At 41.1% G+C, this 57,671-nt stretch carries 40 protein-coding genes, 7 tRNA genes and 3 rRNA genes (2 of these 50 only partly in view); 35 read left to right on the forward strand and 15 right to left on the reverse strand.

Features of this window, described 5'->3' with window-relative positions:
- From ABTV71_RS04720 to ABTV71_RS04740, 5 genes are all read right to left on the reverse strand, one after another.
- Positions 1-1,092, reverse strand: the 5' end (the start) of a protein-coding gene (locus ABTV71_RS04720) for an ABC transporter permease (RefSeq protein ID WP_433902382.1). It extends 1,314 nt beyond the left edge of the window; only the first 1,092 of its 2,406 coding nucleotides appear in the window; its start codon is at positions 1,090-1,092; the stop codon falls past the left edge of the window.
- A gap of 43 nt (positions 1,093-1,135) precedes the next feature.
- Entirely contained in the window at positions 1,136-3,553 is a 2,418-nt protein-coding gene (locus tag ABTV71_RS04725) for an ABC transporter permease (RefSeq protein WP_433902383.1), read from the reverse strand.
- A gap of 103 nt (positions 3,554-3,656) precedes the next feature.
- Positions 3,657-4,340, reverse strand: a complete 684-nt coding sequence (locus ABTV71_RS04730) for an ABC transporter ATP-binding protein (RefSeq protein ID WP_104385115.1) — start codon at positions 4,338-4,340, stop codon at positions 3,657-3,659.
- A gap of 101 nt (positions 4,341-4,441) precedes the next feature.
- The gene (locus tag ABTV71_RS04735; RefSeq protein ID WP_433902384.1) at positions 4,442-6,808 is read right to left on the reverse strand and encodes an ABC transporter permease; all 2,367 of its coding nucleotides are present in this window, start codon (positions 6,806-6,808) and stop codon (positions 4,442-4,444) included.
- Positions 6,809-6,843: 35 nt separating this feature from the next.
- On the reverse strand, positions 6,844-8,097 hold the full coding sequence (locus ABTV71_RS04740) for an efflux RND transporter periplasmic adaptor subunit (RefSeq protein ID WP_121126292.1): 1,254 nt from the start codon (positions 8,095-8,097) through the stop codon (positions 6,844-6,846).
- 325 nt (positions 8,098-8,422) lie between these two features.
- On the opposite strand from ABTV71_RS04740, the gene ABTV71_RS04745 reads away from it, so the two are divergent.
- The 4 genes from ABTV71_RS04745 (at position 8,423) to ABTV71_RS04760 (ending at position 13,314) form a co-directional block, all read left to right on the forward strand.
- Positions 8,423-9,805 (forward strand): TolC family protein, encoded by a 1,383-nt coding sequence (locus ABTV71_RS04745; RefSeq protein ID WP_433902385.1) that lies wholly within the window; start codon positions 8,423-8,425, stop codon positions 9,803-9,805.
- Positions 9,806-9,836: 31 nt separating this feature from the next.
- The gene (locus tag ABTV71_RS04750; protein ID WP_121126294.1) at positions 9,837-11,198 is read left to right on the forward strand and encodes a sigma-54-dependent transcriptional regulator; all 1,362 of its coding nucleotides are present in this window, start codon (positions 9,837-9,839) and stop codon (positions 11,196-11,198) included.
- A 3-nt stretch (positions 11,199-11,201) separates the two neighbouring features.
- Positions 11,202-12,521, forward strand: coding sequence for a sensor histidine kinase (locus tag ABTV71_RS04755; RefSeq protein WP_121126295.1), 1,320 nt, complete (start codon positions 11,202-11,204; stop codon positions 12,519-12,521).
- 265 nt (positions 12,522-12,786) lie between these two features.
- Positions 12,787-13,314 carry a hypothetical protein gene (locus ABTV71_RS04760; RefSeq protein ID WP_183078800.1) on the forward strand — a complete coding sequence of 176 codons (528 nt, stop codon included), beginning with the start codon at positions 12,787-12,789 and terminating at the stop codon, positions 13,312-13,314.
- 254 nt (positions 13,315-13,568) lie between these two features.
- Here ABTV71_RS04760 and ABTV71_RS04765 read toward each other — a convergent pair whose 3' ends face one another.
- Positions 13,569-14,624 carry a BamA/TamA family outer membrane protein gene (locus ABTV71_RS04765; RefSeq protein ID WP_147430515.1) on the reverse strand — a complete coding sequence of 352 codons (1,056 nt, stop codon included), beginning with the start codon at positions 14,622-14,624 and terminating at the stop codon, positions 13,569-13,571.
- A 433-nt stretch (positions 14,625-15,057) separates the two neighbouring features.
- On the opposite strand from ABTV71_RS04765, the gene ABTV71_RS04770 reads away from it, so the two are divergent.
- The 23 genes from ABTV71_RS04770 (at position 15,058) to ABTV71_RS04880 (ending at position 38,085) form a co-directional block, all read left to right on the forward strand.
- A tRNA-Thr gene (locus ABTV71_RS04770) sits at positions 15,058-15,130 on the forward strand.
- A 26-nt stretch (positions 15,131-15,156) separates the two neighbouring features.
- A tRNA-Tyr gene (locus tag ABTV71_RS04775) sits at positions 15,157-15,237 on the forward strand.
- A gap of 48 nt (positions 15,238-15,285) precedes the next feature.
- Positions 15,286-15,358 (forward strand) — tRNA-Gly (locus tag ABTV71_RS04780).
- Between the two features lie 95 nt (positions 15,359-15,453).
- Positions 15,454-15,525 (forward strand) — tRNA-Thr (locus tag ABTV71_RS04785).
- A 72-nt stretch (positions 15,526-15,597) separates the two neighbouring features.
- Positions 15,598-16,782 (forward strand): elongation factor Tu, encoded by a 1,185-nt coding sequence (tuf, locus tag ABTV71_RS04790; RefSeq protein ID WP_077437774.1) that lies wholly within the window; start codon positions 15,598-15,600, stop codon positions 16,780-16,782.
- Positions 16,783-16,945: 163 nt separating this feature from the next.
- Positions 16,946-17,016 (forward strand) — tRNA-Trp (locus ABTV71_RS04795).
- Between the two features lie 23 nt (positions 17,017-17,039).
- On the forward strand, positions 17,040-17,234 hold the full coding sequence (gene secE, locus ABTV71_RS04800) for a preprotein translocase subunit SecE (protein WP_028072657.1): 195 nt from the start codon (positions 17,040-17,042) through the stop codon (positions 17,232-17,234).
- A gap of 20 nt (positions 17,235-17,254) precedes the next feature.
- On the forward strand, positions 17,255-17,800 hold the full coding sequence (gene nusG, locus ABTV71_RS04805; RefSeq protein ID WP_104384853.1) for a transcription termination/antitermination protein NusG: 546 nt from the start codon (positions 17,255-17,257) through the stop codon (positions 17,798-17,800).
- A gap of 205 nt (positions 17,801-18,005) precedes the next feature.
- The gene (locus ABTV71_RS04810; RefSeq protein WP_433902386.1) at positions 18,006-18,749 is read left to right on the forward strand and encodes a hypothetical protein; all 744 of its coding nucleotides are present in this window, start codon (positions 18,006-18,008) and stop codon (positions 18,747-18,749) included.
- Between the two features lie 145 nt (positions 18,750-18,894).
- On the forward strand, positions 18,895-19,029 hold the full coding sequence (locus tag ABTV71_RS04815) for a hypothetical protein (protein WP_433902387.1): 135 nt from the start codon (positions 18,895-18,897) through the stop codon (positions 19,027-19,029).
- A gap of 692 nt (positions 19,030-19,721) precedes the next feature.
- Positions 19,722-20,165, forward strand: a complete 444-nt coding sequence (rplK, locus tag ABTV71_RS04820) for a 50S ribosomal protein L11 (protein ID WP_028072660.1) — start codon at positions 19,722-19,724, stop codon at positions 20,163-20,165.
- 22 nt (positions 20,166-20,187) lie between these two features.
- Entirely contained in the window at positions 20,188-20,886 is a 699-nt protein-coding gene (gene rplA, locus ABTV71_RS04825) for a 50S ribosomal protein L1 (protein ID WP_046672240.1), read from the forward strand.
- 2 nt (positions 20,887-20,888) lie between these two features.
- Positions 20,889-21,407: a 50S ribosomal protein L10 gene (gene rplJ, locus ABTV71_RS04830; RefSeq protein WP_121126308.1), complete on the forward strand. Its 519-nt coding sequence runs from the start codon at positions 20,889-20,891 to the stop codon at positions 21,405-21,407.
- A 79-nt stretch (positions 21,408-21,486) separates the two neighbouring features.
- A complete protein-coding gene (rplL, locus tag ABTV71_RS04835) occupies positions 21,487-21,864 on the forward strand; it encodes a 50S ribosomal protein L7/L12 (protein ID WP_002992785.1) in 378 nt (125 codons plus the stop codon).
- 168 nt (positions 21,865-22,032) lie between these two features.
- The gene (gene rpoB / locus ABTV71_RS04840) at positions 22,033-25,842 is read left to right on the forward strand and encodes a DNA-directed RNA polymerase subunit beta (RefSeq protein WP_121126315.1); all 3,810 of its coding nucleotides are present in this window, start codon (positions 22,033-22,035) and stop codon (positions 25,840-25,842) included.
- Positions 25,843-25,914: 72 nt separating this feature from the next.
- A complete protein-coding gene (gene rpoC / locus ABTV71_RS04845) occupies positions 25,915-30,192 on the forward strand; it encodes a DNA-directed RNA polymerase subunit beta' (protein ID WP_433902388.1) in 4,278 nt (1,425 codons plus the stop codon).
- An 889-nt stretch (positions 30,193-31,081) separates the two neighbouring features.
- A 16S ribosomal RNA gene (locus tag ABTV71_RS04850) occupies positions 31,082-32,611 on the forward strand.
- A gap of 121 nt (positions 32,612-32,732) precedes the next feature.
- Positions 32,733-32,806: transfer RNA gene (locus ABTV71_RS04855), tRNA-Ile, on the forward strand.
- Between the two features lie 12 nt (positions 32,807-32,818).
- Positions 32,819-32,892, forward strand: a tRNA-Ala gene (locus tag ABTV71_RS04860).
- Between the two features lie 278 nt (positions 32,893-33,170).
- A 23S ribosomal RNA gene (locus ABTV71_RS04865) occupies positions 33,171-36,054 on the forward strand.
- A gap of 171 nt (positions 36,055-36,225) precedes the next feature.
- Positions 36,226-36,337, forward strand: a 5S ribosomal RNA gene (gene rrf / locus ABTV71_RS04870).
- Together the 16S, 23S and 5S rRNA genes with 2 tRNA genes alongside form the textbook arrangement of a ribosomal RNA operon.
- A gap of 347 nt (positions 36,338-36,684) precedes the next feature.
- A complete protein-coding gene (locus ABTV71_RS04875; protein WP_245971428.1) occupies positions 36,685-37,572 on the forward strand; it encodes a DUF4886 domain-containing protein in 888 nt (295 codons plus the stop codon).
- Positions 37,573-37,581: 9 nt separating this feature from the next.
- A complete protein-coding gene (locus tag ABTV71_RS04880; RefSeq protein ID WP_433902389.1) occupies positions 37,582-38,085 on the forward strand; it encodes a DinB family protein in 504 nt (167 codons plus the stop codon).
- 88 nt (positions 38,086-38,173) lie between these two features.
- Here the strand turns inward: ABTV71_RS04880 and sucD are convergent, their stop codons facing one another.
- Together sucD and ABTV71_RS04890 are read right to left on the reverse strand one after the other, a co-directional pair.
- Entirely contained in the window at positions 38,174-39,046 is an 873-nt protein-coding gene (gene sucD, locus ABTV71_RS04885; RefSeq protein WP_077438675.1) for a succinate--CoA ligase subunit alpha, read from the reverse strand.
- 90 nt (positions 39,047-39,136) lie between these two features.
- Positions 39,137-39,670 carry an RNA methyltransferase gene (locus ABTV71_RS04890; protein ID WP_121126537.1) on the reverse strand — a complete coding sequence of 178 codons (534 nt, stop codon included), beginning with the start codon at positions 39,668-39,670 and terminating at the stop codon, positions 39,137-39,139.
- A 113-nt stretch (positions 39,671-39,783) separates the two neighbouring features.
- Here ABTV71_RS04890 and rpsT point away from each other — a divergent pair, with 113 nt between their 5' ends.
- A complete protein-coding gene (rpsT, locus tag ABTV71_RS04895) occupies positions 39,784-40,038 on the forward strand; it encodes a 30S ribosomal protein S20 (protein WP_046671646.1) in 255 nt (84 codons plus the stop codon).
- Between the two features lie 138 nt (positions 40,039-40,176).
- Here rpsT and ABTV71_RS04900 read toward each other — a convergent pair whose 3' ends face one another.
- Together ABTV71_RS04900 and ABTV71_RS04905 are read right to left on the reverse strand one after the other, a co-directional pair.
- Positions 40,177-41,028 carry a 3-keto-disaccharide hydrolase gene (locus ABTV71_RS04900; RefSeq protein ID WP_433902390.1) on the reverse strand — a complete coding sequence of 284 codons (852 nt, stop codon included), beginning with the start codon at positions 41,026-41,028 and terminating at the stop codon, positions 40,177-40,179.
- A 39-nt stretch (positions 41,029-41,067) separates the two neighbouring features.
- Positions 41,068-41,901 carry a helix-turn-helix transcriptional regulator gene (locus ABTV71_RS04905; RefSeq protein WP_121126535.1) on the reverse strand — a complete coding sequence of 278 codons (834 nt, stop codon included), beginning with the start codon at positions 41,899-41,901 and terminating at the stop codon, positions 41,068-41,070.
- A 435-nt stretch (positions 41,902-42,336) separates the two neighbouring features.
- Between ABTV71_RS04905 and ABTV71_RS04910 the strand changes: the two genes are divergently transcribed.
- Positions 42,337-43,830 (forward strand): succinate CoA transferase, encoded by a 1,494-nt coding sequence (locus tag ABTV71_RS04910; RefSeq protein WP_433902391.1) that lies wholly within the window; start codon positions 42,337-42,339, stop codon positions 43,828-43,830.
- Between the two features lie 306 nt (positions 43,831-44,136).
- On the opposite strand, the gene ABTV71_RS04915 is transcribed toward ABTV71_RS04910, so the two are convergent.
- Entirely contained in the window at positions 44,137-44,856 is a 720-nt protein-coding gene (locus ABTV71_RS04915; protein WP_121126533.1) for a DNA alkylation repair protein, read from the reverse strand.
- 765 nt (positions 44,857-45,621) lie between these two features.
- Between ABTV71_RS04915 and ABTV71_RS04920 the strand changes: the two genes are divergently transcribed.
- From ABTV71_RS04920 to ABTV71_RS04935, 4 genes are all read left to right on the forward strand, one after another.
- Entirely contained in the window at positions 45,622-48,015 is a 2,394-nt protein-coding gene (locus ABTV71_RS04920) for a PDZ domain-containing protein (RefSeq protein WP_433902392.1), read from the forward strand.
- A 213-nt stretch (positions 48,016-48,228) separates the two neighbouring features.
- Positions 48,229-49,836 (forward strand): TlpA family protein disulfide reductase, encoded by a 1,608-nt coding sequence (locus ABTV71_RS04925; protein WP_121126531.1) that lies wholly within the window; start codon positions 48,229-48,231, stop codon positions 49,834-49,836.
- 216 nt (positions 49,837-50,052) lie between these two features.
- Positions 50,053-50,319 (forward strand): PqqD family protein, encoded by a 267-nt coding sequence (locus ABTV71_RS04930; protein ID WP_121126530.1) that lies wholly within the window; start codon positions 50,053-50,055, stop codon positions 50,317-50,319.
- 315 nt (positions 50,320-50,634) lie between these two features.
- A complete protein-coding gene (locus tag ABTV71_RS04935; protein ID WP_121126544.1) occupies positions 50,635-51,657 on the forward strand; it encodes a bestrophin family protein in 1,023 nt (340 codons plus the stop codon).
- 24 nt (positions 51,658-51,681) lie between these two features.
- Here the strand turns inward: ABTV71_RS04935 and ABTV71_RS04940 are convergent, their stop codons facing one another.
- Complete coding sequence (locus tag ABTV71_RS04940) at positions 51,682-52,140, reverse strand: Lrp/AsnC family transcriptional regulator (RefSeq protein ID WP_121126529.1); 459 nt, start codon at positions 52,138-52,140, stop codon at positions 51,682-51,684.
- A 176-nt stretch (positions 52,141-52,316) separates the two neighbouring features.
- Here ABTV71_RS04940 and ABTV71_RS04945 point away from each other — a divergent pair, with 176 nt between their 5' ends.
- Both ABTV71_RS04945 and ABTV71_RS04950 read left to right on the forward strand, forming a co-directional pair.
- Positions 52,317-53,522 carry an aminotransferase class I/II-fold pyridoxal phosphate-dependent enzyme gene (locus ABTV71_RS04945; protein WP_433902393.1) on the forward strand — a complete coding sequence of 402 codons (1,206 nt, stop codon included), beginning with the start codon at positions 52,317-52,319 and terminating at the stop codon, positions 53,520-53,522.
- A 246-nt stretch (positions 53,523-53,768) separates the two neighbouring features.
- Positions 53,769-54,206 (forward strand): DoxX family membrane protein, encoded by a 438-nt coding sequence (locus tag ABTV71_RS04950; RefSeq protein WP_121126527.1) that lies wholly within the window; start codon positions 53,769-53,771, stop codon positions 54,204-54,206.
- Between the two features lie 17 nt (positions 54,207-54,223).
- On the opposite strand, the gene ABTV71_RS04955 is transcribed toward ABTV71_RS04950, so the two are convergent.
- The 3 genes from ABTV71_RS04955 to ABTV71_RS04965 all read right to left on the reverse strand — a co-directional run.
- On the reverse strand, positions 54,224-55,516 hold the full coding sequence (locus ABTV71_RS04955) for a hypothetical protein (protein ID WP_121126526.1): 1,293 nt from the start codon (positions 55,514-55,516) through the stop codon (positions 54,224-54,226).
- Positions 55,517-55,826: 310 nt separating this feature from the next.
- Complete coding sequence (locus tag ABTV71_RS04960; RefSeq protein ID WP_433902394.1) at positions 55,827-57,332, reverse strand: M56 family metallopeptidase; 1,506 nt, start codon at positions 57,330-57,332, stop codon at positions 55,827-55,829.
- A protein-coding gene (locus ABTV71_RS04965; protein ID WP_104385877.1) for a BlaI/MecI/CopY family transcriptional regulator crosses the window boundary here: on the reverse strand, positions 57,329-57,671 show its 3' portion. It continues 32 nt past the right edge of the window; only the last 343 of its 375 coding nucleotides appear in the window; its start codon lies off the right edge, out of view; its stop codon occupies positions 57,329-57,331. The genes ABTV71_RS04960 and ABTV71_RS04965 overlap by 4 nt, the downstream gene beginning before the upstream one ends.

Here is a 57,671-nt window from a genome sequence, read left to right on the forward strand (position 1 = left end):
AAAATCGCTGAACAGTATTTCCATCATTCTTGTAAAAGGCCAGGAAAGCAAGAGTGCGAATAGTGCGACCAAAAAAGTCTCTGTTAAAAAGCTTCGGGTCAAATAGACTTCCCGCTCCCCCAGTGTTTTCCGTATACCAATGGATCGTGCGCGCATAGGCACCATCGCGGTACTTAGATTGATATAATTGATCGCAGCTAATACAAGTAGAAATGCGGCTATTCCGATAAGTCCATAGAGTACCTTGATGTTGCTGTGATTTTGTATAATTGGGTTAAAATGCAACTCAGTTAATGGTGAAAAACGGGTAGTTTGCTTATAGTTCTCTTTTTTATATTCTTCGCCATTCATCTGCACTAATTTTTGATCGATGGTATTGGCGAGATTTTTAAGATGATCGACAGATTTGACTTTGACAAATAACTGATAATAGTTCATCAGCATCAACCAATTGTTTAAATTCGGGTCCTGATCAGGTATTTTGATAAATTCCTTACCAATAAAAGTACTTGGATAACTTAAGTCTTCTACAATGCCAGATACAGTAAACTGTGTCGTATCATAAGAAATGGTCTTGCCTATAATATCCTGACTTTGCAGTTTTGGGAAATAAGCCTTCGCACGCGATTCGGTAAGAACGACTTCATTTTGGAGCTTGAAAAGCTGATGCGGACTTCCGGCAAGCCATTTATAGGGGACCATTTTAAAATAATCGGCAGTCGTTGCAAAAATTTTTTCCTGTTCGGTAAACTCTGTGGGTGTTTCACTTTTGGAAGCTGGTGTTACGACTTCAAAATAACGATTATAATAAGGTACAACCAATTCGACATCTTCTGAGTTCTCTTTCAGGTAATAAGGAAGGGGAAATGGTACTGCGTCAAAATCTCCGCTTTCTTTTTCGCTTTGTGTATGCGAGAATACTTTGTATATCTGCTCTTTGTCTGGATGTTGTCGGTCAAAACTAAATTCATAATTGACAATACGAAAGATAAGCCAACAGGCGCTTATACCTATGGCTAGTCCCAATACATTTAGCAAAGTAAAAAGACGATGTCGCCAGAGTTGTCTAAATATCAATTTCATATTACTCATTACAATTCAGTTTTATTGGGTTTATTTTTTATAAAGTGCTTCTTTATTCATCTCTTAAACTATCTACTGGATTTGCACGGGCAGCACTGACGGATTGATAGCTCATGGCTAAAAATGCTACGCCAATAGTTACTATCGCCGGAAGGATAAACATCCACCAGCTGAGCTCTATTTTAAAAGCAAAGTCTGTTAGCCATTTGTCAATCGCCAACCAGGCAATCGGTGTAGCAATTAGGATCGAGATAACAATTAGTTTGATATAATCTTTTGATAACAGTAACACAATTCCGCTGACCGTACTTCCCAAAATTTTTCGGATACCGATCTCTTTTGTCCGTTGATGCGTCGTTAATGTCACTAAACCAATCAATCCCAAGCAGCTTAATAAAATGGTAATTGAGGTTGACAAATTGATTATTTTATAAAAGCGATAATCTTTCTCATAGAGATCTTTGATCCGCTGATCATAAAATTGGTAGGTAAATGGTGCATTGGGATATACGTTTTTCCATTCGGTCTTGATGGATGCAATCGCCTGGTGCCATTTTTTAGGATCTCCATTTAATTTGATATTAATATTCTGCAGCGTGCCCTTGTCTGTTGATATTTGCATAGCAAGGGGCTCTAATGGAGCGTGTAGATTAAAGTTGTGGAAATCGGCCAGTATGCCTACAATTGTGGTTGGACGATCGTTTACAGTTACGGTTTTTCCGAGTGCTTCCACCGGAGTTTTAAATCCAAACTTACTAATGGCCTTTTGATTGATCAGTATTCCTGATGTTGTATCCGAAAGTTTGAGGGGTCGTCCGGCCAGTAATTTCATTTTGAATACATCCAGGTAATTTTCCTCGATATATTTAAAAGGCATATTGACCAAGATCTGACCGGTATCGCTCTGCATCATGATATTATTTCCCCATTGATCGTTATTCATTGGGAGGTGTCCTAGCGAAACCTGGTCGATTTCAGGATATTTTTGAAGGAGCTCTTTCAATAGAAACGGACTTTTACCTGAATCTTCGGCCTTTTTATAGGGCAGTTTGAGGGTAATAACAGCATCATCCTGAAAGCCAACATCGCTATTTAAGGCATGTTGTAGCTGCAAACCCATGATCACTGTCAATACGACAAAAGCCTGAGCGATTACAAATTGAAAGACAATGAGGATCTTTCTGAGCGAAATACCACCAAACGAAATTTTGTCTGCTGCATGGATTTTGATGGCTTCTACGACATGTACCTTATTGATGAGGTAAGCTGGATACAGGCTGGAAATCAACGTGAGTAGGATAATAAGCCCCAATAGAAAGATAAAAACGGATAAACCATCAGAATAAGCATTTATATTTTCCGGGAGATATGAACTAAACGTAAGTTCAAATATTTTGACCAATGGCCAGGAAAATAATAGCCCAAATAGACAGGTAAAAAATGTTTCTTTGATAAAAGACAATGTCAGCTGCCGGGGCTGCTCTCCCAATGTTTTTCGAATACCGATTTCCCTGGCTCTGGCAGGAACACGGGCGGTGGTCAAGTTGATGTAATTAATGCCGGCTAGTATGAGCAAAAATGCCGCAATGCCAATAAGTCCAAACATGACCTGCTTGTCACTACTGTTTAAGACAAATTTATTGAAATGTAATCCAGTAAGCGGAGCTAATTCGTAACCAGCCATTATACTATACTGTTTGAATTTGTCTCCGACCATCTCATTGAACTTTTTGGTTGCAGTACGAATTACTTGCGCGGGACTTCCGTTTTCAGTTAATTTAACATAAACATGGAAATTTGAACTTGAATTCTCCCAATTGTCTGCTTCCTGAGGATTGGGCTTTACACGGATAAATTCTTTGTCGACAAAACTACTCGGATAGTCTAAGTCGGCAACAACCCCGGTTACCGTAAGAAGCTGATCATCGTATTGTATTGTTTTGCCAAGAAGGGATTTTAAATCTGCATCGGGAAAATATTGTTTTGCGCGGGAGCCCGTCAGGATAACTTCATTGTTGTTTTTAAGTGCGGTATTTGGATTACCAACGATCCATTTATAGGGAACAAGTTTGAAATAGTCCGTAGTGGCTGCGACAATTTTGTCCTGCTCATTGAACTCCAACGTTTCATTGTCGGAACGCTTAACCTTGATGCTTTCAAATGATCGATTAGCGATCGGTGCAACCAATTCCAAGCCGGTCAGATCTTTCTTTAAATTAGCACCCAGATAAGTACCAAGAGGGTAGGGAGTGCCATCAAAACGATGGATATTTTCACCTTCCTTAAAGGCGGAGTAAAGTTTATAAATCCTTTCCTTGTCGGGATGATTCTGGTTAAAACTAAATTCATAGTTCACAATCCGAAATACAATCCAGCTTGCGCTGATCCCGATCGCTAGACCGATGATATTAAGGAGGGTAAACAGGCGGTTACGTCCCCATTGTCTTAAAATTAATTTTAAACCTTTCATCGTTTTATACTTTAAACTCGTTTAATAGCTCTTGATTCTCTATTGGTAAGCGCTTTAGGTCTTTAAGAATATTTCTTGTCCTTAAAATGGGCCGCTAACTTTGCTAGGATCCTAATGATGTTGTTTCCATAATAACCTGTCCATCCAGCATGCGAATGACACGATCCGAAAATTTGGCGTCGTGCTCACTGTGTGTTACCATCACGATGGTTGTACCAGCTTCGTTCAATTCGGTTAAGAGCTGCATCACTTCATTACCGTTGTTGGAATCCAGGTTACCGGTAGGCTCATCGGCAAGAATTAATTTCGGATTATTGACAACCGCACGGGCGACAGCTACACGTTGTTGTTGACCACCAGACAACTGCTGTGGAAAGTGGTTGCGGCGGTGCATGATCTGTACTTTCTCCAATACTTCCTCGACACGTTTCTTCCGTTCTGCCGCAGGTACGTTGGTATAGACAAGAGGAAGTTCTACGTTTTCAAATACGGTCAGCTCATCAATCAAATTAAAGCTCTGAAATACAAAACCAATATTGTGCTTGCGCAAATCTGAACGGCCACGTTCTTTGAATTTGGCGACTTCAATTTCGTTGAATAGGTAGCTTCCCTCATCCAAATCATCCAATAAACCGATAATATTCAGTAAGGTTGATTTGCCGCAGCCAGATGGCCCCATCACGGCGACAAATTCCCCCTCTTTTACGTGAATGTTCAAATTGTTCAATGCCACAGTCTCCACTTCTTCCGTGCGGTAGTACTTTTGGAGATTGGTTATTTTAATCATATTTTTTGCGCTCATGGTTTTATGTTTTGGGCCCTTGGCAACAGCTTTGGGCAGTTATTATTCTGTTTAAAAAATATTCTTTATCGTGTTTATTTGTCTGTTTATTCGTCTCGGAGTGTTTTGGTCGGATTGGCAACTGCAGCTTTAAAGGCCTGTGAACTTATTGTCAATAAAGCTATTACTATTGCGGTTAGTCCGCTCAACACAAAAACTGTCCAGGAAATTGTGATATGATGCGCATAGTCTGCCAGCCATTTGTGCATAAAAATCCAGGCAATTGGAAATGCAATGATACAGGAGATACCTATCAGGATAATAAATTCGCGATTGAGCATCTGGATAAGCCCAGAGACTGACGCTCCGAGTACTTTGCGGATACTGATTTCCTTAGCGCGTTGTTCTGTGGCAAAGGCGGCTAAACCAAATAGTCCCAAGCACGAAATGATAATGGATATGATGGCAAATACGCTGGATAACTGCTGTATAAACAGTTCAGCCTGAAATTTGCTATTGAAGGTTTCATCCAAGAATTTGTAATCGAAAGGAAATCCTGGATTATTTTTTACAATAATCTTTTCAATTTGCTGAATAGCTTGTGGCAGGTCAATTCCTGCTTTTGTCCGGATATTTAAGATACCATTTTCCCGGCTTATCGGTAAAAATAGCATGGGGTCTGGATCAGCATACACGTTGTTATAAACAAAGTTTTTGACGACTCCAGCAATGGTAAATCTTTCTTCCCCGTAGCTAATTATCCTGCCCGCCACATGGCCATCTTTGCGGATTAATTTAGCAAGTGTTTCATTGATAATGATTGACGTACTATCGCCTAGTAAATTAGGGTGAAAGTTTCTGCCATCCAGTATTTTTAGATCTAAGGCAGGGATAAGGCCTTCATCTGAACGTAGCATTCCAATGAGGATATCCGTTTTGGAATTTTTTCCCTCCCAGGTAAAACCGGAACTATTAGAATTAATGTTTAGGATATTCATATCACTGACCCCGGCATGATCTACTAGTCCTGTGGCTAGTAATTGATTTTTGATCAGAGGGAGATGTTTGGCCATGTCTCCTTGTAATGGGGTGGTCAATACCTGGCTTTTATCAAAGCCTAAGTCTCTATTTTTGTTATGTTGTATCTGCTGATAAATGATAATGGTACAAATGATCAGTACAACTGATGCGGTATATTGTAAAACAACCAGTCCCTTACGGATAAGACTTCCGGTCCCAGCTTTCTGCTTTGCTCCTTTGATCGTAGATAGTGGTTTAAAAGCAGACAGGAAGAATGCAGGGTAGCTTCCGGCGAATAAACCGCAGATTAATGTAATCGCTACAAGAAAAATGAGATGGAGTGGCTTTAATAAATTAACCTGAAGCTCCTGACCAATCATGGTATTAAATGGTCGAATAAAAATATAGATTAATAAAATAGCGACCAAAGAGGAAATAGAGGCTAGTACTAAAGATTCTGCTAAAAATTGACCAATCAACGATTGACGACTTGCGCCAACAACTTTGCGCATACCGACTTCTTTCGCTCTTTTTTCTGATCGAGCAGTCGCCAGATTCATAAAATTAATACAGGCTATCAGTAGGACTATCCAGGCAATAATGCTAAATAGACGGATATTCTTTATGCCTCCTTCGATCTCATTGCCGCTTTTGTCAAAAACATTATAGGTAACTAATCTTTCCATCGGATAGAGAAAGTTTTGTGAAAAAGTAACCTCACCATTGGTTTTATTTTTGACGTAGTTCATGAGCTGTTTGTTAATTTGATCAACATTAGCATTGTCGTCAATTTGTACTAATGTTTGGATACTATTGTTGTCCCATCGGGTTAACCATTCACTTGTACTGACAATTTTTTTAAACGGTATAAGCCATTGAAAAATATAGCTACTGTTTTGAGGAAGATCTTTCACAATTCCGGATACAATATAAAGTTCCTTGTTATTGACTTTTACTGTTTTTCCTAAGGCAGGCTGATTGCCAAATAATTTTTTTGCACCAGTTTCCGATAAAATGAGATTATTGACCTGATCGAATGCCGTTTTACGGTCTCCTTCTAAAAATTCTAAAGAAAGCACGTCCGCAATATTGGGATCGCTATATAATCCAGTTTGAAATAGATTGTTATCACCTACAGAAAATAGTAAAGGTGTGCCCCAGCCCATACGTACGGTATGTTTAATGCCTGGAATCTCCTTTGCTATACTCTCTGCTAGAGGCCCAGGGGTTGATTCGAAAACATAGGTTGCACCATCATAGGTTTGTTTTGATTTGATGGTGTAGATGTTTTTTTTATTTGGGAAGTTATCGTTATAACTCAACTGATTTTCTACCCATAAAAAAATCAGTGCTGCCGCAGCAATGCCAATTGCTAACCCAAAAATATTGAGAAAGCTGTACCCTTTGGTTTTCCAAAGGTTGCGAAAGGCTGTTTTTATAAAGTTCTTTATCATTGTGGTATTGCGTAATTGGTGTTGCTTATTCAAATTTATCGCTTGATACTTAATTCCTGTACTTTATCATAGGTCTCGTAACTCGATACAACTACTTTGTCTCCGGGTTGCAATCCTTTGATCACTTCATAATATTCGGGGTTCTGTCTGCCCAGTTGTATGTCTACACGATACGCGGTGCTGCCATTTTTATCCAATTTGAAGATCCAGTTGCCCCCCGTTTGTTGATAAAATCCACCTTTGGCTAATAATAATGCTTTCGTTTCATCACTTAGGGCGAGACGTATCTGTAAAGTCTGTCCACGACGGATTCCTTTGGGCACTTCACTGATAAATTCCATATCGACCTGGAACCGGCCATTGGTTACCTGTGTGTATACCTTTTTAATACGAAGCTTGTAGGTTTTGTCACCGATGGAAAACTCACCCTGGAGGTCTGGGAAAATGCGGTTGATATAATGTTCGTCGATATCAGCACGTACTTTAAATCCGGTCAGTACGTCGATCTGTCCGAGACGCTCACCAGCATTTTTGTTCTGTCCGATTTCAGCATCAAAGGCTGTTAACTGACCGTCAACCGGTGCCCGGACAATCAGGTCACCAATTTTCCGTTTCATTAACTCCAATGCACTCTGTGTACGCTGGTAGGTCTGTCTGTCCTGATTCGTTTTTTGCGCGTTGGATATTTCGTCTTGTTTTAGAATCTGTTTGGTTAGATTGACCCGTTCCTTTTGGTAATTATATTCATTTTTTGATTTTTCAAATTCCTGTGATCCAATAGCCTTTTCCGAAAGTAATTTCTTGTTTAAGTTATAGATACGTTCGGCTTCTCTAAAAGCTTGCTCGACATCTGCCATCTGGTTACGGTTGTTAATAGATGCTTGTTGCGCATTGGTCTGAGCGATCTGCGACTGTGTCAAAAGGTTTAATACTTGAGTTTCCTGTTGAACCAATGTGAGTTCTTGATCTGTATTGGATAAACGCATAATTGGATCACCCTTTTTTAAGACAGTACCATCTTCAACAAATTTCTCCTCCACACGACCACCTACAGAAGCATCTAGATAAATGCTGCTGATTGGAAGCACTGTACCATTGATTGGAATGAATTCCTGAAAGTTACCATTTTTTATTTCGACAATAGAGATACGGTCCGCTTCTACATTTAGCTTGCTTTTGCCCGAGGTAAAGTAAAAACTAGCACCGATTAATCCAACGATGCCAGCAATCCCTACGATGGTCATGATGCGTTTGCTATTCCACTTCTTCTTTTCTAAAGGTCTGTCCATAATTTAATATCAATTTGCTATGTAACTATGAAAGCTGTGCCAATAATTTAACCTGTTGATTTTTAATTGTTTATTTTGTTTGTGCTGCTGATCGGTGTTCGATAGCGGACACTTCATGTACGATGGCGTACAACCTGGGGATTATCTATGATTTTTACCGTTTATTTTTATTGTTTTTTAATAAGATTGTGTAGGTGTTCAATATCGGACAGTCGATTGTACGAACTTGGACATTGATGGATAGCGGCTTTGTATATGTTGTTGATAATCAGAAATTTTATTGTTTGGCATGGCGATGGTCTGCTTGGAAAACAAAAAAGTGGATATGAAGAGAATCTATATATATAGTACATTGTGTTTTTTACTGACTTATCTGAAAGTTGACGCACAGCAGACTGAACAAGGAACAGGGGAGAGGGATGCTTTAAAAATAGAAGCTGCCACTAACGGAGATAAGCAGGATACAAAACGCAGCTTGGCCGAATGTATCCAATTGGCGATAAAAGCCAATCCAACCTTATTACAAAATGAATTAGCTGTTAAACGTGCAGAGGTTAATCTTTCACAGGCCAAATCGAATCGATTGCCAAGTTTAAATGGTAATCTTGAGCAAAAGCTAAATTCAGGTCGCTCGATTGATAATACTACGAATCAATTTATTACTAGAAACAATTCCACAGGTTATTTTGGTTTGGAAACCAATATACCTGTTTTTAATGGATTTCGTATATTGAACGATATCCGTATGAAAGCAGATGCGAAAAACGCGGGAAAACTTGAGTTTGATTCGCAAGTTAACGCGTTGAAACTGGATGTTATTACAGCTTATATTCAAGTGTTGACAGCACAAGATGTGTTGAAGCAATCGGAGATGCAAACAGAGGTCACGCGTGAGCAGGTACGTCGTGCAGAAGCGATGCAAAAAGAAGGTGCAATTAACCCAGGAGATTATTATGATCTGAAAGGGCAACTTGCTAACGATATTAATATGATCGAAAGCAATAAACAGATCCTTTATACGAATCGTGTAAAGCTAGCTGGTTTTTTAAATGTAGATGAGGCGCAATTGGGCGATTTGCAGGCATTGGAATTAAAAGCTGATGCACAAAAGATGGATCCTACAACACTTTATAAATTGGCAACGGAGAATCTTCCCAATATTCCGGCGCTGGATTGGAAAATTAAAGCGGCCGAAAAGAATATCAAGATAGCACAATCCTCCTATTGGCCTTCTTTATCGTTAAATGGTGGATTGAACTCAAATTATTCCAAAAATGGAATGGAAGGGGATTATTGGTATCAGATGCGAAATAATATTGGTAAGTATGTATCATTAAATCTTTCAATCCCCATTTTTAACAGATTTAAGGTTAGGAATGATGTTAAACTGGCTAAATTAGATTTGGAATCAAGCAAATTTCAACGCGGGATTGCGCTGAATAACTTGAGAGCTGAGACTGCAAATGCGGTTTTTAACCTGAAAAATGCGAGCAATACAATCACACAATTGCAGGAGCAGAACACAAACTTTGCCGAATCATTTCGCATTGCCAAAGTTGTATTCGAACTGGGGAACAGCAATTCAGTTATATTTTTAACGGCGAAGACCAAGTATGATAATAGCCAGATCCAATTGGTTGTCAAGCAGTATGAATGGTTGTTACAAAAATATATCAATGATTATTACGCAGGCTCGTTAAATTTATAGTTATCTTAGTGTCTGAAAGAAGCCAGGGAATATGAAAAAAGCATCTATTTTAGTTGTCGACGATGACCAAGATTTACTTACTGCAGCAAGGATTTTGCTAAAACCTAAAGTTAGCCATGTGCAAGTCGAACCTAATCCAGAAAACCTGATTGGGCATTTGGAAAAAATGCCTTATGACCTTGTGCTTCTGGATATGAATTTCAAAAGTACCATCAATACCGGAAATGAAGGATTATATTGGTTGTCCCGGATCAAGGAAAAGTTTCCCCAGATTCATGTGATTATGATTACAGCCTATGGGGCAGTAGACCTTGCTGTGAAATCGCTGAAACAGGGCGCCGCTGATTTTGTGGTCAAGCCCTGGGAAAACGAGCAGTTGCTGGCAACCATTGAAAGCGTGCTGGCCGAATCAAAAAATAGAGAGAAGAAAAATAAAAATTCGCTTTTACGTTCGAGCAATACGCTGGATCTGATCGGTAACTCCCCGGTTATGGACGAACTGCAATATAAGCTGGAGAAAATAGCTCCCACGGATGCCAATATCTTGATTTTGGGTGAAAATGGTACAGGTAAGGATTTGATTGCACAGGCGATTCAACGGCGCTCGTTACGCTCGGATCAGGTCTATGTGAAAGTTGATGTGGGAGCGCTGACAGAAACGTTATTTGAAAGTGAGCTTTTCGGCTATAAAAAAGGGGCGTTTACAGATGCTCGGGAGGATCGTCAGGGGCGTTTCGAAGCGGCAAATGGTGGGACTTTGTTTCTGGACGAAATCGGTAATATCTCCTTGCAGCAGCAGGCCAAACTATTGACTGTACTGCAAAACCGGCAGGTTACGCCGCTGGGTTCTTACCAACCTATCCCTGTGGATATACGACTCATCTCGGCGACAAATGTATCTCTGAAACACCTAGCTGACGAAAGCCGTTTTCGAAAGGATTTGATTTATCGGATCAATACCGTGGAGATTCAGGTACCACCTTTACGTGAAAGAGGAGAAGATATTAGATTATTGGCCATACATTTTCTGGATATCTATGCCAAAAAATATAATAAGCGGATCGAGGGGTTTGAACCTGATGCCATAAAAAAGCTTTTTGCTTACCATTTTCCGGGAAATGTTCGTGAGTTACAATATAGCATTGAACGGGCGGTCATTATGGCTGATCAGGTAAGCATTGCAGGAAATGATCTATTTTTCTCACCCATTGAACAACAGGCGGAGCAGGTCGTTGTTGAATCCGTATCCAGTAGCCAAAATCTGGAAGAATTGGAGCGGAAAGCCATCAAATCAGCCATCGAACGTTATAACGGCAATATCAGTAAAGCTGCAAAGGAATTGGGGCTAACGCGCGCCGCGCTCTATAGACGTCTGGAGAAATACGATATCTAGTCTATGAGACATGGAAAAGTTTTAAATGTAATTAAGATTATTTTGCTTTTGGCAGCTTCGGTTGTCGGTGCCTACCTGTTGATGACGCATGAGTACATGCAAGCTGCATTGATCCTTTGCATAATGCTGTATCTAGGTTTCAATCTCTATGCCCAATATAATTTTTTGGAAAGGCAGCTTGTGGAATTTGCCGAAGCAGTCAAATATCGTGACTTCACACGACGCTTTTTGGTTAAAAATCCAAAATCGGTCGAAGGGCAGCTTTTCCGCGCTTTTAACCAGATTAACGAAACGTATAAGGAAATTAGTATTAAGCAGGAAATACAGCACCAGTACCTCGATCGTGTCATCAATATGCTTAACTCGGCCATTATCTTTTATGAAATGGACACGGGAAAAGTAATGTGGGTGAACGATGCCTTTAAACAGCTGTTTCATCTGCCACACCTCGGAAATATCGCCGGGTTAAAAAAGAAGAATCCTGACCTCTATGAAAAAACGATGCTGCTGGACAATGGCCAACAGCAGATGGAACCCATTCAATCAAGCAAAGGGAAGATCAAACTGTTGATCCAGAGCTCTAGTTTTGAGACCCAGGATGCTGTATTCCGTATTGTTGTTTATCAAAATATCAATGAAGCCATCGACGAGACTGAGACAAAAGCCTGGCATAAATTATTGCGTGTGCTTACGCACGAGATCATGAATTCTATTGCGCCGATTAGTTCGTTGGCCGAAACGCTCAATGGCCGTTTGGATCATTTTAGAGGACATGAGGATATTGAAGACCTAAAAACAGGTATATCCACCATCAAACGCCGTAGTGAAGGACTGCTGCATTTTGCAAAAAGCTACCGCATGATCAACAAAGTGGATCAGCCACAGGTGGCACCTATTCAGGTTTCCCAGCTATTTGAACATATCTATCAGCTGCTCGAGCCGACATTGATTCAAAAAAATATCGATGTGGATATTATCTTAAAGAATACGCGTTTGATACTTTATGCTGATGTCAATCTGATTGAACAAGTTATTATCAATTTGATGCTGAATGCCATCGATGCGGTAAAGACCAGGGAAGATGCATACATTAGTTTGTCCGCATTGGAAATAGACGGGAAGGTGCAGGTTCGCATCGAAGATAATGGTTCTGGAATTCCCGCTGATCTCCAGGAGCAGATATTCACCCCTTTTTTTACGACAAAGAAAACGGGCACAGGGGTTGGCTTAACGCTGAGCAAGCAAATTATGTTGCTGCATAAGGGCACCATTTTTCTTAACAGTGTGGAGGGAGAAGGTAGTGCTTTTATACTTCAATTTTAACGTATTTCACAAATGCAATATATTTTTACCTGCAGAATTTTCCCGTGCTCCAGGTGGGACTTAAACGGTTTGTTCCTGTCTTTGTGATTTAATGTTCCATGTGAAATAATTCGTAAAAGCGAAATTGCTATGTGCAAACTACGATCAACTATTTCCGGAATTTGAATATGAAAAGTGCTTTTATAAGGCTTTAGATAATGAAAAGTGCAGTACAGCGCACGAATTTAATTGTATATCAATGTAAATTTTTCGATGTTTGCAGCCAATGAACTACCACCTGAAGTACTGGCGCCATTATTTCATATCCCATAGCCGTCATGGGACACATTCTCCGTTTGTTTATAAATTGGTGGATGAAGTAATTTATCAGCAAGATGATCCTGATGAGATCTTAAACTTGCCCCAGGAAGTCAGCATGGGAGGGAAGGCGGAGATAAAAAAATATCTGCTGGTCTGCCGTCTGCTAAAGACTTTTGCCTATGATCAGTTTATGTTTTTGACTGAAGAGCTTCCAGCGAGTTATGAGAAGTTATTTAAGCAGAAGGCCGGAAGTTATTCTTTTAGGAAGATCTATTATATCGACCAAACAACTCTCGATCTGGATTTTCTGGCTGTTGTCGGTGAACGTGATATGCTGATTGTAAACGAGCCCCATTTGTCGGTCGAACGGGAAGACTATTGGAACAAGCTCAGGGATGATGATCGCGTCGTTGTCACGATCGATCTGTATCGAATTGGTTTGGTCTTTTTTAGGGCCGGACAACGAAAGGAAAATTTTCTGATCAGGTTTTAGTTTGTTCTCTTTACTTCCTACAAGCTTTGCGTAAAGTTAATGAGATCGCTGAAGCTTTAGCTTCGTTTTATGACCGGAACGTGGGCATCTTGTCAGCATAATGATCTCACTTAACAAAGGCGGACTTGACGTGGACTCAAATCTATTGTGGTCACAGAATGATAATAGCATCAATCAGATGCTATTATTGATATTTATGAAAGGGGAAGCTGGCTAAAGGGAGAGGCCAGAAGCTGAGGCTCCCCCGTTTTTAATTAAAAAGCTTCGCTTAAAGATAAGTAAAAACCAGATTGTCTTTTCTCTCCGGTCCTCTGTTCACCATAGGAATAATCAAATCGGATACTGCTATTGTGTTCTAAGCTAAAGAAGTAGCGCAAGCCACCACCGTAACTCGGTACATATCTGCTGCTGTTTTCTTTTGAAAAGGTTGATCCAATTCCCGAAAAACCAACAATACCAAAACGAGGATGAAAACGGTAACGTAATTCCGCTTGGGAAGCAAGGTAATTTTTGTCACGATAACGACCGAGGTAATATCCGCGCATCATCATGTCACCTCCCAGTTCACGGTAATTATAGAAAGGAACTGTTTTTCCGAATGTCGAGCGAAAGATCCCCTGAAGTGCCAGTGTGACTTTTTTATGCAATGGAATGAACCCGCGAAGGTCCAGATCCAGGTTTGCTCCATTGAAGTCTGTGCTGGTCCATAACTTAGGTGCGTAAGCCAGGCGTAATTTGGCGTAATAACCACGTGTACTATAGGAAACATTGTCTCGGTTGTCAAATAATTGAGATACGCCAAGCAGCAATTGTTGACCACCTTCTTTTCCGATAAGACCCGATTGATTGAATTTATGGTCGCTGCTATCACTACGGATTGAAAAATTGTCGTACTGTACATTGATACCCGAATAAAGATGGTTACCGACTTTTTTCTCAGCCTCCAATTTTAATCGAAATAGCTTTTGATCAACCCTTTCTTCATCTGTCTTCCAGGTATCCATGCCGATGCCATAGTAATTAAACGGCCAGTTGCGGTATCGGATTTCACTGACAAAATGGTAGTCGTTATTTTTTGTCCAAAGATCCGTTTGAAATTTAAAATTGGATTGATGTTTGGATGTAAACGTTCCCATAAGCGTCATTGTGGAGGTACGGATATGGGGATCAGACTTGTCCAGGTAAAAGTTGTATGAACTTGCTAATCCATATTCTACTCCCGTTTCTTGAGCGTAACCAACGGCTGGTAAAACCATAAAACTGCCTGATCGGGTAGAGTCTTTTTCAGCCGAAAGAAATTTTTTACTCAATTTTTGAATAATATTTTGAGCTTTCAAATCGCTTTTACAAGCTATAAACAGCGCAAGTAGTGCTGTATAGCGGGTAAGTTTTGAAAGTGATTGCGGTAAAATTTGCATGCCCAAAGATAGCACATTAGGCAAATAACCAAAATAGGCAAATAGTCAATTAAAAATTATTGTGCTGCATATCAGTATAATTGACAAAAAGTGTTGTTTTTTTTTGGTAAATATTTTTGTAAAGTGAGTTTTGTGTCTATCTTTGCATCAGCAAACAAGGGAACAACGGTTCTTAACAACGAAGTTTGCTTAGTTCTTTAAATGAAAAAAAAGTAAAAAATAAACTTGCAAAAATCAAAAGTAAATTCGATATTTGCACTCGCTGAAAAGATAAAGTTATCGGATTGGCGTTGATAGAACGTAAGTTATTTTAAAAATATTAGAAGCCTCTTTAGCTCAGCTGGTAGAGCAACTGACTTGTAATCAGTAGGTCATTGGTTCGATCCCGATAAGAGGCTCTAAATGTAACGAAAGTTACAGGTCTGGAGGGGTTCCAGAGCGGTCAAATGGGACGGACTGTAAATCCGTTGCTTCGGCTTCGAAGGTTCGAATCCTTCTCCCTCCACACTTTTTTTAATTGGAGTTTAGATTTACTCTAGTTTCTAGTTATTAAGCGGAAGTAGCTCAGTTGGTAGAGCGATAGCCTTCCAAGCTATAGGTCGCGAGTTCGAACCTCGTCTTCCGCTCAAATTTTTCAAGTATTAAATTTAGTCTCTATCTTCTTTGATAATAATGTATCTAAAGGTGGGGGCATTAATACGTAAATAAGGTTTTTTAGTAAGCCGAAGTAGCTCAGGGGTAGAGCACTTCCTTGGTAAGGAAGAGGTCGTGGGTTCAAATCCCATCTTTGGCTCGTACTTGTGTAAAAGTTAAGCAAGAGTATATAACAAATAGAAATAATTTATAATTACTAATTCGCATAAACATGGCAAAAGAGAAATTTGACCGTAGTAAACCACACTTAAACATTGGTACTATCGGTCACGTTGACCACGGTAAAACTACAACTACAGCTGCTATCACTAAAGTATTGGCTGATAAAGGTTTGTCAGAAGCTCGTTCATTTGATTCAATTGACTCTGCTCCTGAAGAAAAAGAGCGTGGTATCACAATCAATACTGCACACGTAGAATATTCTACAGCTAACCGTCACTATGCACACGTTGACTGTCCGGGTCACGCTGACTACGTTAAGAACATGGTAACTGGTGCTGCTCAAATGGACGGTGCTATCATCGTAGTTGCTGCGACTGATGGTCCTATGCCTCAAACTCGTGAGCACATCTTGTTGGCTCGCCAGGTAGGTGTTCCTGCGTTAGTAGTATTCATGAACAAAACTGACTTAGTTGATGACCCTGAGTTGTTAGACTTAGTAGAAATGGAAGTTCGTGAGTTATTGTCATTCTACGAATTCCCAGGTGATGATATCCCTGTAATCAAAGGATCTGCTTTAGGTGCATTGAACGGTGAGCCTGAGTGGGTTGAGAAAATCATGGAATTAATGGATGCTGTAGATAACTACATTCCAATTCCTCCACGTTTGACTGACTTACCTTTCTTGATGCCTATCGAGGACGTATTCTCAATCACTGGTCGTGGTACAGTTGCTACAGGTCGTATCGAAAGAGGTGTAATCAACTCTGGTGATCCAGTTGAGATCCTAGGTATGGGTGCTGAGAACTTGAAATCTACAGTAACAGGTGTTGAGATGTTCCGTAAAATCTTAGATTACGGTGAGGCTGGTGATAACGTAGGTTTATTGTTACGTGGTATTGAGAAAACTGATATCAAACGTGGTATGGTTATCTGTAAACCAGGTTCAGTAACTCCTCACGATCATTTCAAAGCTGAGGTTTACGTATTGTCAAAAGCAGAAGGTGGACGTCACACTCCATTCTTCAACAAATACCGTCCTCAATTCTATTTCCGTACAACTGACGTAACTGGAGAAATCTCTTTACCAGAAGGTACTGAAATGGTTATGCCAGGTGATAACGTTACGATCTCTGTTAAATTGATCTCTCCTATCGCTATGGAAAAAGGTCTACGTTTCGCTATCCGTGAGGGTGGTCGTACAGTAGGTGCTGGTCAGGTAACTGAAATCATCTAGTCTTACATAAAGATTTAGAATCACATAGAATAAGCTAATCGACTGCGGTTGATTAGCTTATTTTTTCGATAAGCGATTTATCGGATTAAAATAAAAAAAAGTAAAAAAAGATTTGCAGAAAGTGGTTTAAAACACTATATTTGCATCACAAAATAAGAAATACACGGGCATAGTTTAAAGGTAGAACGAAGGTCTCCAAAACCTTTGGTCTGGGTTCGAGTCCTGGTGCCCGTGCTTATAAAAACAGATAAACTAAAATGGCAAAAGTACTTGATTTTTTTAAAGACTCTTACGTGGAGATCACTGAGAAAGTGACTTGGCCTACGTGGTCTCAGTTACAAAGTTCAGCTGTTATTGTGCTTGTTGCGTCTCTTCTTATTGCATTGGTTGTCTTTGTAATGGATAAAGCTTCAAGTGTAGGGTTAGAATTCTTGTACGGTATTGCTTCTTAATTTTTCAATCGTATTTATTTATGGCAGATCAAGGTTTAAAGTGGTACGTAGTTCGTGCTGTAAGTGGTAAAGAAAAGAAAGTAAAGCAATATATTGATGCCGAGGTTAGTCGTTTAGGTATTGAACACTTGGTTCCTCAAGTGTTAATTCCAATGGAGAAATACTACTTAATGCGCGATGGCAAGAAGGTTGCTAAAGAACGTAACTATTATCCTGGTTATGTTTTATTGGAAGCCGCTCTTGACGGAGAGTTAGAACACGTCATCAAAAATATCAATAGCGTAATTGGTTTCTTGGGAGATAAAGCTGGTAATGCTGTTCCTTTGCGCCAAGCTGAAGTTAACCGTATCTTAGGTAAGGTTGATGAAATGGCAGAACAAGGCGAAACCATCAATGTTCCTTATTACGTTGGTGAAACTGTGAAAGTAAATGATGGTCCTTTTAACGGTTTTACAGGTGAAATTGAAGAGGTTCACGAAGATAAGAAGAAATTGATCGTAATGGTTAAAGTCTTCGGACGCAAGACTCCTCTTGAATTGAACTACATGCAAGTAGAAAAAGAGTAAGATTAGTAATTAACGATAGAGAAAAGCTTTCCATGAAAATTGGAAGGCTTTTTTTTGTTTTTTCCTCTTCTATGTTATCTCGGACTGATGACTGCTCCATCAGCACCGTTCTTTGTAAAGAAAATGTTAAAAGCGGTATCTGTTTTTTTTGTAAATTGAACTGCCGGTCATATGTTCCCAAAACCTTTTATAAAAATTATGAACTATGAAACCAACAAAAAGTCGAATTTTTTGTAGAGAGGCACAACGTTCAAAGATGCTTTTCGAATCACAGAAAAAGGCCGAAAACTTTATGCAATACAATAGCAAAGAAATCTTGAGCGAGTCAGGCTATGCTCCCGTAAGATCTTATCATTGTATCGCATGTGCTGGTTGGCATCTGACGAGCAGACGCGAGGAGCTGGACCTTCCTAGCAAAACGGAATTAGTGCTGGAAGCCTACAAGGAAGTGACGGATGAGAAAGATAAGGCAAAAGGACTTTGTACCAACGGACGGCAAGAAAAGGATACTCCATCGGCAAACGCTCTTCAGGGCCTGCGAAAGAAAATTGAGCTGATAAGACGTTCGCTAAAGAATAAAGGAAGTAAAACTATAATAACCAAATTAATAGAGGAAGCTTCTAAGTCCTTGGAGAACCTTGAGGTTACAACCCAGCTCAAAAAATCGAAGCGGGAACTTGAAGTTCATTTAAGCAGACTTGAATCCCGGGCTATGTTATTGCCAGATGACGAGGAGGCTGGCATCCTGACACAGATCCGCGTGATAGAACGTTTATTGGATAATAAAGGCAATCGGATATTAATACGTAATCTGATTTATGAAGCATTGCGGGGATTGCGGAATATGGATGGTGCTATGCTGCAGCAGTATTCAAAGAAAGCACTTGAAGAAATGCTAAAGAATCTTGCGCTCCGCTGTGATCAATTGCACAATAATACATCCGGATAATACGGACGCTTTGTACATGGAGTAGTTCATTTAGGAATTTCGTCCGAAAACCATCCGATTTCATCGATTACTTTTTTCGTTTTTGGCTAAGTAGGTTAGATTGGTAGAAATTTTTGAAGCAAGTTTTAACCAAATTTGTTAGCCTATGCTAAAGAGCCAAAAAGATAGACCCTATTACATCGAATTGGAATATGGAAAATGTCATGCCGTGGAGGTGCTCTGTTCCATCTATCGCTATGATTTATATTTTGCGATGGGTAATATCGTTGAACTTGCCTAACAATAAAAGCTGATCGAAGTAATGTCCAATTGTATATAGATAACGTATTGCCAGATACTGTTTTGAATGAAAAGCTTTTTAATCTTGAAGGGAAAACTTTTTATGAAGTATGTGTGGAAAACTATAGTGCAACCGAATTGGATAATGCTAAACCTTCATGAATAGTAGCGCTTTTATTGAAGCATTTAACCAGGCTATAATAGTACCAGAAATAAATAAGCGGAATTGTAGAAGATTATTGGAGCACATATTGGAATGATCTCGATAGGTATGGAATCCCTGCTATGCTTAAAGGAGTTAATGATCAACTGGGAGATATTTTAAAAATTAAAGAGTAACTTTATCAGGTTGTACCGTTGAATTAGGAGAAATTTGAAACCTAATCTGATAAAGTATATGCAATATACGTTGGTTATTATCGGTTTTTTGATTGCCTTGGTAAATAATTTTGAGGCTTTTATGCTGGGTGTGAATAGGGCGGTCGGTGATATATTTGGAAAATAAACAAATGAATACCTGCATTTAAAGAAAAATCATAAATTCCTGAAAATTAAAACGTAGATCCTTGCAGGAATCAAATCTTCTTATTAACTTTGCACCTCGGTTGGGGTGTTACGTCCCGATCGATGAATGTTACGTTATTTGCTTCCAACTTACTAACAGACATTTAACAAAATTAAATTCAAAACAAAATGGCAAAAGAAGTCAGTGCGTTAGTAAAATTACAAGTTAAGGGCGGAGCTGCGAATCCTTCACCTCCAGTAGGGCCTGCATTAGGTGCTAAAGGTGTGAATATCATGGATTTCTGTAAACAGTTTAACGCTCGTACGCAAGACAAACCAGGTCAAGTATTGCCTGTTGTCATTACAGTTTACGCGGATAAGTCATTTGATTTTATCATCAAGACTCCACCAGTAGCAGTTCAGTTAAAAGATGCTGCTAAATTAAAAAGTGGATCTGGCGAGCCTAACCGTAAAAAGGTTGCGGCTATCACTTGGGAACAAGTTGAGACAATCGCTAAAGATAAAATGCCTGATTTAAATGCATTTACTGTAGAGGCTGCTATGAGAATGGTAGCTGGTACAGCACGTAGTATGGGTATTACTGTATCCGGTAATGCTCCTTGGAACAATTAATTAAGAAATCAATTTAAGAAAAGTGGCTAGATTAACAAAAAATCAAAAAGCGGCACTATCCAAAATTGAAGCTGGTAAAGCATACTCTTTGAAAGAAGCTTCGGCTTTAGTTAAAGAAATCTCATTGACCAAATTTGATGCTTCTGTGGATATCGACGTTCGTTTGGGCGTAGATCCTCGTAAAGCAAATCAAATGGTGCGTGGTATTGCAACATTACCTCATGGTACTGGTAAAACTGTTCGCGTTTTAGTTTTGTGTACTCCTGATAAGGAAGAAGAAGCGAAAGCGGCAGGTGCAGACTACGTAGGTTTAGATGATTACATCAGCAAAATTGAAGGTGGTTGGACTGACGTTGATATCATTATTACTATGCCTAGTGTTATGGCTAAAGTTGGTAAATTGGGTCGTATTTTGGGTCCGAGAAACTTGATGCCTAACCCTAAAACTGGTACAGTTACAACAGAAGTTGGTAAAGCTGTAACAGATGTAAAAGGTGGTAAGATCGATTTCAAAGTTGACAAAACCGGTATCATCCATACTTCTATTGGTAAAGCGTCGTTCGATGCAGATAAAATATATGATAACGCATTAGAGGTATTACAAACTCTAGCACGTTTGAAACCATCTGCAGCTAAAGGAACTTACTTTAAAAGTATTCACATTTCCTCAACTATGAGTCCTGGTATTCATATTGAGACTAAATCAGTAGCAGGTATTTAATCATGAGAAAAGAAGAAAAACAAGAAATTGTTCAAGCTTTAGCCGAACAGATTAAATCTTACGGTAACTTCTATATTGCCGATACTGCTGAGTTGTCAGTTGAAAAAGTGAATAACATTCGTCGTAAATGTTTCGAGCAAGGTATCGAAATCAAAGCGGTAAAAAACACGTTGATCAAAAAAGCATTGATCGAAGCTGGTGTTGACGAAGAAGATATATTTGGAACACTTAAAGGTGCTTCTACAATGTTATTTTCTGAAGTTGCAAACGCACCTGCGAAATTGATCAAAGAGCTTCGCAAAGCTGGTGACAAACCAGTATTGAAAGCTGCTTATATTGAGCAAACGGCATTCGTTGGAGATAATCAATTAACTGCATTAGTTAATCTTAAATCTAAAAACGAACTTATCGCTGATGTTATCGCTGCATTGCAGTCACCTGCGAAAAATGTTATCTCGGCTCTTCAATCAGGAGGAAATACTGTTGCAGGTTTGGTAAAAGCTTTAGAAGAAAGAGGTTAACGAATCCTCTAGAACAAGAATTATTCGTTACAATTTAATTAACAATTTTTACAAAGTACATTCAAAAATTCAAAATAAAATGGCAGATTTAAAACAACTTGCTGAACAGTTAGTTAACTTAACAGTAAAAGAAGTTAAAGAATTAGCTGATATCTTAAAAGACGAGTATGGCATCGAGCCTGCTGCTGCTGCTGTTGCTGTAGCTGCTGCTCCAGCTGAAGGTGGTGCTGCTGCTGCTGAAGAGAAAACTTCATTTGACGTTATCTTGAAAGAAGCTGGTGGTCAAAAATTAGCTGTAGTTAAATTGGTTAAAGATTTAGCTGGATTAGGCTTGAAAGAAGCTAAAGATTTAGTTGACGGAGCACCTAAAGAATTAAAAGCTGGTGTATCTAAAGACGAAGCAGAAGCTTTGAAAAAACAATTAGAAGAAGCTGGTGCTGTTGTTGAGATTAAATAATCTCAACTAATTAGCCCGAAAAGGTTTAGACTCTGACGATTTTTCGTCAGAGTCTATTCCTATTTATATCAATACGCCACTATGCTGTGTATATGCTGGGCACAGTGGACATGTGGTTTACAGCATGCATGTAAGCGCAGTTTTTTTAAAACTAAAATTCATATTCCCTTGGCAAACAATAATATTCAACAAGAAAGAATAAACTTTGCGACAAGTAAGAAAGTATTGGAATATCCAGATTTCTTAGATGTGCAATTGGAATCTTTCAAGGAGTTTTTTCAATTAGAAACTACTTCTGACAACCGCCATCAGGAAGGGCTGTTCAAGGTATTCTCGGAAAACTTCCCTATTTCTGATTCAAGAAACATTTTTGTGCTAGAGTTTTTGGATTATTTCATTGATCCACCACGTTATGATATCCAAGAGTGTATCGAACGCGGCTTGACTTATAGCGTTCCTTTAAAGGCTAAGTTAAAGTTATCTTGTAATGATGAAGAACACGAAGATTTCGAAACTATTGTTCAGGATGTATATTTAGGGACTATCCCTTATATGACTCCTAAAGGTACTTTCGTGGTAAATGGTGCAGAGCGTGTCATCGTATCGCAATTACACCGTTCACCGGGCGTTTTCTTTGGTCAAAGTAGACACACAAATGGTACTAAACTTTATTCTGCAAGGGTAATTCCTTTCAAAGGATCTTGGATCGAATTCGCAACAGACGTAAACAACGTCATGTATGCTTATATCGACCGTAAAAAGAAATTCCCGGTTACTACCTTATTGCGTGCTATCGGTTACGATTCGGATAAAGATATCCTGGAATTGTTCGATTTAGCGGATGAAGTAAAAGTTAGTAAATCTGGTCTTAAAAAATATGTTGGTCGTCGTCTTGCGGCTAGGGTATTGAAAAAATGGGTAGAAGATTTCGTGGATGAGGATACGGGTGAAGTAGTATCCATCGACCGTAACGAAATTATCCTTGAGCGTGAAACTGTTCTAGAAGAAGATCACATTGATTTGATCATCGAAGCTGGCGTTAAGTCTATTATTTTAGCGAAAGACGATGACTCAAACAATGCGGATTATTCTATTATATATAACACTTTACAAAAAGATACATCCAACTCAGAAAAAGAAGCGGTAGAGCATATCTATCGTCAATTGCGTAATGCTGAACCACCTGATGAGGAAACTGCTCGTGGTATTATCGACCGTTTGTTCTTCTCTGATAAACGTTACGATTTGGGCGATGTAGGTCGTTACCGTATCAACCGTAAATTGAAGTTGGGTACTCCGGATGATACGAAAGTATTAACACGTGAGGACATCATCGCAATTGTGAAGTATTTGATCAATTTGATCAACTCTAAAGCCGAGGTCGATGATATTGACCACTTGTCAAACCGTCGTGTACGTACTGTAGGTGAACAATTATATGCTCAATTTGGTGTAGGTCTATCTCGTATGGCCCGTACAATCCGCGAGCGTATGAATATCCGTGATAACGAGGTGTTTACACCGACCGATTTGATTAATGCACGTACACTTTCGTCGGTAATCAATTCGTTCTTCGGTACAAACCAGTTGTCTCAGTTCATGGACCAAACTAACCCTCTTGCTGAAATTACGCACAAGCGTCGTTTGTCAGCTTTAGGTCCAGGTGGTCTTTCTCGTGAGCGTGCAGGCTTCGAGGTCCGTGACGTTCACTATACACACTATGGGCGTCTTTGTACAATTGAAACACCGGAGGGTCCAAACATCGGTTTGATCTCTTCGTTGGCTGTACACGCGAAAATTAACCACTTAGGTTTTATCGAAACTCCTTACCGTAAGGTAAAAGATGGAGTTGTTGTGGTTGACGAACCGGTCGTATACTTATCTGCTGAAGATGAAGATGGAAAAACAATCGCACAAGCGAATGCTTTGTATGATGACAAAGGTAATTTCGAAGATGCGAAAGTAAAAGCCAGATATGAGGGTGACTTCCCAATTATCGAGCCTAATATGCTTGATTATATGGACGTTGCTCCAAACCAAATTACATCTATTGCGGCTTCATTGATTCCTTTCTTGGAACATGATGATGCCAACCGTGCATTGATGGGATCGAACATGCAACGTCAGGCTGTGCCTGTATTGCGTCCGCAAGCTCCTATCGTAGGTACTGGTCTTGAAGGTCGTGTTGCAAAAGATTCACGTACATTGATCAATGCCGAAGGTCACGGTGTGGTCGAGTATGTAGATGCTGATGAAATTAAGATCCGTTATGACAGAAACGATGATGATCGTCTTGTATCATTTGATGATGATGTCAGAACATATAGATTGATCAAATTCAAGAAAACCAACCAGAATACTTGTATGAACTTGAAGCCTATCGTAAGAAAAGGTCAACGAGTAGAACCAGGACAGGTGTTATGTGAAGGTTATGCTACTGAAAATGGTGAATTGGCATTGGGTCGTAACTTGAAAGTAGCGTTCATGCCTTGGCAAGGATATAACTTTGAGGATGCGATCGTAATTTCTGAGCGTGTAGCGAAAGAAGATTGGTTTACTTCTCTTCACATTGAAGAATTCGAGCTTGAAGTTCGTGACACGAAACGTGGTGAGGAAGAATTAACCGCTGATATTCCTAACGTATCTGAAGAAGCGACAAAAGACTTGGATGAAAACGGTATTATCCGTATCGGTGCAGAAGTTGGTGGTGGCGATATCCTAATCGGTAAAATCACACCTAAAGGTGAGTCTGATCCTTCTCCAGAAGAGAAATTACTACGTGCAATCTTTGGTGACAAAGCTGGCGATGTGAAAGATGCTTCATTGAAAACTCCACCGTCATTAAAAGGTGTTGTTATCGATACGAAGTTATTCTCGCGTGCGAAGAAAATGTCTAAAGAGGTTGAACGTAAAACTTTAGAAAAACTAGAGGTTGCTCACGATAGAGCTGTTAAATCATTGAAAGAGCGTTTGGTTGAAAAATTATTCACTGTCGTGAATGGTAAAACTAGCCAAGGTGTCTACAATGTATATAAAGAGTTGTTGGTTGCTAAAGGTGCTAAGTTTACACAAAAAATCTTAGCTGAATTAGATTACAACAACATCAACCCAATGGGATGGACAACTGACGAAGATAAAAACGAGTTGATCAAAATGGCCCTTCATAATTATAACATCAAAATTAATGAAGAGCTAGGTTCGTTCAAGCGTGATAAATTCGCAGTATCTGTGGGTGATGAACTTCCATCAGGAATTGTGCAGATGGCTAAAGTTTACGTTGCTAAAAAACGTAAGTTGAAAGTAGGGGATAAGATGGCCGGTCGTCACGGTAACAAAGGTATCGTTGCACGTATCGTACGTGACGAGGATATGCCATTCTTAGAAGATGGAACACCAGTTGATATCGTGTTGAACCCACTAGGGGTACCTTCACGGATGAACTTGGGACAGATCTACGAAACCGTATTGGGTTGGGCTGGTCAAAAATTAGGTGTGAAGTTTGCTACACCAATCTTTGACGGTGCTGAAATGGATCAGGTACAGGATTGGGTAGCGAAAGCTGGCTTACCAAAATCTGGACGTACATACTTGTACAACGGATTGACAGGTGACCGTTTCGATCAACCGACGACAGTGGGTGTAATCTACATGTTGAAATTAGGTCACATGGTGGATGATAAAATGCACGCACGTTCAATCGGTCCGTACTCATTGATCACACAACAACCGCTGGGTGGTAAAGCACAATTCGGTGGTCAGCGTTTCGGTGAGATGGAGGTTTGGGCATTGGAAGCATTCGGTGCATCTAACATCCTTCAAGAAATCTTAACCGTGAAATCGGATGACGTGGTTGGTCGTGCCAAAACTTACGAGGCAATCGTAAAAGGTAACAACCTTCCGACACCATCGGTACCAGAGTCGTTTAACGTATTGGTACACGAGTTACGTGGATTGGGTCTAGATATCACATTGGATTAATTAAGCAATTAGGGCTTTGAAGGACTGCGGTTCTTCAAAGCTTCTGTATAAAGCTTTAACTTTTGAATAAGTATGTCTTACAAAAAAGATAATAAAATTAAAAGCAACTTCACTTCGATTACGATCAGCTTGGCTTCTCCAGAAACTATTTTGGAACGCTCAAGTGGTGAAGTTACAAAACCGGAAACGATTAACTATCGTACCTACAAACCAGAACGTGACGGTTTATTCTGTGAGCGTATTTTCGGTCCTGTAAAGGATTACGAATGTCACTGTGGTAAATACAAACGTATCCGTTATAAAGGTATCGTATGTGACCGTTGTGGTGTTGAAGTAACTGAGAAAAAAGTACGTCGTGAGCGTATGGGACACATCAACTTGGTGGTTCCTGTTGCACACATCTGGTACTTCCGTTCTCTTCCTAATAAAATTGGTTATTTATTGGGACTTCCTACCAAAAAATTGGATATGATCATTTACTACGAACGTTATGTGGTTATCCAAGCTGGTATTAAGGAAGAAGATGGTATCAACTTTATGGACTTCTTGACCGAAGAAGAATATTTAGATATTTTAGATACTTTACCAAAAGAAAATCAATATTTAGACGATAATGATCCTCAAAAATTTGTCGCTAAGATGGGTGCTGAGGCATTGGAAGATTTGTTGAAACGTATTGATTTGGATCAATTGTCATACGATTTACGTCACCAAGCTGCTAACGAGACTTCGCAACAACGTAAAAATGAGGCGTTAAAACGTCTTCATGTCGTTGAAGCTTTCCGTAGCTCACGTGAAAATATCGAGAATCGCCCAGAGTGGATGATTGTGAAGATCGTTCCGATCATTCCACCTGAATTGCGTCCTTTAGTGCCTTTGGATGGTGGTCGTTTTGCGACTTCGGATTTGAATGACTTATACCGTCGTGTGATTATCCGTAACAACCGTCTAAAACGCTTGATCGAAATCAAGGCTCCTGAAGTAATCTTACGTAACGAAAAACGTATGCTTCAAGAAGCGGTAGACTCTTTGTTTGACAACTCACGTAAAGTGAACGCTGTGAAGACAGAAGGTAACCGTGCATTGAAGTCTTTATCTGACATTTTGAAAGGTAAACAAGGTCGTTTCCGTCAAAACTTGTTAGGTAAGCGTGTGGATTATTCGGCTCGTTCGGTCATTGTGGTAGGTCCTCACTTGAAATTACACGAGTGTGGTCTTCCTAAAGATATGGCGGCTGAGCTTTACAAACCGTTTATCATCCGTAAGATGATCGAGCGTGGTATTGTAAAAACAGTAAAATCCGCGAAAAAAATCGTAGATCGTAAAGATCCTGTGGTATGGGATATCCTCGAAAATGTATTGAAAGGTCACCCTGTATTACTAAACCGTGCACCTACGCTTCACCGTTTGGGTATTCAGGCTTTCCAACCTACATTGGTGGAAGGAAAAGCGATCCAATTGCACCCATTAGTGTGTACAGCGTTCAACGCCGACTTTGACGGTGACCAAATGGCGGTTCACTTACCTCTAGGTAATGCCGCAGTTTTGGAAGCCCAAATCTTGATGTTGGCAGCACACAATATCTTAAACCCTGCGAATGGTTCTCCAATCACAGTACCATCTCAAGACATGGTATTGGGTCTTTACTATATCACCAAAGGCCGTAGAACTGCTGGCGATCATATCGTAAGAGGTCAAGATATGACTTTCTATTCCGCTGAAGAGGTTATCATTGCTTTAAATGAGAAACAGATCGATCTTCACGCTTGGATTAAAGTCAAAACAAAAGTGAGACAAAAAGATGGTAGCATCGTTGATACCTTGTTAGAAACAACTGTAGGTCGCGTGATCTTCAACCAAGTTGTTCCTGATGAAATGGGTTTCGTAAACGAACTGCTTACCAAAAAATCTTTACGTAATATCATTGGCGAGATTGTGAAGACAACGGGTATGGCTCGTGCTGCACAATTCTTGGACGATATGAAAGAATTGGGATATCAAACAGCCTTCAAAGGTGGTCTTTCTTTCAACTTGGAAGATTTGAACATTCCTGCTGCGAAAGCTGAATTGATCCAACAAGCAACGAACGAAGTTGAAGAAGTGATGAACAACTATAACATGGGTTTCATTACCAACAACGAACGTTACAACCAAATCATCGATATCTGGACGCGTATCAACAATAGATTGACTGCACACGTTATGGATATTCTTTCGAACGATAATCAAGGTTTCAACTCAGTTTATATGATGTTGGATTCAGGAGCCCGTGGTTCGAAAGAGCAGATCCGTCAGTTATGTGGTATGCGTGGTCTGATGGCGAAACCTCAAAAATCCGGTACTTCAGGTGGTGAGATTATTGAAAACCCGATCCTTTCAAACTTTAAAGAAGGTTTGTCCGTATTGGAGTACTTTATTTCTACCCACGGTGCGCGTAAAGGTCTTGCCGATACGGCGTTGAAAACGGCGGATGCGGGTTACTTGACTCGTCGTTTACATGACGTCGCTCAGGATATGATCGTTGTGGAGCAAGATTGTGGTGGTTTGCGTGGTATCTACACAACAGCATTGAAAGATAATGATGATGTTGTTGAACCATTATTCGACCGTATCTTGGGTCGTACTCCATTACATGATGTATTCCATCCGGAAACAGAGGAATTGATCGTTGCTGCAAACGAAGATATCACGGAAGAGATTGCTGAAACTATTGAAAAAGCAGGTATTGAGGGGGTCGAAATTCGTACTGTATTAACTTGTGAATCGAAACGTGGTGTGTGTGCTTGTTGTTACGGTCGTAACTTGGCATCTGGTAAACGTGTTCAATTGGGTGAAGCTGTCGGCGTTATCGCAGCACAATCAATCGGTGAGCCAGGTACACAGTTGACACTTCGTACGTTCCACGTGGGTGGTACGGCATCAAATATCGCCGCTGACTCAAGCATCATTTCTAAATACGACGGTAAAATCGAATTTGAAAACGTACGTACTGTTTCGCAAACAAACGATAATGGCACACATCAGGTAGTCTTAGGACGTTCTGGTGAGATTAAGATCATTGATGCACATAATAAAATCGTATTCCAACAAAATATCCCTTATGGTTCACAGTTGTTCGTTGAGGATGGCGGTACAGTAGCTAAAGGCGATAAATTGGTCGAATGGGATCCATATAATGCAGTAATTATTTCTGAATTTGCTGGTAAAGTTGAATTTGACGCAATTATCGAAGGTGTTACCTTCCGTGAAGAGTCAGATGAGCAAACTGGTCACAAAGAGAAGGTAATTATTGAAACACGTGATAAAACGAAAAACCCATCCATCAAGATTCTTGATAAATCGGGAGAGGTTATTCGTACCTACAATATCCCAGTAGGTGCCCACGTTGCAGTTGCTAATGGTGTAACAGTGAAAGAAGGTGGTATCCTAGTTAAAATCCCTCGTTCTACAGGTAAAACGCGAGATATCACAGGTGGTCTACCACGTGTAACGGAATTATTCGAAGCACGTAACCCTTCTAACCCTGCTGTAGTAACAGAGATCGACGGTGTGGTAACATTGGGTGGCGTGAAGCGCGGTAACCGTGAGATGTCTATCGAGTCTCGTGATGGTCAAATCAAGAAATACTTGGTACCTCTTTCTAAACATATTCTTGTTCAGGATAATGACTTTGTGAAAGCTGGTATGCCATTATCAGATGGTTCGATTTCTCCTGCGGATATCTTGTCGATCAAAGGTCCATCAGCGGTGCAACATTACATTGTGAATGGTATCCAAGAAGTATACCGTCTGCAAGGTGTGAAGATCAACGATAAACACTTCGAGACCATCGTTCACCAAATGATGCAAAAAGTTAACATCGAAGATCCAGGAGATACGCGTTTCTTAGAAAAAGAAGCCGTTAACAAATGGGATTTCATGGAAGAAAATGATTCCTTGTTCGACAAAAAAGTGGTTGTTGATGCAGGAGACTCCAATAATTTACGTCCAGGACAGATTGTTTCTTTACGTAAGTTGAGAGAAGAGAACTCTAGTCTGAAACGTCGTGACTTAAAACTTGTAGAAGTGCGTGAAGCAATTCCGGCAACTTCAAGTCCATTGTTGCAAGGTATCACTAGAGCATCGTTGGGTACGAAATCGTTTATCTCTGCTGCCTCTTTCCAAGAGACAACAAAAGTATTGAATGAAGCTGCTATCGCAGGTAAACGTGACAACTTGTTAGGTTTGAAAGAAAACGTAATCGTTGGTCACTTAATTCCTTCTGGTACAGGTATCCGTCAATACAGCAATTTAATCGTAGGCTCTCGCGAAGAGTACGATCAATTATTGGCTTCGAAAGAAGAAGATTAATCGTTAATCGATTATTTCATATAGAAGGTCCAAGTGTATGCTTGGACCTTTTTTTATTGGCTGATTTCATTGGCCGAAAGAACCTTCAGTCCACTTTCATTGTTGCTGGTGTCTGCGAAATCATCAAGATTTTGTTTTTGGACAACACTGGACTAACTAATATATTGTCTGGGAATCTGTGAGGATCAGAAATGGATATTGGTTAAATTTTGGTATCGTTATGAACTCCCGCGTTTCTGTTATGCGCTATATCGGAAGGATAGAGCTTCTTATTCTCTAACGGATAAGAAATGGAAGTATTTATTGATTCTGATTTGTGTTTTAGGTACTCTTTTATAGCTATCTCCAATAGTCTTTCCTTGAAATAATCTCCCAATGTTACAGTAGGTTAACGTGGATATTAAAAAATAATAAACAAAAGGCTTGGAAGTTTGCCCGAAAACTCCCTATCTTTGCACCACTCCGCAAGGGAGGGACGGTTACTTCGAAAGAAGGAACCATGAAAAAAAGAAGGGTTTAAGAGGGGTCGGCAGGATTTAAAATCCCGCTGAGTTTATTTTAAACGCGGAAATCGAAGAAAGGGAAAAGAAAAAAAACTTTAAAAGTTTTTTGGAAGTCCGGAAAAGATTTCTACCTTTGCAGTCCCAACGGAAACGGAGGGAAACAAAAAAAGATAAAGAGGGGCTGGTGCCCATCGGAATATAGCGGATACGGAAGTTGAAGCGAGAGAAGTTCTTTAAGAAAACACAATCATGTAAGCGTGACGGGTAGACAGACGAAAGTCGAAAGTCATGAACAAATTCAAGAATAGTTCAATTCGGTCCAAGATCAGAGATATAAAAAAAGAATTCTGATTATTATAAATAGTTGGAATCAAAAACTTCATTTTACAATGGAGAGTTTGATCCTGGCTCAGGATGAACGCTAGCGGCAGGCCTAATACATGCAAGTCGGACGGGATTTAACTTAAAGCTTGCTTTAAGTTAATGAGAGTGGCGCACGGGTGCGTAACGCGTGAGCAACCTACCTCTATCAGGGGGATAGCCTCTCGAAAGAGAGATTAACACCGCATAACATCAACAGTTCGCATGTCCGGTTGATTAAATATTTATAGGATAGAGATGGGCTCGCGTGACATTAGCTAGTTGGTAGGGTAACGGCTTACCAAGGCGACGATGTCTAGGGGCTCTGAGAGGAGAATCCCCCACACTGGTACTGAGACACGGACCAGACTCCTACGGGAGGCAGCAGTAAGGAATATTGGTCAATGGGCGGAAGCCTGAACCAGCCATGCCGCGTGCAGGATGACTGCCCTATGGGTTGTAAACTGCTTTTGTCCAGGAATAAACCCAGATACGAGTATCTGGCTGAATGTACTGGAAGAATAAGGATCGGCTAACTCCGTGCCAGCAGCCGCGGTAATACGGAGGATCCGAGCGTTATCCGGATTTATTGGGTTTAAAGGGTGCGTAGGCGGCCTGTTAAGTCAGGGGTGAAATACGGTGGCTCAACCATCGCAGTGCCTTTGATACTGACGGGCTTGAATCCATTTGAAGTGGGCGGAATAAGACAAGTAGCGGTGAAATGCATAGATATGTCTTAGAACTCCGATTGCGAAGGCAGCTCACTAAGCTGGTATTGACGCTGATGCACGAAAGCGTGGGGATCGAACAGGATTAGATACCCTGGTAGTCCACGCCCTAAACGATGATAACTCGATGTTGGCGATAGACCGCCAGCGTCCAAGCGAAAGCGTTAAGTTATCCACCTGGGGAGTACGCCCGCAAGGGTGAAACTCAAAGGAATTGACGGGGGCCCGCACAAGCGGAGGAGCATGTGGTTTAATTCGATGATACGCGAGGAACCTTACCCGGGCTTGAAAGTTAGTGAAGGATGCAGAGACGCATCCGTCCTTCGGGACACGAAACTAGGTGCTGCATGGCTGTCGTCAGCTCGTGCCGTGAGGTGTTGGGTTAAGTCCCGCAACGAGCGCAACCCCTATGTTTAGTTGCCAGCATGTGATGGTGGGGACTCTAAACAGACTGCCTGCGCAAGCAGAGAGGAAGGTGGGGACGACGTCAAGTCATCATGGCCCTTACGTCCGGGGCTACACACGTGCTACAATGGATGGTACAGCGGGCAGCTACATAGCAATATGGTGCTAATCTCTAAAAGCCATTCACAGTTCGGATTGGGGTCTGCAACTCGACCCCATGAAGTTGGATTCGCTAGTAATCGCGTATCAGCAATGACGCGGTGAATACGTTCCCGGGCCTTGTACACACCGCCCGTCAAGCCATGAAAGTTGGGGGTACCTAAAGCATGTGACCGCAAGGAGCGTGTTAGGGTAAAACCGATAATTGGGGCTAAGTCGTAACAAGGTAGCCGTACCGGAAGGTGCGGCTGGAATACCTCCTTTCTAGAGTATCGCGGACCGGTACTCGTCACGTTACATATGATTGAAAAAGAATAAAACATCAGAAGAAAGTGCCCGCCCCGGATGGAGCGGTCCCTGAGAGAGATAGATGAACAGAATAGCTAGTCCCGTAGCTCAGTTGGTTAGAGCACTACACTGATAATGTAGGGGTCAGCAGTTCAAATCTGCTCGGGACTACGAAATTAAAAAGGGGAATTAGCTCAGCTGGCTAGAGCACCTGCCTTGCACGCAGGGGGTCAACGGTTCGAATCCGTTATTCTCCACGTTCTTAGTACATAGTATCAAGTATTTAGTATGAAGATGACGGTATAGCGATATATAGGAGTCTAAATACTAACATCTAACTACTGGTTACTAAAAAAAGAGTTCTTTGACATATTGAAAGAGAAAAAAAATTACAAGAGAAGACAACAGTAGAGACAATACGTGTATGTGTCTGATGTAAAGAGGAGACCCCCGGTGAATGCCGGACGAATCTTTGCGTAGCATACGGGTATATATATCAAAAGCAGCCGCATAGTAGCAAAAGGCTATGCCGGTGAAGAAAGTAAATAAGGGCACACGGGGGATGCCTAGGCTCTCAGAGGCGAAGAAGGACGTGATAAGCTGCGATAAGCTCTGGGGATCGGCAAATGCGACTTGATCCAGAGATTTCCGAATGGGGCAACCTGACTATTTGAAGAATAGTCGTATAAAACGCGAACGCGCTGAACTGAAACATCTAAGTAGGCGTAGGAGAAGAAAATAACAATGATTTCCCAAGTAGTGGCGAGCGAACGGGAAAGAGCCCAAACCGATCATGTTACGGCATGGTCGGGGTTGTAGGACCACGAGATTGTACAATGCTATGAACTGGAAGCAGGTGGGAAACTGCGCGACAAGGGTGAGAGCCCCGTACAGGTAAAGAATATTGGCATAGTGGTATCCTGAGTACCGCGGGACCGGAGAAATCCTGTGGGAATCCACCAGCACCATCTGGTAAGGCTAAATACTCCTGAGAGACCGATAGTGAACCAGTACCGTGAGGGAAAGGTGAAAAGAACCCCGAACAGGGGAGTGAAAAGAACCTGAAACCGTGTGCTTACAAGCGGTTGGAGCAGAGAGATTCTGTGACAGCGTGCCTTTTGCATAATGAGCCTACGAGTTACTCTTGTCTGGCAAGGTTAAGTCCTTCAGGGACGCAGCCGAAGCGAAAGCGAGTCTTAATAGGGCGCATAGTCAGATGAGGTAGACGCGAAACCTTGTGATCTACCCTTGGGCAGGTTGAAGTTGCAGTAACATGTAATGGAGGACCGAACCGATAAACGTTGAAAAGTTTCCGGATGACCTGAGGGTAGGGGTGAAAGGCCAATCAAACTGGGAAATAGCTCGTACTCCCCGAAATGTTTTTAGGAACAGCGTCGGCATGGAGTCTGATAGAGGTAGAGCTACCGATTGGGTGCGGGGGAGTCAAATCCTACCAAATCCAGACGAACTCCGAATGCTATCAGATATGGCCGGCAGTGAGGCTTTGGGTGCTAAGGTCCAAGGCCGAGAGGGAAAGAACCCAGACCATCAGCTAAGGTCCCCAAATCCGTTCTAAGTTGAACTAACGAGGTCCGGTTGCCCAGACAGCTAGGATGTTGGCTTGGAAGCAGCCATTCATTTAAAGAGTGCGTAACAGCTCACTAGTCGAGCGGCCGGGCGTGGATAATAAACGGGCATCAAGAACGGTACCGAAGCTATGGATTTGCATTGAAAGATATGCATCTGGTAGGGGAGCATTCCATCGCCGGGGAAGCACAGTGGTAATGCTGTGTGGAGGTTATGGAAAAGCAAATGTAGGCATAAGTAACGATAAGGCGGGTGGGAAACCCGCCCACCGAAAGACCAAGGTTTCCTGATCAACGTTAATCGGATCAGGGTCAGTCGGGACCTAAGGCGCACCCGAAAGGGGCAAGCCGATGGACAACTGGTTAATATTCCAGTACTCTTGATAACTGCGATGTGGTGACGGAGTAGTGACACTGCCGCGAACTGACGGAATAGTTCGTTGAAAGGCGTAGGTATTGGAGTTGTAGGCAAATCCGCAACTCTAGCTGAAACCCAATAGTACAGCAAAGCTCCGGTGGCGCTGATAGAGCAGGTAAACAGACTTCCAAGAAAACCCGCTAAGCTTCAGGTTATGAAGACCCGTACCGCAAACCGACACAGGTGGTCGAGGAGAGAATCCTAAGGTGCTCGAGTGAGTCATGGCTAAGGAACTCGGCAAAATGGCCCTGTAACTTCGGGAGAAGGGGCGCTGTCTCAGTGATGAGCAGCCGCAGTGAAAAGGCCCAGGCGACTGTTTAACAAAAACATATGGCTTTGCAAAATCGCAAGATGAAGTATAAGGCCTGACACCTGCCCGGTGCTGGAAGGTTAAGAGGGGATGTCATCGCAAGAGAAGCATTGAATCGAAGCCCCAGTAAACGGCGGCCGTAACTATAACGGTCCTAAGGTAGCGAAATTCCTTGTCGGGTAAGTTCCGACCTGCACGAATGGTGTAACGATCTGGGCGCTGTCTCAGCCATGAGCTCGGTGAAATTGTGGTATCGGTGAAGACGCCGATTACCCGCAACGGGACGGAAAGACCCCATGCACCTTCACTATAGCTTAACATTGAGATTGGGTACAGGATGTGTAGGATAGGCGGGAGATATTGAAGTGGCTTCGCCAGGAGTCATGGAATCACCCTTGAAATACCGCCCTTTCTGTATCCGGTTTCTAACTCCATCATGTGGAGGACATTGTTTGGTGGGTAGTTTGACTGGGGTGGTCGCCTCCAAAAAGGTAACGGAGGCTTTCAAAGGTAAGCTCAGTACGCTTGGTAACCGTACGCGGAGTGCAATGGCATAAGCTTGCTTGACTGTGAGACCGACAAGTCGAACAGGGTCGAAAGACGGACATAGTGATCCGGTGGTTCTGTATGGAAGGGCCATCGCTCAAAGGATAAAAGGTACGCTGGGGATAACAGGCTGATCTCCCCCAAGAGCTCATATCGACGGGGAGGTTTGGCACCTCGATGTCGGCTCGTCACATCCTGGGGCTGGAGAAGGTCCCAAGGGTTGGGCTGTTCGCCCATTAAAGTGGCACGCGAGCTGGGTTCAGAACGTCGCGAGACAGTTCGGTCCCTATCTGTTGTGGGCGTTGGAAGTTTGAGTGGATCTGACCTTAGTACGAGAGGACCGGGTTGGACAGACCTCTGGTGAACCTGTTATGCCGCCAGGTGTACGGCAGGGTAGCTACGTCTGGAATAGATAAGCGCTGAAAGCATCTAAGTGCGAAACTAGCCACGAGATGAGACTTCCTTATAGGGTCGTAGGAGATGACTACGTTGATAGGCCATAGGTGTAAAGGTTGAGAGACCAAAGCCAAGTGGTACTAATAGCCCGAAGCTTTCTCAAGCAGACAGACACTGTTGTCTTCCTCTTTAATTTTTGAAACGAAAAAAGAATAAAAAAGAAACAGAACTCTTTCAATATATATGTCAATATAGAGTGAGCTATAGGATGGGTATACACTTTCACAGGAAAGTCTAAATACTCATGTCTGACAGCTACTACTATAAAAAAACTTTAGGTGCCTATATCGGCGGTGTCTACCTCTTCCCATTCCGAACAGAGCAGTCAAGCCCGCCAGAGCCGATGGTATTGCCGTAACAGGTGGGAGAGTAGGTCGGTGCCTTTTTTTACACGGAAGCCCTTGCTGGAAACAGTCAAGGGCTTCTTTCGTTTGGATGCTCCCCAAGGACCTTTATTTATCCTCCGGTCCTTTTCCTGCCTTTGCCGGTACTATGCCCCGCTCCATGTTCGCTATCAAGAAGCGGCGGGCCGAGCAAACTCCGGGAAAGGGGTACGCAACTAGGGACCCGCAAAGCAGTCCCGGCCACCTTATTGTATACTGCTGTGGAGCAAAAGAGACTATGTATTGAATTATGTTTATAATCACCCGGCCGGAGAAAACTTGTCTTTCTTGCGTTATCATTGTATTTCTACGAGATATTCTCTAATTTAGTCATTACAGCAACGCAATTTATGATGAAAGCGAAACAGATATTCTTACTTAGTATTTTATTACTATTTTTCCTTAGTGGCAGGAGATTAAACGCACAAGAACAATCCTTGGATGATGGTGTTTTGCGTATATTGGCTATTGGAAACAGCTTTTCCGAGGACGCGATTGAGCAGAATCTTTATGAATTGGCAAAAGCGGGAAAGAAAAAAATCGTAATTGGTAACCTCTATATTGGCGGTGCGCCATTAAGCCTGCATGTAAACAATGCAAAAGAGGATAAGCCTGCTTATCGCTATAGGAAGATCAATCTGGAAGGCCATATGTCCGAGAAAACAAACGAACGGCTTTCGGAGGCTCTGGTTGACGAAGCCTGGGATTATATCAGTTTCCAGCAAGCAAGCCCTTTGTCGGGAGATTATGAATCCTATGCAAAGGATCTACCGCTCTTATATGATTACGTCACAAAACATGTCAAGTATCCCGAGACAAACTATATCTTGCATCAAACATGGGCTTATCAAAATGGTTCGCCCCATGAAGGTTTTGTCCGCTATAACCGTAATCAGAATACAATGTACACGGCCATCGTAAACACTTGTCAAGAAGTCTTTAATTGGGGTAATTTTGATCTATTGGTGCCTTCGGGAACAGCTATACAAAATGCACGGTCAAGCTATCTAGGCGATCAATTCACAAGGGACGGCTATCATCTTAACTTGGATTATGGACGTTTTGTCGCGGCTTGTACCTGGTACGAAGCACTGTTTAAAGAGAATGTTATCAATAATACGTTTTTGCCACTTAAAGTAACCTATATTGAAGGGCAGATAGCACGGGCGGCCGCACATCAAGCGGTGGAATCTCCTTATGGGGTTACTGTATTGAAGGATTTTCAATTAATGAAATAATATATTTATATGAGTATCAAAAAAAGCTATTTGGTCGAATTGGATCATGAAACAAAAAATACCAAACGTATTTTGGATCGGATACCAGACGAAAAATTGGATTGGCGTCCGCATGAAAAATCGATGACTCTAGGAGAGCTTGCATCCCATGTTGTGGAGTTACATAGTTGGGTGTCTAAAGCGATACCAAAAGATACATTTGATTTTAAGGTAGATTATCATCCACTCAAAGTATCTTCAGTAGAAGAGCTTAAATTGATTCTTTCCGAGGGGTTGGAAAAGAACAAAGCTGCCTTAGAAAACATAGCAGAAGAAGACTGGTTTAAGGACTGGGTGTTAAAATCTGGAGACTATGAAATAGCACGTTTACCACGCGCTGGCGCTATACGTTTTATTGTTAACAACCATATCGTTCACCATCGCGGACAGTTGACTGTATATTTACGGTTACTCGGTATTCCAGTACCGGGTTTATATGGGCCTTCGGCAGATGAACCGATGCCCAGTATATAGTATCATTTGGATATGGTATAGAAAAATAGATATAAAAATAAAGGGGATCAATTTGATCCCCTTTATTTTTATATGTGGAATTGTCTAATTATTTAGCCAATTCTTCAGCGATTGCTTTTCCAATTTCAGCTGGAGATTCAACTACACGGATACCACACTCACGCATAATTTTCATTTTTGCTGCAGCAGTATCATCAGCACCACCAACGATTGCACCGGCGTGGCCCATACGACGTCCCGGAGGCGCTGTTTGACCAGCGATAAATCCAACAACAGGTTTAGTACCGTGCTCTTTGATCCAACGCGCAGCTTCTGCTTCCATTCCACCACCGATCTCACCGATCATGATGATCGCTTCAGTTTCTGGGTCGTTCATTAATAATTCAACAGCTTCTTTAGTTGTTGTACCGATGATTGGGTCACCACCGATTCCGATAGCTGTCGTGATTCCTAATCCAGCTTTTACAGTTTGATCTACTGCTTCGTAAGTTAAAGTTCCTGATTTAGAAACTACACCTACGTTACCTTTTTTGAAGATAAATCCTGGCATAATACCGATTTTAGCTTCACCTGCAGTGATGATACCAGGGCAGTTTGGACCGATTAAACGAGATTTTTTGTCGCTCAGGTAAGATTTTACCTGGATCATGTCTTTCGTAGGGATACCCTCAGTGATACATACAATCACTTCGATACCCGCAGCGGCAGCTTCCATGATTGCATCCGCAGCAAATGCTGGAGGTACAAAGATAATAGAAACATTAGCTCCTGTAGCGTCTACTGCATCTTGAACAGTGTTGAATACAGGACGGTCTAAGTGTTGTTGACCACCTTTACCAGGAGTCACACCACCAACTACATTTGTTCCGTACTCAATCATTTGAGTCGCATGGTAAGTACCTTCGTTTCCAGTGAAACCTTGAACGATTACTTTTGAATCTTTATTAACTAATACACTCATTTCTTCTTTAAATTTTGCACACAAATCTACTATTTTGCTTTCTAAAATGGAAGCAATGTGGATAGGAATATGACCTTTATTGATAAATTTTTAGTTCAGATTGCGTTTTTGGATAAAATCCCAAAGGATAATGCCAATTGCGACAGATACGTTAAGTGAGTGCTTGGTGCCATATTGGGGGATTTCGATACAAGTATCGATTTTTTCCATGACTTCTTCATCGACACCATTGACCTCGTTTCCAAAAATTAAAGCATATTTTTTATCGGACTTTGGCTCAAATTGATGTAACATGACACTATCATCGGCCTGTTCAATGGCAATGATTGTATAACCTTCCATTTTTAGCTGGGCTACAACATCGATCGTTTCTTTGTGGTATTCCCAAGAGACAGATTGTGTTGCTCCCAAAGCCGTTTTTTCGATTTCCCGGTGTGGTGGCGTTCCGGTAATGCCACATAAGTATATTTTTTCAATAGCAAATCCGTCCGCTGTACGGAAGGCAGAGCCGACATTGTGCATGCTACGAACATTGTCCAAAACGATTGCGATAGGCGTTTTTTCTTGTTTTTTAAACGATTCAACATCTGTACGTTGAAGTTCATCCATCGATAATTTTTGCATGCCGCAAATATACTAAACCTAAAAAACAAAATAGATTTTGAATATTGAAAATAAGGTGTTATTTTTGCAGTCCGAATTACAAGAAAAAATTGAATAAAAATTAGCTAAAAAAAATGGCAAATCATAAATCAGCGATCAAAAGAATTAGAGCAAACGCTACTAAACGTTTAAGAAACCGTTACCAAGCAAAAACAACGCGTAACGCAATCAAAAAATTACGTCATACAACTTCTGCAGAAGAGGCAAAAACATTGTTACCACGCGTAATTTCTATGCTTGATCGTTTGGCAAAGAAAAATGTGATCCACAAGAAAAAAGCTTCTAACAACAAATCTAAGTTAACTAAATTCGTTAACGGTTTAGCGTAAGCTTCCTGTATAGATATTGAGGGGTACAGCTCGCTGTATCCCTTTTCTTTATGTTATATACTTTGGATTTCTCTTTCCAAGCGAATAGTAATAAAAAAAGCATCAGTACTGATGCTTTTTTTATGTTGTTACGATAAACTATTGCTTTAAATTTGGCAATAACTCCGCAATGACTTTTCTCAACTTATTGGGATCTTTCATATAGGGTTCCAAATCATATAGCTCTACCTTTTTGAAGTCGATGGGATGACTCTCACTCTGCAATGAAATGCTTCCTTTCTTTAATAGTTGTCCATCTTTTTTTACGGCAGGGTCAAAGTCAGTTACATTCCCACCCCCTATTTGAGGTTTGGTATATTGTAATACCACCTTGTCTTCAAGGATATGCTGTACAAGTGAATCACCCAATACCAGAAAATCTGCTGTTACCCATTGGTCTCCAGCATAGGTCTTTGATGTGGAGCTGATACAATGTGGGGTAAATAGTTTGTTATCGATGACAACATTTGTTCCCGGTGTACAGAGATTGCTCGTGGTACGTTCGTCCTTGCCATTTCCACCCAAGAGTTGTCCTTCGATGGATATGGGGAAATCTTGATCTACGCCCATCGTCTTGGGGTCTTGTCCATGTAGCATGGCACCGCTATTGCGCCAGGCCCAGCCTTCACCACCGGGAGCCTGCTCGCCTATAAAACGATAAGTGACACGTAATAAATAAGCGGAAAATTCTTTATCGTAGAATAGATGGCCATATTGAAAATTGAAATTATCGTAGCCATCATATCTGACTTTCAATAAACCATCTTCGACACGGAATGTGTTTTTATAGTTATCTCCAACCTTATGGTTTCGGATTTTTGGGGTCCAGTTTTTTAAATCTTTCCCATTGAACAATTGAATGGGCTTGGGTTTTTTGTCTTGAGAATTGCCAAATACGGAAGTGCTGAGTAATAGAATTCCAGCACTATAGATAATATGTTTGAATTTCATCCTAAATTAGGTTTATTGACCTAATTTAGGGAAACATTTTTAAATTAGCAATTCTTTTTGTTTGACATACTCGCTGGGGCGAATACCTACGACCTTATTGAACGTATTGCTGAATGTAGGTAAACTGTTATAACCGACTTTCAATGCGACCTCATTGACACTGAGTTTTTCATCCAGTAGCAATTTAAGGGCAGTTAGCATTCTGAGGATCGTATAATATTGAATAAAAGACATGTTTAATTCCTTCTGAAACAATCTGGCCAATGTACGTTCGCTGATATTAAATAAGCTCGCAAGTTTTTTAAAACTCACATTTTCTTCAATATTTTCTTCCAGATAAGTAACGATATCTTTTAATTTTTGGTGGCTTGGATAGGGCAATGCCAGCGGGAGTTCGTTCAAGGACAACTCAGGGAGGATAAGCTTAAATGCAGTCGCTAAGCTATATTTTGGTTCCTCGACGGGAAATATATTGCCATTCCAACGGTTGGTAAACATAATCAATTCAATCAGCAGATCGTTTACCGGATAGATCCCCATTTTACTGTAGAATGCAGTATCGCTGTTCGTCTTTGGAAAATATAGATTACGCATCACAACCTCCGGGGTACTCGGATGGATACTATGCTTTACACCCGCAGGAATCCACAGGTAGTGCCGAGCTGGCAAGAAATATGATTTTTCATCCGTTTTGATAAAAACGACACCACCCTCGGTGTATAAAAATTGATCCTTATCATGAGCGTGCTCAGTGATATGGTTCTCCGCTATGATGGCATGGTGACAATAAATGCTATCTTCAAATGAGTCGACCTCCGTCATGTAATAGCGGTTGACATATTTTGCATCGCTCGTTGTATCTTTTGTGTTCATTTTTTCCTATAAAACTACGCTGCAAAGGTAAGACTTTTTTACTAGACCTGACCTTGTTGCCCGTAAAGTGAGTGTATGCTTACAATAAAATTGCAAATAAAACACTGGAGAGTTAGTGTTTACTTACCGTGATTTAAATTTATTATTTTTAATTTGTTGAAAATCAGTTTTATACGAAGTTACTCTCTTTTTTTTATAAAATAATTGGAACTATATTTTTGTTTATTTTATTGATATACAGTTGTTTAATTTTATTTCGTCTCCATTGAATAATTTTGTGTCGAATGGGAATAAATTCACTGTAGAAAAAAACACTAAAATTGTTTGTTTGAGAAATGTACACCGGGGTCTAATATCTTTTAAAATAGCGGATGTAAATAGGTTTCAATTTCTTAAGTTTACATGAATAGCGTACATAAATAAAATTATAAGGATATGGCTTACGAAAGGATAAAAATTCAGAGCTTACACGATAAGGTTATTACAGCTGCCGAAGCTGCGAAATTATTTCAGGATGGTATGGTCGTTGGTTCAAGCGGTTTTACCAAAGCTGGCGATAGTAAAGCCGTATTACCGGCTTTGGCGGAAAGGGCTAAAGAGGATCCTTTGAAAATAACATTGATTACGGGTGCTTCCTTAGGACATGGTACAGACGGTAAATTGGCTGAGGCCGGAGCCCTGTCCAAACGGATGCCATTTCAGGTAGATCGTACCCTCCGCAATAAGATCAATGCCGGAGATGTACTTTTTATTGACCAGCATTTAAGCGAGACCGCTGAACTGTTGCACAATAAGAATCTTCCGCAAGTTGATATTGCCGTTTTGGAAGTCGCTGCGATCGAATCAGATGGCAGTATCGTTCCAACGACCTCCGTAGGTAATTCGGCAACCTTTGCTGCATTGGCTAAACAGGTTATACTGGAAGTAAATACGGCTATTCCGACTACTATTAAAGGAATACATGATATCTACCAGGCCGAAGACTATCCGCGTCGTAATGTTATCCCTATTGTAGCGCCTGAAAATAAAATCGGTCGAAAGACAATCCCATTGGATCCCGGCAAGATTGTGGGTATCGTTTTTACAAATGAACTAGATAGTCCGGCCGATATTGCCGAGCCAGATGACAAAACAACAGCAATAGCGAAGCATATATTGGCTTTTTTTGAAAATGAAGTTGAACTTGGGCATCTGTCTGAGAGTCTGATGCCGCTCCAGGCGGGAATTGGAAAAGTGGCGAATGCGGTACTTACAGGCTTTATCCATAGTAAATTTCATAATTTAACGATGTTTTCGGAGGTATTACAGGATAGTACATTTGACTTAATTGATGCGGGTAAACTGGATTTTGCGTCAGCCTCTTCCATTACCGTATCAGAAGAATGTTACTCCCGTGTATTCGATCATTTAGACAAATACCGGGACAAGATCGTGTTGCGTCCTCAAAATATATCGAATACACCGGGATTAATCAAACGGTTGGGTATCATTGCGATCAATACAGCGATAGAATTTGATATATATGGCAATGTAAACTCCACCCATACTTCAGGCACCAACATCATGAATGGTATAGGTGGTTCTGGAGATTTCGCCCGAAATGCTTACTTAAGTATCTTCGTCACACAGGCGGCTTCCAAGGGGGATGCGATTTCCCATATAGTCCCGATGGTATCCCATGTAGATCATACGGAACATGATGTTGATATCTTGGTGACAGATTATGGTTTGGCTGATCTGCGCGGATTGGCTCCTCGTGAGCGTGCGAAAGTTATTATTGAAAATTGCGTACATCCTGATTACAAATCACAACTGTTGGATTATTACAATCGTGCCTGCGAAAGGGGGGGGCATACGCCACATTTACTGGAGGAGGCTTTCAGTTGGCATATCAATTTGAGACAAACAGGAACCATGAAAAAAAACTAGCCAAATATATCGCTACTGGCTGAAAAAGAATAGGGCTAGCCGAATCTGCTCGGTAGCCCTATTCTTTTATAATTTCGTGCTTGTTTTTCCGCGTATCGTTTCAAATATTCTATTCTCGGGCGGCACCTTTGACTGTTGGACCGCTTTTGAGGATGCACATATTTCTCTCACTGTCTCATTTTACGACTATAATTACTAAACCAGCGGCTGTTTTTTCAGATTAGGATATTTTTCTCTGATCCAATTGCATCAGTCCTTTAAGAGGTTCCATTCGTTTGCCTATTTACCAGCCTTTCTCAATGCTATCTATAATGACGTAGCGACCTTGTTCCGATTCAGACCGATGGTAATTTTTGTTCGAAACCATTGTCTGGTTTCTGAAGATTCAATCGTATCTATATGACGCGCGATGATGATAGGGTGGAATTTGGCGATGGTTTTAGCACCCCAACCGATTCCCTTTTTGATATGGAAATCCGTTGCACCGGATAGTGACAGCATCAGTTTGAACATGGTTTCAGCAAATTTTGTTGTCAGTCCTTTCTTTACGGCATAATGTGTGGCGACACCGACCGAGCGCACAACCCATTTATTCGGATCTTTAGTAAGCTGCTCGAGTAATGGGATTGTTTTTTCTGGAAAAGTAAGGAGAGCATGTCCAAGTACACGTTCACCTATAATGTCACATACATACCATTGGTCTCCTTTTATCATATACCAGCATGCTTTCTCGATCGACTGTTCCAGATGTATGGGGAGCTGTAGTTGTAAGATCATCCCCGCTATGACATAACTTCCCATTTCATCGGTAGCGATCAGTGCATCCGTAAAAACTGTCTGTTCATGTTCGGGTATCCACGTTACCATTTCCTTTGCAGCATATTCCAGAAGCGGAAAACTCACTTTCTTTTTTAGAAGTCCCACTTGTATAGCTATAAGAGAAGTGTCCGGCCCCCGCTGTTTCCAGCCCAGCTTAGCCTGCTCTAGGATTTCCCTGACATGGACTTTACTTGTGTTTTTTTCCATCGTAGTAACCTCTTTCTTTATTTTTGGTCCTTATAGAAGTTCCAAAAATTGTAATCTGTCATTGGTGCGTCTGTTATTCCGATATTTCGCCTATGTTGACGATCTGCCCGCGGTGATAAGTTCCGTGGATCATCAGATGCCGAATATATTCATACATTGAAAAAGTACATTGCAGCCAAGGCGATTCAACTTTTACATTTTTTTTAAATCTTCTTCCGAAAGACCTTTTACATAATCCTGAAGCTTTTGTGAACTCTCTTTAATGGCGCTGAAAATATCCGCTTTTTCACTAAAGTTTTTTCAAAATCAAAATCATTGTGTTCTGAAATATGGCTCCACCAATACTCCTGTGTCTGCCAGATATAGTCCAATGTTTTTAAGCTCATAATTTTGGGTTGATTGTTTTTACATCTTTAGGTAAATATAAATATCTTTCCATACAGATTTACGATATTTAGATCAAGTATGGAATATTCCATACAGATTAGACGATGATTGGTAAGCCTTTTAGTTGGGAATTGCATGAAGAGGAGACAGTAAAATAGAAGTAATACGCCGCGAATCGAATATTTGATAGTTAGATTATAGTGTAATAAGCGCTTAATAGATGTATATGAGAGGAAGTCGGCTTTTGGGGCAACAGCTAGAAAATAAACGGACAAAATAAACGGAATTTTAGGGTAGATTCTTGTATTAAAGATATCTTTAATACAAGGAAACTGAATCATAAATTGATCAGAAAAATAACCAACATGAAATACTAATATGATGAAAATACAATCGAGCCAAGCTGTGGGGCTATTTTTTATTGGAATGAGCTGCTTGGCGATCCCTGCTGCACAGGCTCAGCAGTCCAGCACCGTCAGGCGTATATATATCAGTCCAAAAGGCAGCGACCAGAATGCGGGAACATCGGTAAAACCTTTTGCCACAGCTGATGCAGCCCTTCGTGCCGCAGAAAAATATAAAAAGGGAAAGGTCGGTTCCGGTATCGAAATTATTTTTAACGGCGGAACGTATTACCTCGACAAACCGATACAGCTCTTGGCAAATCACTCTGGTAATAAGAAACAGCCTTTAAGGATTAAAGCCGCCGATGGAAAGCAGGTCATCCTCAGTGGGGGCAAAACCCTTGATCTAAAATGGGAACAAGGCGATAAAGGGATCTGGAAAGCTAAAGTTCCTGCAGGATTGAGTTTCCAGTGTTTGTATGCCAATGATGCACACCTGATCCGTGCAAGGTATCCAAATTATGATGCCTCTATATTACCCTTTCAGGGGTATGCGGCAGATGCACTGAGCCCAGCACGTATCGCGACCTGGAAAAACCCGACCGGAGGTATTGTGCATGCGCTGCACGAAGGCCGTTGGGGTGGGTTCCACTACCGCATCACAGGAAAAGAGGGGGGGGCAAAAGTTACGCTTGAAGGCGGAGAGCAAAATAACCGCCCAAGCAAAATGCACGAGACCTATCGCTTTGTCGAGAATATTTTTGAAGAACTTGATACTGCCCAGGAATGGTATCTGGATGAGGCTAAAGCGACTCTATATTACATGCCAGCCAATGGTAAGGATCCTAATCAGCTTAAGTTTGTGGCTCCCCAACTTGAAAATTTAATCACTATTTCGGGTTCCGCTTCAGGTCCGGTACATGATATTGAAATCAGCGGCCTGCGTTTTACGCATACGGCACCTACCTTTATGAAAACTGCGGAACCACTGTTGCGCAGCGACTGGACTATCTATCGGCAGGGAGCGGTAAAGATTGAGGGTGCTGAAAATTGCACCCTTCGTGCCAATGATTTTGTCGAATTGGGCGGGAATGCTGTCTTTGTGAGCAATTACAATCGTGGCGTAAAGATCAGCAGCAACCGTATTGAACAGATCGGTGCCGGTGCCATCAACTTTGTAGGCGATCCCGAGGCTGTGCGCTCACCAGCGTTTCACTATGAGCAATTTGTTCCACTCGATCAGATGGACACTGTCAAAGGTCCCAAGTCTAAGAATTACCCTATGGATTGTGAGGCCAGTGACAATTTGATTCACAGCATTGGTCTGATCGAAAAGCAGGTCGCTGGTGTTCAGATCTCGATGGCTGAGTCTCTACTCATCTTGCACAACACGATTTACAATGTGCCCCGTGCGGGTATCAATGTCGGTGACGGTACCTGGGGCGGACATGAGATCGCCTACAACGACGTATTCAATACCGTGTTGGAAACCAGTGATCATGGCGCTTTTAATTCTTGGGGACGTGACCGTTTTTGGCATCCCGACCGTAAAGAAATGGATCAGATGACAGCAGCCCATCCCAACTTAATTTTACTGGATGCGGTCAGAACAACAAAAATTCACGACAACCGCTTTCGTTGCGACCATGGCTGGGATATTGACCTCGATGATGGATCTTCCAACTACGAAATCTACAATAATCTCTGTTTAGGCGGCGGATTAAAATTGCGGGAAGGCTTTTATCGCAAAGTATATAACAATGTTATGCTCAACAATGGTTTTCATCCACATGTGTGGTTTAAGGACAGCCATGATATCTTTCGGGATAATCTTTTGATGCATAGCCATCAGGATATTCAGGTTAAGTACTGGGGGGATGAGGTGGACCATAATATTTACACAAGAAAGGAAGACTTACTAAAAGATCAAACGAAGGGAGTGGAAAAATATGGACGTGTTGTTCCGCTGAATTTTGTCGATCCCGTCCAGGGCGATTTCCGGTTGAAGAACTGGAAAGATCAAGGTTTCAAAAATTTTGATATGCTGCATTTTGGTGTGACGAGCAAAAGACTGAAAAGCCTCGCTGCCAGCCCGGAGATACCGCGGCTGATCCAAAAAGACACAAAAGAGCAGGACTTGAAGTGGGCTTGGAAAGGCGGACAATTTAAGTCTGTCGAAACATTGGGCGAACAGTCAGCCGCTGGACTTCCATCGATTGCCGGTGTATTGGTGCTCCAGCTGGAAGAAAAGAGCGCGCTTTATAAAAGCGGACTACGGGCCAATGATGTGATCTTGGACTATCAAGGCGAGAAAATAGATCAGTTAACGGACCTACAGCAAGCTATTAAAAAGCATATTCATGCCGATCAGCCAACAGTTGTTGTTTTTAGAAACCAGCAACAGGCGGAACTGATTTTGCAATTATAACATATGATATGCTGCAAGATCAATAGTTTAATAGAAATAGAAAGAGGCTTTAGACAGTCTCTTTTTCTGTTTAAGTTGGGTTCGGGCCGAGTAAACTTATTTTTGCCTAAAAATGTACGATCATTCTAAACTTAATATAGGGATTAGTTTTTTGAAATCTATTCTTTATTTGGTGTAAAATACTTAACTTAAAGGGATTAAAAGCTAAAAGTTATGAAATTGCCAATTATCGCCTTTTTTATTTTTTTGAATTTTTCGTTTGCCTCAGCTCAAACCGTATCAAAACAAACAGGCGCTGTTGATCCTAACAGTTGGATAAAACAGAAACTCGCCGCGGCGAAGGTCAAAACCGTGTTTAAAAACTATGATAAAAATTTTTTTGGACCAGATTCTGTCCGTATTATCGGTTTTATTGAAGGCTATAGCCCAAAGCTCGGTTTTAATAGCGGCATTATTTATTGTGGCAACCAACTGACCAGAGAGGACTATCCGGCCACAATCCGGATATATCCTGATGGCCGTTTTGAGGCCAGTTACCTGGCGGTCAATCCGGAAATGTCTTATCTATCCATCAATGAGCGTAATTACTATTATTATATCGAACCCGGCCATACCTTGGCGATGACATTGAAAGCTTCGCTGGACGGTCAATTGGAACTGTTGCAGTATGGTGGACCGCTTGCTCAGGAAAATCAACAGCTTGCGGATTTTAAATGGGAAAGCAACCGGAGGAAATTTTATGATCATGTTGAACAGCTGTTGAAGGAAAGACCGACACAGCAGACCAAAGAAGGAGTTATCGCTACATGGGATTCTGTCCGGCAGGATGTAAATGACCGTCTGAAGAGCGCTGCCTATACCCCTAAGGTAAAACATTTGATCCGAAGTGATGTGGATGTCAATTACGCCGCGCAACTGTTGGATCTCCAGATGTATCGCGAAGGGATTTCAAAAAATGACAGCCTAAATCCCTACCTTAAATCTCCCCTTCCGGAAGATTACTTTGATTTTATAAAACGCTTGGACCTGAATGATCCTGCCCTATTTGTCCCGCGGCAGTTCTCGACACTTATCAACCGCTTTGAGTACTCACCATTATTTCCTATTACCAGTCTTTATAGGTTAATGAACAGCCAGCGGAAATTAAACTTCTACCAGGTATTAGACTCCTTAAATCGAAAAGCGAACGGGCCGATAGCCGGTACGCTGGTTACTGAAGCAGCAATACTCCGAACATTGAAATTCAGGATTTCAAATGCAAAAGACACGGTACAGATGGCAGAGATTTCAAATGACCTGTTGCAGGTTCTGACCAATAAGGACTTGAAAAAAGAAGCCATGGCGTTGAACGAAAGAGTGAAAAAATCCATGGGAGGTTACATGTTGCCACAGACGACATCTGCCGCTGTATTTAAAAAACTGACCGATAAATATCGTGGTAAGGTCGTTCTTGTTGACTTTTGGTCAGAATCCTGCGGGCCCTGCCGTGCTGGGATTGAGGCCATGAAAGAAAAGCGCTTAAAACTAAAGGATAATCCCAACCTGGTATTTGTTTTTGTGACGGACAGCAGCGGTACCCCTGATATGAATTTCTACAACGATTATGTGGTCAAAAACCACATGTTCGAAAGCTATATCGTTTCGCCGGATGAGTATCTGGCGTTGCGGGAGTTATTTAAATTTAATGGCATACCGCGATATATTCTAATGGATCCCGACGGCAAGATCCGGAATGACAATTTCCCGATGCATAACTGGCGTTATGAACTGCCCAAAAACTATCCGCAACTATTTACTTTCGAGCAGTTGCAAGGAAGTTAAGGAGAGAAAAGTTTTTTTAAACTCCGTAGTTATTTTTCTTTATCTCTGTTGAGTTTTTTAGTTAATTTTTCGAGTGTCTTTTGTATTTTTGATAACAAGCCGCAGTAGAGAAGAGGCTGCCGTTCGGACCTATTGTATAATGTATATACTTTTTCGTAATAGGACAAACCAAATGAATTGTTTGAATGTCATAGAAATAAATAGAGGAATAGCCAGATGAAACTTAGAGGAGATTTACAATTACGCAAATTGGGCGATGACCATATCTTAGTCTATCCCGGGCAAGAGCAATTGGATGCATCCAAGGTTTATACTTTTAATGAGACTGCTGTGCAGATCTGGCTAGAACTGCAAGGAAAGGAATTTAATGTTGAAAGTGTCACTGCAGTTTTATTGGATAATTACCAGGTAGAAGAAAGTGTGGCTGAAAAAGATGCTGAAAAATTGGTGAAACAATTTGAAAAACAAGGTTTTTTGATCTAACTGATGAGCCGATAATTTTAAGAGGCATTCAATTTTAGATTACGCCAATATCACTTTTTCTAGTAGCACACCGGCGGCTTAATACTTCGGTCTATTCTTTTTTTTGAGATAGATACAATAGGCAGAAGATGATTTTTTACGCGTTTTGCCAGCAAAATAATGACTGCAATAAGGTTATGTAGGATAGATTGATTTTGAAATAAAATGACAGGTGATATTGGACTGTAGAAATTTAAATGGTACATTCAGCTGTGGATAAATTTGTTTCTCATACCAGATATTGCTGGAGCGGGAATGTTAAAAACGGATGCTTTTATGATTACAACAAAGTATTTTAATTACAAACAGATCTTCAATCTTGCTGGTGTCCATTTAATCTGGTTGACGGCATGGTGTTCTCTTGTTACCCTCGTCTATTATTTCTTTCAGTGGGAATGGATGATTATTCCTTGGGTTCCCTTGGCATTGATTGGTACAGCAGAAGCATTTTACGTGGGGTTTAAAAATAACCAGGCTTATGATAGATTATGGGAGGCCCGAAAGATATGGGGCGGGATCGTCAACTCCAGCCGCTCATTTGTATCCATGCTTTATGCCTTTAATACCGGACAGGGCGATCAGCAATATCTGGAAGAAGTCAGGAAGAAATTAACCTACCGCCATATTGCCTGGTTATACCAATTTCGTGAGCAGCTGCTCGTTCCGACCGAGTGGGAACACATCAGTCTGAAGAGGCATATCGGTGCACTGAATGTCAAGCGACATCGGCTGATCAAAGCCGGTTTTCCGGATTATAGCCGGACGCCTATATTCTTGAATAAATATCTTTCGAGAGAAGAATATGCGCTACAGTCGGTCTATAAAAACTTTGCAACTTATCTGAATTCCCAACAGGCAAAAGATGTCAATGATTTAAAAAACGATGGGCTTATCTCGGATTTCAATCAGATGCAATTGCAGACCTGCCTCAATCAGTTTTATGATTTTCAGGGACAGGCAGAACGAATCAAAAAGTTCCCCTCGCCAAGGCAGTTTGCCAGCACGGCATTTGTTTTTAATGTTATTCTGATCATGTTACTGCCTTTGGGGCTGGTCAATGAATTTGCTAAACTGGGCCACTGGGGAATTTGGACTAGTATTCCTTTTTGTGTGGTCATTGGCTGGATCTATATTGTGATGGAACTGGTGGGTGACTATACTGAAAATCCTTTTGGGGGACTGATGTTTGATATTCCGATGTTGTCCATCTGCCGAACGATAGAAATCGATTTATTGCAGATGACAGGTGAGGAAAATCTGCCTGATCCGATTGCTTCGAAAAATGGTGTTCTGGTCTAATGAGCTATTCTTGTTTGGCAGGGGCTAAATAAGAACAGTTATGGTATTCTTTACCTCAGCGATCATAAAAGAACTGTGGGTGCTCGCAATGTGCTGTAGGGAGGTCAACTTGGACAACATAAAATGTCGATAATCTTCCATGTCCCGAACACAGATCTTTAAAATATAATCGTAATCGCCACTGACATGGAAGCATTCGGTGACTTCCTGTAAATCCATTACCTCCCTTTCAAACTGCTGTATATATTCTTTTTTATGCTGTGTGAGCTTGACATGACAGAGCACCATAAAATCTTTTGCGATCTTTTGTTTATCAAGTAGAGCGACATATTTAGAGATCACCCCGGTGTTTTCAAGTTTACGTACACGTTCATAAGCAGCCGTTACGGATAATCCGAGCTTATGAGCAAGCTCCTTGGTGGTCTGTTTGGCGTCTTCCTGCAGAAGTTTGAGTAATTTTTTATCAGTTTCGTCGAAGTGCATAGATTATTTTTTGGTTTAAAGTAGTTATATGTAGTTGTTGCGGATATATTTTCTAAAATTTACAGATATATCAGATTTATAATCTAATATACTGATAAAATGTTGTAATAAAATGTAAAATAACCCAATTTTATGTATAAAAAATTAGCAAAATTTAAAAATAAAATTATACACAGATGGAAGATTTTAATGCAGCAAATGAAATACAGGATTTGCAATATTTTGGAGAGTTCGGCGGTGTAAATCCTTCTATTTCGGATAGCTCGACCTATACCTTTCTATCCGCTAAAACTATGTTTGATACCTTTGAGGGCAATGCGGATGGCTGTTACCTATATTCGCGGCATTCATCTCCGATGAATCTATATCTTGCGCAGGCGCTGGCCAGGCTGGAAAATACGGCTGCCGCCAATGTAACGGCTTCGGGAATGGGAGCGATAACAACAGTTCTTTTGCAACTCTGTAAAAGTGGCGACCATATTATTTCCAGTCGAACGATCTACGGCGGTACCTACGCTTTCCTGAAAAATTTTTTACCGCCGTTCCATATTGAAACGAGTTTTGTTGATATCGGTAATTTTGAAGCGATCGAAGCCGCGATACGTCCGGGGACAAAAATAATTTATTGTGAAAGCGTCAGCAATCCCTTACTGGAGGTAGCTGATTTAAGAAGACTGTCTGCCATCTGCAAGAAATATAAGCTCACACTTGTGGTAGACAATACCTTTTCGCCGTTATCTATCTCACCGGGGCTGTTAGGTGCGGATATCGTGATCCATAGCCTGACAAAATTTATCAATGGTAGCAGCGATACTGTCGGTGGTGTTTATTGTGGTACAAAAGAGTTTATCAACGATACAAAAAATGTCAATTCCGGTGCCTGCATGCTGCTTGGTCCGACGATGGACAGTCTCCGCTCGGCCAGTATCCTGAAAAATCTCCGTACACTCCATATCCGCATAAAGCAACATAGTTATAATGCGCATTACCTGGCCGAACGCTTTGAAAAGGATGGGCTGAAAGTTTCCTATCCCGGATTGCCTTCACATAAGCATCATGAGCTGATGAAAAAGATAATGCATGCAGAGTATGGTTTCGGCGGGATATTGACTTTGGATGCCGGAACGACAGATCGTGCCAACGCGCTCATGGAGCTAATGCAAAAGGAGAACCTTGGCTATTTGGCCGTAAGTCTTGGCTTCTATAAAACGCTATTTTCCTGTTCGGGCAGTTCGACGTCATCTGAAATTCCCGAAGTGGAACGGGTGAGCATGGGAATCTCCGACGGACTGATCCGTTTTTCTATTGGCTTGGATCATGATATTGAACGTACTTATCAACTGATGAAAGCATGTATGGTTAAAACAGCTGTTCTGGCTTAAGGAAAAAAATATATATTCTCACTTTTTATTGGGACTATTCGACAATTCGATTGTCGTTTATTATGGTGTATCACAGTTTAATGGAGGTGTACACCATATAAATTCTTATTCATATTAATTGATGTTATAAGGCCGTTCAGTATTTAAAATGCTGGCGGCCTTATTGTTGTCTGTCACTTGATTTCTTAAACTGGTTTAAGTTAATCCGGATACTGTTGCCTTATATTTGATCTTAAAAATTTAGAAATGATATATAGTCAATTTTTTGTACGCGTAGCTGTGGCAACAGCCTTTTTATCTGCTGTGGCGGATCGTTTGGGTTTTTGGGGAGCCCCAGGTACGGCGAATGCTTCTTGGGGAAGTTGGGCCAATTTTGTCGCTTATTCCAATCAGCTCAATTTTTTTGTGCCGGCGTCAATAGGAAGTATGCTCGCTATCGGAGCGACCATACTCGAGGTCGTTTTGGCCCTGTTGTTATTGATCGGTTATCGGACACGTTTCGCAGCGCTGTCTTCAGGGATTCTATTAACCGTTTTCGCGTTGACGATGACACTGTCTTTTGGTATCAAAGTCACGTTTAACTATTCGGTTTGGGTAGCGGCAAGTGCCTGTTTTCTCTTAGGGAGCTATCGGGATTTTCCATTTAGCTTTGATCGATTGATGAAAAAAAATCAAAAGAAATAAATATGTCTTTATTTTTCCTACATTTCCTTTAAATTCACCTCTTTCTTTTCGCCGTCTTTATCAATGCTGATCCGTTTTTCGATAGTCGCTTTATCAGTATAAGATGACCTTCCGGTCCCATAATTTGTTGTAGAACCGGTATATCCCCAATAATTGTAATAATTGGTATAACCGGATACATACGAATAGTTGTACGAATTGGTAAAGTCAAAGCTGGTCATAATAATATAGTTGCCCGGCATTAGCTCTGCAAATTCAAAGTGTCCCTCATCATCATACACTTTGGTGCGCTTGATAGCGTGTCCAAAATCTAAATCCAGTGGAACCTCGGCAACTTTTTTCTGTTTACGGATTTTCTTATTGACCTCAAGCCATTCTTCGTAGTATGCTGAATTTGGAAAAAGCATAATCTCGGTTCCTTTTGGAGCATATTGTTTTTTCGCCGTATTGACAAGACCGCCTAATCTTTTACCTGAACTTGAGCGTGCATAAGCGGTCCCGATGATGACGCTATTGCCGTTGGAGATCTGTCGGATGGCCAGTTCCTTGTCGAACCGATTTTTGATCGGCTGATAGTCCAGTTCCTCATTGACCGTAATTTCCCACTTGCCGTTGCCCATGGACATCTCCCGCTGCCAAAGCCGCCGGTCTTTCTTGTCCACCACATAATTGTAGATAGCTCCTGTGTTTTCTTCCAATAAGGTGATCAGCCAGGTATCATGCTTCCCGGTTTTCGGTGAACCATAGCTATAACTTTTAACTTCCTTGATAGTATAGTATTCAACCTGTGTATTGGATTCGTCATTATAATAGAATTGCGGGATCCGAGCTTTATAGCCTACATCAAGCGGAAGTGTCCCAATCATTAAATCCGTCCAATTAAAATCAATAAATGGCTCGGTAGGACGAAAACTCAGTTTTTTATCTTTTTTAGTTTCTTTGGAATAATAATTACCGGTGATGGTTTCACCAAAGCTGAGATTTAATTTTGTTTTTTTGCCGTCACTGGTATAGCTGATGGATTTTAATGTTTGGGGATCCACAACACTTGTCCTGATATTGATCCAGGAACTGTCCTTGGGTGTGTAGGAGTTTTTTAAGGTCAATTGATTGCCTGTAGATGTGATATCATAGACCAATGATCCCTGCTTATCCCAGTTATTATCTTTGACATAATATACGGTATAAAGCGATTTCTCTGGCTTTATATATTTAGTATTGATATCAGGGCTTCCGGGGGCAACCATCTTTTGGCTTAATGCGCCAAAGGGGAGCAGGCCTGCCGCTAAAACAAGTGCATACGATTTCATATCTGTATTCCTATAGTTAATGAAACAAGCTGGTTTTTCTTGTTTATTTTATCAATCTAAGGTAGTAAAAAAGTTTTTTATTTTTTTGGACAACCGGCTTAGTTGAACGTCTTACTATTGATATGGAAATTTAATAATTTATTCTCAGTTTACGTATGCAATGAACTGTTGGAATATAATACAACATGTTTGATTTAGCGATTTTCAAATATACATGCTGGTTGATTGGAAAACCGGAGGAACGATCGTTCCTCCGGTTATTTTTTGTCTTTTGAAAAGAAAGTTTTATGCTGTCTGACCTAAGTTTTGATTACTTGGACAAAGGGGGATTTTTAGGTATTTCACCTCGATACTGGGTTCTGACCCCCTGAAGAACCGGCGCATTTTTTTTATCGGAATCCATGGCTATCTCTTTTGCAGGTTGACCTTTAAGTACAATCCTTGCAGCCTGTGTTCCGCTGTTTTCTCTGGCTTCTGAGACGTTGGTGCCAGCGGAACGCACGTTTACTTTTGTTATCGTATTTGGTTCTGCCGACCTTATTTCTGTTACCTTTGCTGATCCAGAGGGTGCAGTACCTGTTTTCACCGTTGCTGCGGTATTGGGATCATTCACTTGAACATTTGAATTCAATGATGTAGTGGCGCTCACATCCGCAGTTCCGCTTAGCTTGATCCGCTTAGGTTCCTGAAACTTTGAATTTCCGCTTTTACTGCTGCTTTCTACATATACTTCTTCTATTTTAGCTGGAGCATATGCTGATTCTTCTTTTTTGGAAGCAGCGTTTTTCTTTGGCTTCATTGGCGGTGCCATTTCTCTTTTAGGAGGTTTGGGCGGCATTTCTTCGGCTTTAGGGGCACCGGGGCGTTTAGCCGCCGGAGGTACTGCGGCTGGTTTGGCGGGCTCAGTCTTTTCTGTTTTGGCCGGAGTTGTTTTCTGTGCTTCGACATGTGTCGAGAACAGTAGACTAATTGCTGTTGTCAGCAATAGGGTAAGCGCAGGCATCAGCAGGAGCTTACCGCTGGGTGTTCTTTTCTGTAACATAATTAATCGTTTTTTTGTTGTTAAAAAATTAAAATTACTGGCCGGTAATGCGTTTATATCGGGTGAAGACATGCTCCACTGGATTATCAGATGTTGGTAATTCGTGCGTTCATAAACCTGAACAACAGCATCGTCTGCCAAGTACTCGTGGTTTTGTCGAATGGCTTTATCGATCAGGTAGACGAAGGGGTTGAACCATAATATCACGCGGATAAACTGCATGGCCATCACGTCGATGGAATGCCGTTGATTTACATGTGCCTGTTCATGTGCGATAATGGAAGAATCAATTTCTCCCCGTGTAAAGGCTTCACGGGGCACATATATACGTCCGAAGAATGAAAAAGGCGTTTTGAGGTCTTGAATAGTATAAACAGCGGGAATAGCCGTAACAGATCCGAGATCAATGTAAGAAGAGAACTTTCTATAATTCAAGACATGTTTGACCAGTAGTAGCGTCGTAACCAACAGATAGATCAGAACAATGGATGTATCCGTGTCCATTATAGGTTTCTGTCGATCTACTAGCGCCGGTTCGACGGCGGGCTCCGTAGTTTCAGGCAGCCTGGAAGCCAGATCGGCACCAAAATGAAAAAAATCAGGAATAAAAGACGGCAAGGCCGTTTGTATCAGCGGAGCAAAAAGGGCAATCGGTATAATGGCAAGCAGATAAAACCGATTAAACACCAGAAGCTTTTGTCCTTGCAAAAGAAAGATGTATACAAGATACAGTAAGCCTGAACAGGCGATCAACTTTCCCAAATAGATAATCATGTCGCTTTGTTTTTAATTTCCGAATCAATTATTTTTTTTAGCTCTTCCAGTTGCTCCCTGTTCAACTGCGATTGTTTGGTGAAAAAAGAAGCAAATTTTAAAGCCGAATTATCAAAATACGTTTCAACGATATCATTGACGTGCGCGAGATAATAACTGTCCTTGTCAAACAAAGGGTAGTACTCTCTTGAATTGCCGTATAGCACATAAGATATGGCGCCTTTTTCAGTCATTCGCTTTAATAATGTCGCAATTGTTGTCGGAGCAGGTTTGGGTTCAGGATAGGCTTCCATAAGATCCTTCATAAAGGCCTTTTTCATGTCCCAGATATACCCCATC

The sequence above is a fragment of the Sphingobacterium puteale genome (assembly GCF_050986225.1).
Classification (GTDB): Bacteria; Bacteroidota; Bacteroidia; order Sphingobacteriales; family Sphingobacteriaceae; genus Sphingobacterium; species Sphingobacterium puteale.

What these genes read in the sequence shown, in the direction of transcription:
- ABTV71_RS04725 (WP_433902383.1), bottom strand. Translation starts at nt 3,553, where the DNA reads ATGAAAGGTTTAAAATTAATTTTAAGACAATGGGGACGTAACCGCCTG.
- ABTV71_RS04730 (WP_104385115.1), bottom strand. Translation starts at nt 4,340, where the DNA reads ATGATTAAAATAACCAATCTCCAAAAGTACTACCGCACGGAAGAAGTG.
- ABTV71_RS04735 (WP_433902384.1), bottom strand. Translation starts at nt 6,808, where the DNA reads ATGATAAAGAACTTTATAAAAACAGCCTTTCGCAACCTTTGGAAAACC.
- ABTV71_RS04740 (WP_121126292.1), bottom strand. Translation starts at nt 8,097, where the DNA reads ATGGACAGACCTTTAGAAAAGAAGAAGTGGAATAGCAAACGCATCATG.
- ABTV71_RS04745 (WP_433902385.1), top strand. Translation starts at nt 8,423, where the DNA reads ATGAAGAGAATCTATATATATAGTACATTGTGTTTTTTACTGACTTAT.
- ABTV71_RS04750 (WP_121126294.1), top strand. Translation starts at nt 9,837, where the DNA reads ATGAAAAAAGCATCTATTTTAGTTGTCGACGATGACCAAGATTTACTT.
- ABTV71_RS04755 (WP_121126295.1), top strand. Translation starts at nt 11,202, where the DNA reads ATGAGACATGGAAAAGTTTTAAATGTAATTAAGATTATTTTGCTTTTG.
- ABTV71_RS04760 (WP_183078800.1), top strand. Translation starts at nt 12,787, where the DNA reads ATGAACTACCACCTGAAGTACTGGCGCCATTATTTCATATCCCATAGC.
- tuf (WP_077437774.1), top strand. Translation starts at nt 15,598, where the DNA reads ATGGCAAAAGAGAAATTTGACCGTAGTAAACCACACTTAAACATTGGT.
- secE (WP_028072657.1), top strand. Translation starts at nt 17,040, where the DNA reads ATGGCAAAAGTACTTGATTTTTTTAAAGACTCTTACGTGGAGATCACT.
- nusG (WP_104384853.1), top strand. Translation starts at nt 17,255, where the DNA reads ATGGCAGATCAAGGTTTAAAGTGGTACGTAGTTCGTGCTGTAAGTGGT.
- ABTV71_RS04810 (WP_433902386.1), top strand. Translation starts at nt 18,006, where the DNA reads ATGAAACCAACAAAAAGTCGAATTTTTTGTAGAGAGGCACAACGTTCA.
- ABTV71_RS04815 (WP_433902387.1), top strand. Translation starts at nt 18,895, where the DNA reads ATGCTAAAGAGCCAAAAAGATAGACCCTATTACATCGAATTGGAATAT.
- rplK (WP_028072660.1), top strand. Translation starts at nt 19,722, where the DNA reads ATGGCAAAAGAAGTCAGTGCGTTAGTAAAATTACAAGTTAAGGGCGGA.
- rplJ (WP_121126308.1), top strand. Translation starts at nt 20,889, where the DNA reads ATGAGAAAAGAAGAAAAACAAGAAATTGTTCAAGCTTTAGCCGAACAG.
- rplL (WP_002992785.1), top strand. Translation starts at nt 21,487, where the DNA reads ATGGCAGATTTAAAACAACTTGCTGAACAGTTAGTTAACTTAACAGTA.
- rpoC (WP_433902388.1), top strand. Translation starts at nt 25,915, where the DNA reads ATGTCTTACAAAAAAGATAATAAAATTAAAAGCAACTTCACTTCGATT.
- ABTV71_RS04875 (WP_245971428.1), top strand. Translation starts at nt 36,685, where the DNA reads ATGATGAAAGCGAAACAGATATTCTTACTTAGTATTTTATTACTATTT.
- ABTV71_RS04880 (WP_433902389.1), top strand. Translation starts at nt 37,582, where the DNA reads ATGAGTATCAAAAAAAGCTATTTGGTCGAATTGGATCATGAAACAAAA.
- sucD (WP_077438675.1), bottom strand. Translation starts at nt 39,046, where the DNA reads ATGAGTGTATTAGTTAATAAAGATTCAAAAGTAATCGTTCAAGGTTTC.
- ABTV71_RS04890 (WP_121126537.1), bottom strand. Translation starts at nt 39,670, where the DNA reads ATGCAAAAATTATCGATGGATGAACTTCAACGTACAGATGTTGAATCG.
- rpsT (WP_046671646.1), top strand. Translation starts at nt 39,784, where the DNA reads ATGGCAAATCATAAATCAGCGATCAAAAGAATTAGAGCAAACGCTACT.
- ABTV71_RS04900 (WP_433902390.1), bottom strand. Translation starts at nt 41,028, where the DNA reads ATGAAATTCAAACATATTATCTATAGTGCTGGAATTCTATTACTCAGC.
- ABTV71_RS04905 (WP_121126535.1), bottom strand. Translation starts at nt 41,901, where the DNA reads ATGAACACAAAAGATACAACGAGCGATGCAAAATATGTCAACCGCTAT.
- ABTV71_RS04910 (WP_433902391.1), top strand. Translation starts at nt 42,337, where the DNA reads ATGGCTTACGAAAGGATAAAAATTCAGAGCTTACACGATAAGGTTATT.
- ABTV71_RS04915 (WP_121126533.1), bottom strand. Translation starts at nt 44,856, where the DNA reads ATGGAAAAAAACACAAGTAAAGTCCATGTCAGGGAAATCCTAGAGCAG.
- ABTV71_RS04920 (WP_433902392.1), top strand. Translation starts at nt 45,622, where the DNA reads ATGATGAAAATACAATCGAGCCAAGCTGTGGGGCTATTTTTTATTGGA.
- ABTV71_RS04925 (WP_121126531.1), top strand. Translation starts at nt 48,229, where the DNA reads ATGAAATTGCCAATTATCGCCTTTTTTATTTTTTTGAATTTTTCGTTT.
- ABTV71_RS04930 (WP_121126530.1), top strand. Translation starts at nt 50,053, where the DNA reads ATGAAACTTAGAGGAGATTTACAATTACGCAAATTGGGCGATGACCAT.
- ABTV71_RS04935 (WP_121126544.1), top strand. Translation starts at nt 50,635, where the DNA reads ATGATTACAACAAAGTATTTTAATTACAAACAGATCTTCAATCTTGCT.
- ABTV71_RS04940 (WP_121126529.1), bottom strand. Translation starts at nt 52,140, where the DNA reads ATGCACTTCGACGAAACTGATAAAAAATTACTCAAACTTCTGCAGGAA.
- ABTV71_RS04945 (WP_433902393.1), top strand. Translation starts at nt 52,317, where the DNA reads ATGGAAGATTTTAATGCAGCAAATGAAATACAGGATTTGCAATATTTT.
- ABTV71_RS04950 (WP_121126527.1), top strand. Translation starts at nt 53,769, where the DNA reads ATGATATATAGTCAATTTTTTGTACGCGTAGCTGTGGCAACAGCCTTT.
- ABTV71_RS04955 (WP_121126526.1), bottom strand. Translation starts at nt 55,516, where the DNA reads ATGAAATCGTATGCACTTGTTTTAGCGGCAGGCCTGCTCCCCTTTGGC.
- ABTV71_RS04960 (WP_433902394.1), bottom strand. Translation starts at nt 57,332, where the DNA reads ATGATTATCTATTTGGGAAAGTTGATCGCCTGTTCAGGCTTACTGTAT.